Origin of the sequence: Desulfuromonas versatilis, assembly GCF_019704135.1 — a bacterium.
In the GTDB taxonomy this organism is placed as follows: domain Bacteria; phylum Desulfobacterota; class Desulfuromonadia; order Desulfuromonadales; family NIT-T3; genus Desulfuromonas_A; species Desulfuromonas_A versatilis.
The window spans coordinates 3818387-3876057 of record NZ_AP024355.1; the positions used below are offsets into that span (position 1 = coordinate 3818387).

General features: G+C 65.4%; 46 protein-coding genes (2 of these 46 running past the window's edge). 27 read left to right on the forward strand and 19 right to left on the reverse strand.

Going from position 1 to position 57671, the window contains the following annotated elements:
* A protein-coding gene (locus tag DESUT3_RS17235) for a mechanosensitive ion channel family protein (RefSeq protein ID WP_221249710.1) crosses the window boundary here: on the forward strand, window positions 1–901 show its 3' portion. Its footprint begins 218 nt before the window's first position; 901 of the gene's 1119 nt are visible here — the last part of the coding sequence; the start codon falls outside the window, past its left edge; the stop codon is at window positions 899–901.
* Window positions 902–960: 59 nt separating this feature from the next.
* On the opposite strand, the gene DESUT3_RS17240 is transcribed toward DESUT3_RS17235, so the two are convergent.
* Window positions 961–1410, reverse strand: a complete 450-nt coding sequence (locus DESUT3_RS17240) for an Hsp20/alpha crystallin family protein (protein ID WP_221249711.1) — start codon at window positions 1408–1410, stop codon at window positions 961–963.
* A 388-nt stretch (window positions 1411–1798) separates the two neighbouring features.
* On the opposite strand from DESUT3_RS17240, the gene DESUT3_RS17245 reads away from it, so the two are divergent.
* Window positions 1799–2986 (forward strand): diguanylate cyclase, encoded by a 1188-nt coding sequence (locus DESUT3_RS17245; RefSeq protein ID WP_221249712.1) that lies wholly within the window; start codon window positions 1799–1801, stop codon window positions 2984–2986.
* 23 nt (window positions 2987–3009) lie between these two features.
* Here the strand turns inward: DESUT3_RS17245 and DESUT3_RS21165 are convergent, their stop codons facing one another.
* Window positions 3010–6354, reverse strand: coding sequence for an AAA family ATPase (locus DESUT3_RS21165; protein WP_221249713.1), 3345 nt, complete (start codon window positions 6352–6354; stop codon window positions 3010–3012).
* Entirely contained in the window at window positions 6284–7297 is a 1014-nt protein-coding gene (locus DESUT3_RS17255) for an SPFH domain-containing protein (RefSeq protein WP_225911549.1), read from the reverse strand. The genes DESUT3_RS21165 and DESUT3_RS17255 overlap by 71 nt, the downstream gene beginning before the upstream one ends.
* A 254-nt stretch (window positions 7298–7551) precedes the next feature.
* On the opposite strand from DESUT3_RS17255, the gene DESUT3_RS17260 reads away from it, so the two are divergent.
* The gene (locus DESUT3_RS17260; protein ID WP_221249715.1) at window positions 7552–8682 is read left to right on the forward strand and encodes a DUF362 domain-containing protein; all 1131 of its coding nucleotides are present in this window, start codon (window positions 7552–7554) and stop codon (window positions 8680–8682) included.
* Between the two features lie 66 nt (window positions 8683–8748).
* On the opposite strand, the gene DESUT3_RS17265 is transcribed toward DESUT3_RS17260, so the two are convergent.
* Entirely contained in the window at window positions 8749–9960 is a 1212-nt protein-coding gene (locus tag DESUT3_RS17265; RefSeq protein ID WP_221249716.1) for a cytochrome c biogenesis protein ResB, read from the reverse strand.
* A gap of 86 nt (window positions 9961–10046) precedes the next feature.
* Window positions 10047–10283: a DUF4911 domain-containing protein gene (locus DESUT3_RS17270; protein WP_221249717.1), complete on the reverse strand. Its 237-nt coding sequence runs from the start codon at window positions 10281–10283 to the stop codon at window positions 10047–10049.
* A 125-nt stretch (window positions 10284–10408) separates the two neighbouring features.
* On the opposite strand from DESUT3_RS17270, the gene ald reads away from it, so the two are divergent.
* Window positions 10409–11515, forward strand: coding sequence for an alanine dehydrogenase (ald, locus tag DESUT3_RS17275; RefSeq protein ID WP_221249718.1), 1107 nt, complete (start codon window positions 10409–10411; stop codon window positions 11513–11515).
* A gap of 81 nt (window positions 11516–11596) precedes the next feature.
* Here the strand turns inward: ald and nudC are convergent, their stop codons facing one another.
* The 12 genes from nudC to DESUT3_RS17335 form a co-directional block, all read right to left on the reverse strand.
* Window positions 11597–12469 (reverse strand): NAD(+) diphosphatase, encoded by an 873-nt coding sequence (nudC, locus tag DESUT3_RS17280; RefSeq protein WP_225911550.1) that lies wholly within the window; start codon window positions 12467–12469, stop codon window positions 11597–11599.
* Between the two features lie 67 nt (window positions 12470–12536).
* Window positions 12537–13760, reverse strand: a complete 1224-nt coding sequence (locus tag DESUT3_RS17285) for an ABC transporter permease (protein ID WP_221249719.1) — start codon at window positions 13758–13760, stop codon at window positions 12537–12539.
* Window positions 13757–14419, reverse strand: a complete 663-nt coding sequence (locus tag DESUT3_RS17290) for a methyltransferase domain-containing protein (protein WP_221249721.1) — start codon at window positions 14417–14419, stop codon at window positions 13757–13759. Before DESUT3_RS17290 ends, DESUT3_RS17285 begins: the two co-directional genes overlap by 4 nt.
* The gene (locus tag DESUT3_RS17295) at window positions 14409–15455 is read right to left on the reverse strand and encodes a class 1 isoprenoid biosynthesis enzyme (RefSeq protein ID WP_221249722.1); all 1047 of its coding nucleotides are present in this window, start codon (window positions 15453–15455) and stop codon (window positions 14409–14411) included. Before DESUT3_RS17295 ends, DESUT3_RS17290 begins: the two co-directional genes overlap by 11 nt.
* Window positions 15452–15976 (reverse strand): methyltransferase family protein, encoded by a 525-nt coding sequence (locus DESUT3_RS17300; RefSeq protein ID WP_221249724.1) that lies wholly within the window; start codon window positions 15974–15976, stop codon window positions 15452–15454. The genes DESUT3_RS17295 and DESUT3_RS17300 overlap by 4 nt, the downstream gene beginning before the upstream one ends.
* A gap of 15 nt (window positions 15977–15991) precedes the next feature.
* Window positions 15992–16513 carry an NUDIX hydrolase gene (locus DESUT3_RS17305; RefSeq protein ID WP_221249725.1) on the reverse strand — a complete coding sequence of 174 codons (522 nt, stop codon included), beginning with the start codon at window positions 16511–16513 and terminating at the stop codon, window positions 15992–15994.
* 17 nt (window positions 16514–16530) lie between these two features.
* Window positions 16531–17421: a diacylglycerol/lipid kinase family protein gene (locus tag DESUT3_RS17310; RefSeq protein WP_221249726.1), complete on the reverse strand. Its 891-nt coding sequence runs from the start codon at window positions 17419–17421 to the stop codon at window positions 16531–16533.
* Window positions 17422–17437: 16 nt separating this feature from the next.
* Window positions 17438–19513 (reverse strand): LTA synthase family protein, encoded by a 2076-nt coding sequence (locus DESUT3_RS17315; protein ID WP_221249728.1) that lies wholly within the window; start codon window positions 19511–19513, stop codon window positions 17438–17440.
* Window positions 19514–19635: 122 nt separating this feature from the next.
* A complete protein-coding gene (locus tag DESUT3_RS17320; protein ID WP_221249729.1) occupies window positions 19636–20388 on the reverse strand; it encodes a phosphatase PAP2 family protein in 753 nt (250 codons plus the stop codon).
* Window positions 20385–22298, reverse strand: coding sequence for an LTA synthase family protein (locus tag DESUT3_RS17325; protein WP_221249731.1), 1914 nt, complete (start codon window positions 22296–22298; stop codon window positions 20385–20387). The genes DESUT3_RS17320 and DESUT3_RS17325 overlap by 4 nt, the downstream gene beginning before the upstream one ends.
* Before the next feature lie 279 nt (window positions 22299–22577).
* Window positions 22578–23936, reverse strand: coding sequence for a sigma-54-dependent transcriptional regulator (locus tag DESUT3_RS17330; protein WP_221249732.1), 1359 nt, complete (start codon window positions 23934–23936; stop codon window positions 22578–22580).
* On the reverse strand, window positions 23937–25211 hold the full coding sequence (locus DESUT3_RS17335; protein WP_221249733.1) for a two-component system sensor histidine kinase NtrB: 1275 nt from the start codon (window positions 25209–25211) through the stop codon (window positions 23937–23939).
* Window positions 25212–25379: 168 nt separating this feature from the next.
* Between DESUT3_RS17335 and DESUT3_RS17340 the strand changes: the two genes are divergently transcribed.
* Window positions 25380–25970: a hypothetical protein gene (locus DESUT3_RS17340; RefSeq protein ID WP_221249734.1), complete on the forward strand. Its 591-nt coding sequence runs from the start codon at window positions 25380–25382 to the stop codon at window positions 25968–25970.
* Between the two features lie 61 nt (window positions 25971–26031).
* On the opposite strand, the gene DESUT3_RS17345 is transcribed toward DESUT3_RS17340, so the two are convergent.
* Window positions 26032–26340 (reverse strand): hypothetical protein, encoded by a 309-nt coding sequence (locus tag DESUT3_RS17345; protein WP_221249735.1) that lies wholly within the window; start codon window positions 26338–26340, stop codon window positions 26032–26034.
* 252 nt (window positions 26341–26592) lie between these two features.
* Between DESUT3_RS17345 and DESUT3_RS17350 the strand changes: the two genes are divergently transcribed.
* Window positions 26593–27285, forward strand: a complete 693-nt coding sequence (locus DESUT3_RS17350) for a metallophosphoesterase family protein (protein WP_221249736.1) — start codon at window positions 26593–26595, stop codon at window positions 27283–27285.
* A 64-nt stretch (window positions 27286–27349) separates the two neighbouring features.
* Here the strand turns inward: DESUT3_RS17350 and DESUT3_RS17355 are convergent, their stop codons facing one another.
* Window positions 27350–28570 (reverse strand): peptidase U32 family protein, encoded by a 1221-nt coding sequence (locus tag DESUT3_RS17355; RefSeq protein WP_221249738.1) that lies wholly within the window; start codon window positions 28568–28570, stop codon window positions 27350–27352.
* 183 nt (window positions 28571–28753) lie between these two features.
* Between DESUT3_RS17355 and ybgF the strand changes: the two genes are divergently transcribed.
* The 21 genes from ybgF to DESUT3_RS17460 form a co-directional block, all read left to right on the forward strand.
* Window positions 28754–29422, forward strand: a complete 669-nt coding sequence (gene ybgF, locus DESUT3_RS17360) for a tol-pal system protein YbgF (RefSeq protein WP_221249739.1) — start codon at window positions 28754–28756, stop codon at window positions 29420–29422.
* Window positions 29423–29459: 37 nt separating this feature from the next.
* Window positions 29460–30458, forward strand: a complete 999-nt coding sequence (locus tag DESUT3_RS17365; protein ID WP_221249740.1) for a LysM peptidoglycan-binding domain-containing protein — start codon at window positions 29460–29462, stop codon at window positions 30456–30458.
* An 89-nt stretch (window positions 30459–30547) separates the two neighbouring features.
* Window positions 30548–31642, forward strand: a complete 1095-nt coding sequence (dprA, locus tag DESUT3_RS17370; RefSeq protein ID WP_221249741.1) for a DNA-processing protein DprA — start codon at window positions 30548–30550, stop codon at window positions 31640–31642.
* A gap of 27 nt (window positions 31643–31669) precedes the next feature.
* Window positions 31670–32137 carry a DUF494 family protein gene (locus DESUT3_RS17375; RefSeq protein WP_221249742.1) on the forward strand — a complete coding sequence of 156 codons (468 nt, stop codon included), beginning with the start codon at window positions 31670–31672 and terminating at the stop codon, window positions 32135–32137.
* 110 nt (window positions 32138–32247) lie between these two features.
* A complete protein-coding gene (topA, locus tag DESUT3_RS17380; protein ID WP_221249744.1) occupies window positions 32248–34617 on the forward strand; it encodes a type I DNA topoisomerase in 2370 nt (789 codons plus the stop codon).
* Between the two features lie 111 nt (window positions 34618–34728).
* Window positions 34729–36060, forward strand: coding sequence for a methylenetetrahydrofolate--tRNA-(uracil(54)-C(5))-methyltransferase (FADH(2)-oxidizing) TrmFO (trmFO, locus tag DESUT3_RS17385; protein WP_221249745.1), 1332 nt, complete (start codon window positions 34729–34731; stop codon window positions 36058–36060).
* A 423-nt stretch (window positions 36061–36483) separates the two neighbouring features.
* On the forward strand, window positions 36484–38520 hold the full coding sequence (locus tag DESUT3_RS17390) for a diguanylate cyclase (protein WP_221249746.1): 2037 nt from the start codon (window positions 36484–36486) through the stop codon (window positions 38518–38520).
* A gap of 69 nt (window positions 38521–38589) precedes the next feature.
* Window positions 38590–39195, forward strand: coding sequence for a Maf family protein (locus DESUT3_RS17395; protein WP_221249747.1), 606 nt, complete (start codon window positions 38590–38592; stop codon window positions 39193–39195).
* A 77-nt stretch (window positions 39196–39272) separates the two neighbouring features.
* Window positions 39273–39971 carry a YggS family pyridoxal phosphate-dependent enzyme gene (locus DESUT3_RS17400; protein ID WP_221249748.1) on the forward strand — a complete coding sequence of 233 codons (699 nt, stop codon included), beginning with the start codon at window positions 39273–39275 and terminating at the stop codon, window positions 39969–39971.
* 19 nt (window positions 39972–39990) lie between these two features.
* Window positions 39991–40629: an HAD family hydrolase gene (locus tag DESUT3_RS17405; protein ID WP_221249749.1), complete on the forward strand. Its 639-nt coding sequence runs from the start codon at window positions 39991–39993 to the stop codon at window positions 40627–40629.
* A complete protein-coding gene (locus DESUT3_RS17410; RefSeq protein ID WP_225911551.1) occupies window positions 40626–41930 on the forward strand; it encodes a hypothetical protein in 1305 nt (434 codons plus the stop codon). Before DESUT3_RS17405 ends, DESUT3_RS17410 begins: the two co-directional genes overlap by 4 nt.
* Window positions 41931–42005: 75 nt before the next feature.
* Complete coding sequence (locus DESUT3_RS17415) at window positions 42006–43535, forward strand: sensor histidine kinase (RefSeq protein ID WP_221249751.1); 1530 nt, start codon at window positions 42006–42008, stop codon at window positions 43533–43535.
* 93 nt (window positions 43536–43628) lie between these two features.
* The gene (locus DESUT3_RS17420) at window positions 43629–43811 is read left to right on the forward strand and encodes a hypothetical protein (protein ID WP_221249752.1); all 183 of its coding nucleotides are present in this window, start codon (window positions 43629–43631) and stop codon (window positions 43809–43811) included.
* A gap of 210 nt (window positions 43812–44021) precedes the next feature.
* Window positions 44022–47345 (forward strand): PAS domain S-box protein, encoded by a 3324-nt coding sequence (locus DESUT3_RS17425; RefSeq protein ID WP_221249753.1) that lies wholly within the window; start codon window positions 44022–44024, stop codon window positions 47343–47345.
* Entirely contained in the window at window positions 47342–48766 is a 1425-nt protein-coding gene (locus DESUT3_RS17430; RefSeq protein ID WP_221249755.1) for a sigma-54-dependent transcriptional regulator, read from the forward strand. The genes DESUT3_RS17425 and DESUT3_RS17430 overlap by 4 nt, the downstream gene beginning before the upstream one ends.
* A gap of 185 nt (window positions 48767–48951) precedes the next feature.
* Window positions 48952–50721 carry a methyl-accepting chemotaxis protein gene (locus DESUT3_RS17435; RefSeq protein ID WP_221249756.1) on the forward strand — a complete coding sequence of 590 codons (1770 nt, stop codon included), beginning with the start codon at window positions 48952–48954 and terminating at the stop codon, window positions 50719–50721.
* 295 nt (window positions 50722–51016) lie between these two features.
* Entirely contained in the window at window positions 51017–53326 is a 2310-nt protein-coding gene (locus tag DESUT3_RS17440; protein WP_221249757.1) for a methyl-accepting chemotaxis protein, read from the forward strand.
* A gap of 341 nt (window positions 53327–53667) precedes the next feature.
* Complete coding sequence (locus DESUT3_RS17445) at window positions 53668–54045, forward strand: response regulator (protein ID WP_221249758.1); 378 nt, start codon at window positions 53668–53670, stop codon at window positions 54043–54045.
* 74 nt (window positions 54046–54119) lie between these two features.
* A complete protein-coding gene (locus DESUT3_RS17450; protein ID WP_221249759.1) occupies window positions 54120–55973 on the forward strand; it encodes a methyl-accepting chemotaxis protein in 1854 nt (617 codons plus the stop codon).
* 24 nt (window positions 55974–55997) lie between these two features.
* Complete coding sequence (locus DESUT3_RS17455; RefSeq protein ID WP_221249760.1) at window positions 55998–56537, forward strand: hypothetical protein; 540 nt, start codon at window positions 55998–56000, stop codon at window positions 56535–56537.
* Window positions 56537–57671, forward strand: the 5' end (the start) of a protein-coding gene (locus DESUT3_RS17460) for a putative bifunctional diguanylate cyclase/phosphodiesterase (protein WP_221249761.1). Its footprint extends 1649 nt past the window's final position; the window shows 1135 of its 2784 coding nt (coding positions 1–1135); the start codon lies at window positions 56537–56539; its stop codon lies off the right edge, out of view. The genes DESUT3_RS17455 and DESUT3_RS17460 overlap by 1 nt, the downstream gene beginning before the upstream one ends.

A 57671-nucleotide genomic window follows, 5' to 3' on the forward strand; every position in this document is an offset into this window, starting at 1 on the left:
GATCGGCGGGCTGTTTGTCGGCGTGCAGATCCTGCAGCTGCCCCTGGAGCCGGTCAACGTTCGCCTGTTCGCCTACAACCTGCTCAAGGTGCTGGTGACTTTCGCCGTGGCCTGGACCCTGTTCAACCTGGTGGCCCTGGTCGACACCTTCTTCGGCCGCTGGGTCCACCGCACCGAATCGACCCTCGACGACCATCTGCTCCCTTTTATCCGCAAGAGCCTGCGGGTGTTCATCGTCTTCATCGCCGTTCTCATGGTGATCCAGAACCTCGGCTACTCCATCTCCGGCCTGCTCGCCTCCCTGGGGATCGGCGGCCTGGCCGTGGCGCTGGCGGCCAAAGACACCCTCTCCAACATCTTCGGCTCGCTGATGATCATCCTCGACCGTCCCTTTCACCTGGGCGACTGGGTCAAAGCCGGCGAGCTCGAGGGGGTGGTGGAGGAGGTCGGCTTCCGCTCCACCAAGATCCGCACTTTTGCCAAAACCCTGATCACCGTCCCCAACAACAAGATCGCCGACATGGCCATCGACAACTTCAGCCGCATGCCCAAGCGCCGCATCAAGCTCAGCGTCGGGGTGACCTATGAAACCACCCCGGCCCAGATGCGTCGCGCGGTAGAGGAAATCCGCGCCATGCTCAAGAGCCACCCGGCCATCCACCAGGAGTTCATGCTGGTGCACTTCACCGATTTCGGCGCCAGTTCGCTGGACATCCTGGTCTACTGCTTCACCGGCACCACGGTGTGGGGGGAATACCTCGAGGCGCGCGAGGACGTCTGCCTGAAAATCATGGACATCCTCGAGGGGCTGGGGATGGAGATCGCCTTCCCCAGCCGCAGCCTCTACCTGCGGGGCCCGGGGCAGGACGCACTGCCGGCCGGGGCGGAGGAGATGGCGTGAAATGCAAAAAGCGAGGCGGCGAGCCTCGCTTTTTTTTTTGTTATTGACAGGTTCAGAGACTACTCCCCCTTCACCTCCACGGTGATCTGCCGGCGCGGGGCGGAGCTGGTTTTGGGCAGCACCACCTTGAGCACCCCCTGCTCGCAGCTGGCCCGGGTCTTGTCCTCGTCCACCGTGGCGGGCAGGGAAAAACTGCGCCGGAAGGGACCGTAGCTGCGCTCGATGCGGTGATAGTTCTGCTTTCTCTCCTCACGTTCGAGCTTGCGTTCGCCCTGGATGATCAGGGTGTGATCCTGGATCTGCACGTCGATGTCCTCCTGGCGCACTTCAGGCAGCTCCATGGTGACCACCACCTCAAGCTCGTCCTCGTAGATATCCACCGGCGGCTGCCAGAGGGCCGAATCGAGAGGCTCTCCGAAGGCCCGGTCGCGGCTGAGATCGAAAAGGCGGCTCATCTGCTCCTGCATCGCCCGCAGTTCGCGCAGCGGGTCCCATTTCATAATCGCCATGGCTCTTGCTCCAGCAAAAAAATTCCCAACAAAGGCTTGGTGAGGAGGTCCTCCTGATTGTTGCACACCTACCGGGTTTGATCGGCACCCTGATTCTGCCATTTCTTCAAGCGGTGTTCAACCCTGCGTCCCCTTCTTTTGACAGCCTGCCCCACCACCCGTGGGCAAAAAAGGGCAAAGAACAATGGCGACTCGAACGTACCGCACCCGAAGCCCGACCCGAGACCCTAATCATTCGGGATATTTCAAAAATGCCATCGATTCCCCGCCAGGGACATGTGTAAATTAGCTGGACAAAATAATTTACCCATGATAAAAAACACCATAAAATCATTTACTTATTTAGTTTTTCTTAATCAAATGAACAAGCGGAGCGGGGGGTAGATTCATGGTGGAGCACATCCAGGGCCTGCTAGCCCAAGGGAAGGCGGACGACCGTCAACTTGTCGAAAGCCTCGAACGACTGGCCAGGAAACTCGGCGACGAAACCTACCGGGAGGTCCTGCGGGCCCTGGCCGGCAAGGAATTTCCGGTGGAGCAGGCCAAGAAGTACTGGCAGGCAGCGCTTCAGCACCAGGGTGAATTCTTCTCCGCCCTCCCCCTGGAACAGGGGCTGCGCCCGGCGCTTCTGCACTACCTGCAGAATATCGCGGGCGAGTTTCGCGATCCGCGAATTATCGAAGCCGAACAGCTCAAGGGGCTGGAGAAAGCCTCCCTCACCGACGGGCTCACCGGACTCTTCAACCAGACCTACCTGAAAGCCCACCTCGATCGCCTGCTGGCCAGCCAGCGCCCCTCCGATCAGTACCAGTTCGCCGTCATTCTCTTCGACCTCGACCGCTTCAAACAGTACAACGACCGCTGCGGCCATCTCTGCGGAGACCAAGCCCTGCGGCAGACCGCTGAAACCATCCAGGAACAGGTGCGCCAGGGCGATATCGCCTCGCGCTACGGCGGGGAGGAGTTCGCCGTGGTGCTGCATCGGCTCAACGAGGCCCAGGCCTTCGCCGTGGCCGAACGGATCCGCGCCGGCGTTGAAGACTTGCCCTTCAACCGACAGGAACTGCTCGACACCGGTAACCTGACCATCAGCGGCGGCATTGCGCTTTACCCCAAGGACGGGCTCACCACCGAGGCACTGCTGGACTTTGCCGACCAGCAACTCTACCAGGCCAAGCACGCCCGCAACCAGATCTGCCCCCAGCGCTCCGAGTTCCGCCGCGCCGCCCGCCTGCGGATGCAGTCGATGGTGGAATTCGCTTTGCCCAACCACGAAGTCTTCTACACCGGCTTGACCTTCGACATCAGCCCCGGCGGCATGGCCATCGGCTGCGACGCCGAGATCCAGCCAGGAACCAACCTGCAACTGCGCTTCAAAAAACCCTTTTGGCCGGTGGATCGCAACCTCAGCGCCACGGTGCGCAACATCCGCAGGGACAACCGCGACGGCATCGTCCGCATCGGGCTGCAGTTCGATGAACCCTGGGATGCGATCCAGCCGCTGCTGCCCGAGGCCGTCGCTGCCCGGGAAGCCTCCCAGGCCACGGTGGCAAGGATTGCCGGACTTTCCCGCTAGATCCGGCCGCGGCAGCCTCGAACCTACCCGCGCCCCCGGTTCTGCCGCAGCGGGTCGGGGTCGCGGTCCCGGAACAACTCCTCCAGGCTGATCTGGCGATCGGGCTGCTGCAGGAACACCCGGACCGCATCGACCCGCCGCCGAATTTCGGCCTCGGCCAGTTCACGCAACTCCCCTTCACGCTGCGGCAGCTCCTGATCCAGGCTCGAACCACCGGATCTCTGCTCCCGCCCCAGATCGAGCTTCAGGCGCATCTTCAGCAACTCCCCCAGCCTTTGCCGGTGCCGCTCCCCGAACCGGAAAACCTCCGGCACCAAAGCCGAGAAACTGCGCACCCCGCGGATGTCCCGGCCCTCGATGCGGTAGGCATCGAGGACTTCGGGCTCGAGGTCCCGGAAATTCTGCATCGGCATGTACATGCGGGGCAGGTACTGGAGTACTTTTTCCGCCTTTTTGCGGTGCCCGCCGATAATCACCGAGGCGCCGACCTCGCCGCGCTGAGATCCCTTGGTCCAGGGAGCGCCGGTGATGCCGAAATCGTTGAGCACCGGAAGCTGCAGCAGCACCGAAAGGGTGTTGATCGCCAGGGCGAACCCGGCGGAGGGGCCGCCGACGCTGTAAGAGGCCGACAGCAGCTGGTGATGCAGGCTGTAGCCGTCGAGAAATTCCCCGAACAGCCGGGGCACGTTGAGTTCGGGGCAGAGCGCCTGCAGGTAGTTCTCGACCAGGGTCAGCGCCTCGCGGGCGCTCTGGTGGGTCATCTGCACCGCCAGGTCGAGCTCGGCCGCCCCCGGCGCGGCCGAGGAGACCGCCCCGGTGACCACGATCTTCTCGGGAAACATCCGGTAAACCAGCGAGGAGGCGATGGGCAGCAAAACCCCGCTGGTGTCGTTGGCCCCCACCCCCACCACGAAGCCGACCTGAGGCTCTTCGGAGAGCTCGGTTTCCAGAAACTCGTCAAGCTGCTGCTTCCCCTTGCGGGTGGGGCTGCCGGCCAGTTGCTGGCGCGCACTGCCGAGATGCCACCGGGTTACCGGATAGACCCCCTCGCGGTGGAGCGGGGCGAGCTGCTCGGCGACCTGGTCAAGGATCCGCAGCAATCCCTCTTCCCCCTGGCGGGCCTGCAGCACCAGGCTGGGCTCGCCCCCCGCCCCCTCGAGCAGGCCGACCAGGGTCTTGTAATTGAAGCGCACGAAGCGCCCCCGCTCCTCCGCCGAGCCGCCCACCGCGTCCATCAGCTTGCCCAGCACCTCGGCCTCGGTGGAGCGCTGGCTGCGGATCTTTTCGGCGAAGGCGGTAAAATCGGCAGGAGTTTCGCAGATGCTGCGCGCCGCCTTGACCATCTCCTCGAAGTTCAACCCCGGCTCCAGGGGCAGTTCGCCGAGCTCCTTGCGCATGATGCGCTGGGCGTCGTCATCGCGCATGTGCCCGGTGACGTTGAGGACCTTGAGGCGCTTGGAGCGGATCAGCGCCGGGTCGAGGATGTCGAGGCGATTGGTGGTCAGCACGGTGAACACCCTGGAAAGGGGCGACTCGCCGTCGATGATGGAGAGAAACTTGTTGGTCACCTTGTCATAGGGGCTGCCCCCCTGGGGCGAGCGGCGCGGCGCCACCGCGTCTCCCTCGTCGAAGAAGACCATCGACGGGGAAATCATTTTCGCAATGTCGTAGACCTTCTCCAGGTTCTCCACCATCCCCTCGAGGGGGTTGACCGGATCGGTGAGGTCGCTGAGATTGACCACCAGGTCCTGCACCTCGCGGTTGTCCCCCAGCCAGGCGCGCACCATGTAGGTCTTGCCCGAGCCGGGCGGGCCGGTGAGCACCACCCCCTTCTCGTCGCTGATGTTGTAGTAAAGGGCGTTGTTGGCCATCTCCGAGAATTCGTTCTTGATCCCGCCGATGTACTCCTCCCAGCGCACGCTGCGGTCCATGTGGCTGACGGCCTTCTTGTAGAGCGAACCGTAGACGTTCTTGGCCACCGACTTGAAGGCGTCGCGCACCAGGTACTGGTCGTCGAGAAAGGCCGGGTGGAAATCCTCGCGGAAGGCGATGATCGAGTCGATCAGCCGGCGCACGTAGGCCGGGGTGATGCGCAGGCTGCGCTCGCGGAAGATGGGGTAGAGCTTGTCGACGGTCTCCTCCAGGCCGCGCTCGCTGATGTAGCGCTCGGTGCCGCTCCCGGGGGGAGAACCGAAGGAGAAATTCTTGCGCCGCAGCTCCATGCGCACCACTTCCTTGAGGTTGGCCGGATCGAGCCAGACCTCGCTCATGTCGAGCACCAGCCCGCGCTCGACGAAGCGGCGATAGATGGCCGGATCGAAGGCCTCGGGCTGATCGGTGGTGGCGATCATCAGGCAGTCGCGGCGGCCGTAGGCGATCTCGTCGAGGATGATGTTGGCGGTGTCGATCAGGGTCGCCTGTTGCCCCTTGACCGAGGAGAGCTGGTCGGGGCGGCCGAAGGCGGAATGCGCCTCCTCCAGGTGGCGGATGCTGGTGCGGCGCGGGTCGCCCATGGCGCGCTTGAGGTAGTTGCCGGGCTCGCCGGCCCAGGCGGTCTGGTAGTCGTTGGGGGTGATCATGGCGTAATCGACCCACACCCCCTCCTCCTCGAGCGACGAGAGGGCCTGGCCGATCCGTTCGCGAAACAGGTACTTGACGATGGGCAGCCGCGAATAGAGGCGCAGCCGCTCCACCTTCTTGCGCCGCGCCATGCGCACCGCCAGTTCCGGGTCGACGTCCTCGAGGCTGCGCCAGAAGGGCTCGTTGGCCAGCACCTCGTCCTTTTTCGCCTCGAGGTCGACCTTGGGGCGCACCTCGGAGCTGAACACCGCCTCTTCGACCGCCTGCTTCACCGTGGCGCTCTTGCCGCTGCCCGAGCCGCCGATGACCAGCACCAGGGGGGCCCGGGGAACCGCCGGGTCTTCGGTGTATTCCTTGAGGATATGGGCGTGGTAGAGCTTGCGAAAGGTGTCCAGGATGGCCCGGGGGGTGAAGATGTCGGCCGTCTCCCGCTGGAGCAGGTAGCTCAGGTACTGGTAATCATGCCAGTCGAGCTCGCGGCTGAGGATCTTGTCCCAGGCGGCCGAGGCACTGGGCGAGCCGGCGACCTCGAAGCGTCGCCGCCAGTCGTTGAGCAGCACCGGGTCGCGCAGGATCTGGAAGCTGCGCTCGGGCGGGTTGAACAGACGGCGCAGTACCCCCTTGAGAATCTCCAGGGGGGAGCGGTGGGGGTTGTACTGCTGCAGGCGCCGCAGTACGAACAGCCGCGTCTCGAACCCCCAACCGGCGACCAGGGTTTCAATCTGTTTTATCCGCCTCTCGGAGAGCCTTACGTACACCGGGCTGCGGGTTTTCCTGGGCCTGGCCATTGGCGGGCGCAACGTCCTTTCTGTCATTGAGGACCGGCGGAGCCGGCAATACCACGGGAGGGGTGCCGGTGGTGCTGTTCAGAACGAAGGTATTCTGCCCCTGCTGGTTCTTCTCGTAGGCGGTGGCCCACTTCTGCTGGTTGAGAAACTCGAAAAGGAAGCGGTCCTCGCCGTCCTTGAGGTCGAGGGACTGCCGGAACTCGCGAATGGAGTCGCTGAAGGCGGCGTAGAGCTTGCGGGTGCGGCTCGCCTCGAGGTCGGCGGCGTAGTTCTCCGCCTCGGCGATCAACTCGCGGCGCTTCTTCTCCTCGCTGGCCTCGGCCAGCTTGTCGCCGAAGCGGGTGTCGCGCAGCACGAAGGAGACCACCTCGATGCCGTATTTCTCCTCCAGGTTGGGCCCCCCCTCGTTGATGGCCCGCTTCTTCAGGGCCTGGTAGATCTGCTCCTTGATCTTCTCCCGCTCCGAGACCAGGTCGTCGACCGAGTGGCTCTGCATGACGTCCTTGACGATGCCGTCGTAGTCGTTCTGCAGCAGCACCATGGGCTGCTTGTTCTCGATCCCCCAGCGTTCCAGGTCGGTGATGCGAAAGGTCATCATGGCGCTGGTCCACAGGGCGACATTGCCCAGCGACATGATCCGCTGGGCCTCGGCCTTGCCGCCGAGGTGGAGGTCCTGGTTCATCAGGGGGACCTCCTGCTCGAGTCGGGTGAAAAACGGCAGCCGGGTATGCCAGCCGACCGTCTGCACAACCCGCCGCTCCCCGGAGAGGTCCTCCAGGATGACCGCGTAATTGCGCCGCACCTTGTAGATGGTCTTGGTGGCGTAGATCAGGGCCACCGCGTTGTAGAGCATGGCCCCCAGCAGCAACAGTAGAAACCCGCGCTTGAAGAAGGTCCTTACCCTGGCCCGCTGCAGCAGGCGAAAACGCTGTTCAGACTCCAATAGCCACCTCCCGAAAATCGCTGTCAAGAAAAGTATAACACCTTTTCTTAGATTCCAAGAAAAGAATTATCCAGCATTAGCGGCCACGAAGACTGACCAGGCAGCACCATGGCCGATCCATAAAAACCACCCTGGAATCTTTCCAAAACATTGTTTTCCTCAGTCCCGGTTGAAGGCTTTTTCAGCCTGTGCTAACGTGCAGTTCTCATTTTAACACACCGGGGAGACTATCTGGCTGCAAGGAGGGATCACCCATGTCCAGCAAGGTCCATTTCGCCGACATGCGCGCGGGGTCGCGCGAGAATCTGTTTGAGAAGCTGCGTCGGCTGGTCGATGCGGCGGGGATCATGCACGTGGTGGGCAAGGCCGACCTGACGGCGGTCAAGGTGCACTTCGGGGAAAAAGGGGGCCACGCTTACGTGCGCCCGGTGTTTCTGCGGCACATCGTCGAGCGGGTCAAGGAGCTGGGGGGCAAACCGTTCCTCACCGACAGCAACACCCTGTACCCGGGCGAGCGCAAGGAAGCCGTCTCGGCGCTGACCTGCGGCATCGAAAACGGCTTCGCCTACGCCGTTGCGGGAGCGCCACTGATCATGTGCGACGGGCTGCGCGGACACTCCTCCCGGCGGGTAAACCCGGGCGGGGAACTGCTGAAGAGCGTGGATATCGGTCTGGAGGTCCTCGAGGCCGATGCCCTGATTGCCGTTTCCCACTTCAAATGCCACGAACTGACGGGGTTCGGCGGGGCCATCAAGAATCTCGGCATGGGCTGCTCGAGCCGGGAGGGGAAACTGGAGCAGCACTCCACGGTGGCTCCGAAGGTCGCCGAAAGCTACTGCACGGCCTGCGCCGCCTGCCTCAAGGCCTGCGCCCACGACGCCATCCGCTTTGTCGAGGGCAAGGCCCGCATCGATGCCGAGAGCTGCGTCGGCTGCGGCCGCTGCATCACCATCTGCGAGGAGACCGCCATCAAGATCCAGTGGAATGCCGAGGCGCCGCTGGTCATGCGAAAAATGGCCGAATATGCCAAGGGTGCCCTTTACGGCAAAGGGGGCAAGGGGCTGTTCGTCAACTTCATCACCCAGGTCTCCCCCGCCTGTGACTGCTACGGCCATTCGGACGCCGCCATCGTCGCCGACATCGGCATTCTCGCCTCCAGCGACCCGGTGGCCCTGGACCAGGCCTGCGCCGACCTGGTCAACCAGGCCCAGGGTCTGCCGGGCACGGCGCTGCGCAGCGGTCTCGAGCCGGGCGGCGACAAGTTCCGCGGGGTCCATCCCGAGATCGACTGGGAAGTGACCCTCGAACACGCCGAAAAAATCGGCCTCGGCAGCCGCAGCTACGAACTGCTGAGATTGGAGCCGAAAAACAGCAAGGGGTGGTGAGCCCCGCCCCGGCGGAGCGGCGGCTCGGGGGGAGGATTCAGGGGCGGAACATCCTGGGCTTACGCTTTACCGCTCCCGCAGGCGCCCTTCCAGGCGGGCAAACATTCGGCTCCCCGACGGGCCCCGGAAGCCTCCCAGTCCCACCAGCTGCAGGTCGTCGTCAACCCGGCGAATGCCCACCACCCGGTAGGGCAGCAGGAAGCTCAGCGCCAGCCCCAGCATCAGCAGAATCGAGGCGCACCAGACCAGGGGCTCGCCGGGGTCCTTGGAGAACTGAAAACCGGCATACCAGAAGCCGAACTGGTCCTGGTCGAAGGCGGTCTGGTAAATGGCCACCCCGCGATGCACCAGCGGCCGGTTCACCTCGATCACCCCCTGCCTGACCACCTGCCCCCCCTCCAGGATCGACACCTCGCTGTGGGTCTGCCTGAGGACCGGATCGCGAAAGGCGGTTGGCACCACCACCAGGTCGAAGCCCGGGGGGCCGTCAAAGGATTGGCCCTCGGGGGTCGCCCGGTAAACGCCCCAGGGGACGCCGCTGCGAAGAATTTCCAGGGTCAGCTGCCGCTTGGCGATCTCGAACTGCTTCACCCCTGCCGAAAATCCCGGTTTTGGCAAGGGAACGACTTCGCCTTCGCGGGTGGTGATTTCCTCCAGCACATCTCCCTGCGCCGACGAAACCTGGAACTGCAGTTCCAGGGGATAGTAACGCGGCTCGAAGGCATCGAGGCGGAATTCGAAACCCAGTTCCCGGTCGCCACCGCGGTCCCAGTCCAGGATGACCCCGCTTTTCTTCCCGACGTGGATATTGAGGGTGCCGACGAAACCGAACTCCCCCGCCAGGGCTCCGGCCATGATGGCCAGGCAGCTGAGGTGGACCAGGGTCGAACCCCAGCGGCCGGCCCGGCCGCGCACCGCCAGCACCTGTTCCCCTTGCTGCTCGGTGCGGTAGCCCATCCCCCTGAGTTCGCTCACCAGGGCTGCGAAAACGGTATCGCTCGGCAACGAGGAGCGTAAAGGCAGGGCAAACATCTGCTCGGAACCAAGGGTCTCCAACTGGCGGCGCCGATCTCCCAGGTTGCGCCGGATGGTCTTCAGGGTGCAGACCACCAGGTTCAGCGCCAGCAGGCCGAGCAACAGCCGGAACCAGGGCGTTTGATAGAAAACCTCGTAACGGTTGTCGGCCACCGGGCGAAGGGTGCCGGCGACCGAAACCAGGGCCAGTCCGAGAAGCAGGCCGAGGGTCAGGCGCAGGGAGCTGAAAAAGCGAATAAACATGTCTGGTCCAGCGGTTGATGGTCAATTGACGGAGGGGTCCCCCCCTTCCCCCTGGAGAGGGGCGGGGCGAGATGCCCATGGTCCGACTAGCGATGCAAATCCGGGGCCGAAACTTGCGTCATCGCGACCTCGGCGGCAAGAGCGGACAGCAGGGCCTCGGCATCGGCCTGCCGGGAGGGGGGATAGCTGATTTCGATCAGGGCCTCGCGGTTATCGAGAGTGCTCATGAAAGCCAGGCCGTCATAACTTTCGAGAATAAACCGCAGGTAAGCGATCTGGGATCGATCGATCCGGTAATGGCGCTTGGAAAACATCTGCTCCATGAAGACCTCCGCGGGCGGCCGGGGGCGGCTTTTCAATCCGGCGCATTCTGTTAGAATTTAAGCGATTTTTCTCCTCCACCCAGCCAAGCAGCCGGTGACCCCGGCGCCAGGAAGAGAGGCCGCTTATGATTGTCGCCGTCCCCAAGGAGATCAAAACCCGCGAATATCGCGTAGGCCTGACCCCCGCCGGAGTGCGTACCCTGGTCGAGGACGGGCACCGGGTGCTGGTCCAGGCCGGCGCCGGGCTCGGCAGCGGCATTCCCGACCAGGCCTACCAGGCAGCCGGGGCCGAGCTGCGGGAAGCGGCCAGGGAAATCTACGCCAGCGGGGAACTGATCGTCAAGGTCAAGGAACCGGCAGCGGCGGAATATGAACTGCTGCGTGGCGGCCAGCTGCTGTTCACCTACCTGCACCTGGCCCCGGCTCCCGAACTGACCCGGCTGCTGCTGGAGCGCGAGGTGGCGGGGATCGCCTACGAAACGGTGCAGCTCGACAGCGGTCATCTGCCGCTGCTGCACCCGATGAGCGAGGTGGCCGGACGCATGTCGGTCCAGGTGGGGGCCTACTATCTGCAGAAGGAGAACGGCGGCAAGGGGGTGCTGCTGGGCGGCGCTCCGGGAGTGCGGGCGGCCCGGGTGGTGATCCTCGGCGCCGGCACCGCCGGCGGCAACGCCATGCGCATCGCGGTGGGCATGGGTGCCGACGTCAGCGTGCTCGACATCGACCCGACCCGCCTCGCCTACTGGGACGAGCATTACGGCAACCGCATCCAGACCCTGATGTCCAACTCGCAGAACATCGAGGACGAGGTGTGCCGCGCCGACCTGCTGATCGGCGCGGTGCTGGTCGCCGGGGCGCGGGCGCCGATGCTGGTGAGCCGCGAACTGGTCGGGCGCATGGCGCCGGGGAGCGTGATCGTCGACATCGCCGTCGACCAGGGGGGCTGCGTGGAGACCATCCACCCCACCACCCACGACCACCCGGTGTTCATGGTGGACGAGGTGGTCCACTACGGGGTGGCCAACATGCCCGGCGCGGTCTCCAACACCAGCACCTTCGCCCTGACCAACTCCACCCTGCCCTACGTGCGCAGGATCGCCGGTTTCGGCCTGAGCCGCGCCGCCAAGGCCGACGAGGCGCTGCGCAAGGGGGTCAACACCTACAAGGGGACGCTCTGCAACGAGTTGGTGGCCCGGGCGCTGAACCTGGAGTATCACCCTTATGTGCCTTGATCAGCGGCGGGCAGCCGAGGGCGCAATATTTTGCGCCCTGCCCGTAACCGCTCCGACGGAGGTAAACGGGGGAGGCCTGCGTTAAATCCGACAGAAATTATCAATCAGATACCGTGCGATGCTCCTCTTGGGCGGCAGGGTCGGCAGCCTGTCCACGTCGAACCAGCGCGCGTCCTCCAGCTCCTTCTCCTCCACCACCACCTCGCCGTCAAGGTACTCGGCGGTGAACCCGGTCATCAGCTGACTGGGGAAGGGCCAGCTCTGGCTCCCCAGGTAACGCACGTTCTGCACCCGCACCCCGGTCTCCTCGCGCACCTCGCGCGCCACCGCCTCTTCCAGACATTCGCCGAAATCGACGAAACCGGCCACCAGGCTGTAGCGCCCCTCGGGCCATTCGGCCTTGCGGGTCAGCAGCACCTGGCCGGGGCGACGCACGATGACGATGACGCAGGGGTGAATGTGGGGGAAATGGCTGTAGCCGCACATGCGACACTTCCTGCCCCATTCGCCGGGGAGCGGATCGGTCGGTGCGCCGCATTTGGAGCAGAAGCCGCTGTTGGACTTCCAGTGCAGAATCTGCCCGGCGAGCCCGCCGAGGGAGAGCTGCTCGATGGCGAGCAGCGGCTGGGTGGCAAGCAGGTTATGGGCCTCCAGCCCCGCCGGCAACTCCTGCTGCCGGGAAAGCCGCAGGGCCCGGCAGGGGCGTCCCTGCCAGCTGCCGATGTAGACCGGCTCGCGGGTTTCGTCGACAAGCCCCGCCGGCAGCGGCCCCGCCGGCAGCTCCGGCGAACCGGCGACCGAGGTCATCAGCAGTTCGCTGCCACGCAGAAGCACCCAGGCCCCCTCGCCCCCGGGGTCCTCGGCCGAAGTCGCCATCTGCAAGGAGCCCTCGAGGCACTGGCGGTTGAAGGGGAGGTGCAGCGGCGAAGGGTAGTTCTCGGGCAAAGGAGACATGCGGAAACCTTTAGAAGATGGATTCGATGTTCAGGTCCCGCGGTCCACGGTCCACGGTCCACGGCCCCTAACTATAGCGGATCGCCCGGGCCGGGTCGAGCCTGGAAGCCTTCCAGGCGGGGTAAAGTCCCCCCAGAATCGCGGTGGCCAGGGTCAGCAGGTTGGCGGCCAGCAGATCGCCGGGGAGCAGGTGGGCGCGGATCACGTGGCCGGCGGCGAAGTACTGGTTGGCGCTGGTGAAGCGGGTCAGGTCGATGCCGTGGCTCCCCAGCCAGAGACAGGCGGCCACCCCGAAAAGGCTGCCGCACAGCGCGGCCACCAGCCCCAGGCAGAGCGATTCGGCGCAGATCAGCGCGACCACCCCGCCCGGGCGCATGCCGATGGCGCTGAGGATCCCCAGCTCGCGAAAGCGCTCGTAGATGATCATGGTCATGGTGTTGACGATCCCCAGGGCGACGATGGCGAAGACGATGAGGATCAGCACCTGCAGGGTGGCGTCGTTGAGCTCGATGAGCTGGACCAGGTCCGGGGACATCTGCCGCCAGTCCCGCACCTGAAAGCGCCCCTCGTCCAGCCGGGCGCGCAGCTCCCCGGCAAGGGCCGAGGCAGCCGCCGGTTCGGTGCGCACCGCCAGTTCGGTGACCAACTCTTCGGCCTGGAGAAATTCCTGGGCGGTACCCAACGGCAGGTAGACGTGGGTGCGATCGAAGGCGGCCAGGCTGGTACGATAGAGTCCGCCGACGGTGAAGCGTCGGGTGACGGGCCGGCCGAACAGCCCCTGGGCCATCAGCGTCACCTCTCCCCCCTCTTCGACGCCGAGGCTTCCGGCGAGCGCCGCACCGAGCAGGATCTCATCCCCCGCCGTGGGAAAACGGCCCGCCACCAACTTCTCGGCGATCAGCGTCACTTGGGGTTCAGTCGTGGGGTCGACCCCTGACAGCAGCACCGTGGAACTGTGGGCTCCGGCCAGCAGCATGGCCGGGGCCTTGATCCGCCGACTGTAGGGGGCCCGCGCTTGGCGCAGCAGCTCCTCGGCGGGTGCCGGGTCGGCCAGGGGGCGCAGGGCGGCCAGGTTCGGCTCGTAGCCGGCGGCGTGGATCTGTACGGTGCCCGACTCGAGGCGCACCGAGCCCTCGACCATCTCGCGGTGCAGGCCGACCTTGAGGGCCTGGAAAACGATCAGGCAGAACAGCCCGAAGCCGATGGTGGTAACGGTGATCAGCGAACGGCGCGGGTTGCGGCGCAGGTTGCGCAGCGCCATGCGCAGTTGCAGGGACGACAAAGGATTCATGGGTCCTCGGGCCTGCGGGCAGTGAAGAACGAGACCAGCCCGTGCACGTGATCGACCCGCTTTACCTCGACAAAACCGGCCTTCGCCATCAGCCCCGGCAGCAGGCCGCGCAGGTTGTCCTCCAGTTCCTTCTGCACCAGCAGCACCCGCCCCCCCCACCCCATCAGCCAGCCCCACCAGGTGGTGGGGCGGTCGATGTCGGCGGTGACCAGCCGGCCGCCGGGGCGCAGCACCCGGTACATCTCGGCAAAGGCCCTTATTTTCAGCTCGGTGTCGATGTGATGGGTGAACATGGAGTTGACCACCAGGTCAAAGCTGGCATCGGGGAAATCGAGAGCTTCAGCCACCCCGGCGGCAAAGTGTGCGGGCACCCCGGTCCGGCGGGCTTTGGCGGCGGCGATGGCGATCATCTTCGGCGCCGCATCGACTCCCACCGCCTCGCCGGGCGCCTCCAGGCGTCGGGCGATCTGCAGGGTCAGGGTGCCGGTGCCGCAGCCGACGTCGAGAATCCGGTCCGTCGGCGAGAAGGCCATGTGCTCCAGAGTCTTATCCCGAAAACGCCGCTCCCTGCCGAAGGAGAGCCCCTCGATGACCGGGTCGTAGAGCCATGCGACGTGGTTGAGGTCACGACCGCGGGTTTTCGGCACCTCAGGCGGCATGGCGCACGTCCAGGTTCTCGGTGAACCGGGCATCGGCGGGCAGCAGCCTGAGCAGGTGCCCGACGCCGCGCAGCCGGAACAGGTAACGGATCAGCTCCAGGGCGCGGGGGCGGGTCAGCCAGAAACCGGCTTCGTGCAGGCGGTCGAAGCCGTCGAGCGCCTCGCCGATGGCCCTCTGCATCACTCGCGAGGCCGACTCGGCAAAGGCCCTGTCGATGGGCGATTGGGCGCTGTTCTCACCCCTCAGTAGCTGGTCGAGGCGGCCGCGTTCGGCGGCACTCCCCTCGTGCTGCACCGAGGAGACCAGGTAGTTATGCCGGCGGTCGCGCAAATCGTCGTAGAAATCGGTCAGGTCGTCGATCACCTGCAGGGCCATGCCGATGCCGTAGATGCCCCGATCGGCCTTGGCCAGGGGCTCGCGCAGCGAGGCTTCGATCAGCAGCGGCGCGACGAAGGCGAGCCGCAGCAGGTTGCCCCCCTTGTACATATGGACGCTGGCGAGGATCTCCTCGGGAGGCAGGACCTGGCGCACCCCGCCCTCCTCCGTGGCCTCCTCCTCGCCGATGGGGACCATCGCGGTGAAGATCTCGCGGTTGATCCGCTGCCCCTGCTCGCGACTGACCAGCCCCCGTTCGCGGGCCTCGTCGACGGCCTGGAACAGAAACCGGTCGAAGAGCAGGATGTGCATTACGCTCTTGAAGCGGGTGGCCTCGGCAGGGAAACGCAGCGGCAGCATCTCCTTGTACTCGTCGTCGAGCAGATTGTCGGTGCCGGTGACGATGCCGCGGATGGCGTGGTTGAGCACCCCGTAGAACAGCCGCCGCTCGCGATCGATGCCGACGGCCTTGTAGATGGCCAGAAACAGGGTGGAGAAGAAATTGCGCTGGGCGTATTTGAGCATTCCCGGGGCGGGCCCGGCGGGGACAAGGTAACGCGGCTCCAGGGTCTGCTCCAGCAGACGCCTGGTTTCGGCTTCCACCAGGCGGTGCTCCTGGAGCGCCGGATAGAGCCGGCGCATGGCGATGATCGATCTCATGACGGCAACCTTCTGTTGGGCGGCCGGGGGACCAGCAGCGGAACCTGCCGCCGGTAGGCCCGGAACTTCCCGGCAAAGCGTTTCTCGAGATATCTCTCCTCCCGGCGCAGAAAACGGAGCTGCAGCGCCAGGAAAACCGGGATGCTGACCAGCAGCATCCCCCAGGAGCGCACCAGCAGCGCCACCCCGACGGCGGTCAGGTCGTAGCCGAAGAACATCGGGTGACGACACCAGGCGTAGCTGCCGCCCGTGACCAGGCGCCGGGCGGGGAATTGGGGATTGGGCGTCCCCTCCCCCAGGCGGGCCAGGTCGGCGGTGGCCTTGCAAATGAACCCCGAGCCTGCGGCGAACAGCAGGGCACCTCCCCACAGGGGCCAGGCCCCGCCCCCCAGCGGCGGCAGCAGCAGGTCGGCCAGCTTGCCGCCGGCCAGCACCGCGCCGGGGATGTAGATCCAGTAGATCAGGGCGTCGCGCAACTGGGCCTTGCGCCGCCGGCGCAACGCGGCCGTGTCTTTAATCATACCGCTTGCCGGCCTTTAAAGAAGCCCCCGCTGACGGGCCAGCAGCAGCGCCAGCTGGGTCTTGCCATCGGGGATGGCGCCGGCGGCCAGCATCTGCAACGCCTCGGCAACCGGCATCGGGCGCACCTCGATATACTCGTCGGGCTCCAGTTCCCGGGGGACGGGGCTCAGCTCGCGGGCGAGGAACAGGTGCACCACCTCGTCGCAGAAACCGACCGCGGTCAGCATCTCGCCGAGCTTCTCGATCTGCCCGGCGCGGTAGCCGACCTCCTCCTGCAGCTCGCGCGCGACACAGTCCGAGGGAGGCTCCCCCGGCTCGAGGCGCCCGGCGGGGATCTCCCAGACCATGCCGCCTCCGGCGGGCCGGTACTGGCGGATCAGCACGATACGTCCGTCGGCCAGCAGCGGCAGCACCGCCGCGCCGCCGGGGTGGCGGACGATCTCGAAATCGGCCACTCGACCGTCGGGCAGGGCGTGCTCTTCGATACCCAGGGAGACGATGCGCCCCTGGAAGATGTCGCGTTTGTTGGTGGCCATGGAATCGCCTTTGCGCTTTAGGCCCCGGTGGGCAGCACCATGCGCAGCTCGCCGGGCAGGGCCCGGATGGTCATGGGGAGCCGGCCGTGGAAATCGCCGTCGATCTGCACCGCCAGGCCAGCGCCGGCCACCTCCAGGTGTCGGGTCTTGAAGATCCGCGCCTCCTCGGCCGGCAGGCGGGCGCCCAGGGCGATCTTCAGGGCGCTGCCCAGAAAACGCAGCCGCCCGGGGCGCAAAAACAGGCAGGCCTCCAGGGTATCCTCGTAAAGGGAGGCTCCCGGGGTGATGGAGAACCTGCCGCCGTAGAACCGGCCGTTGCCGACTACCAGGTTGTAGCCCCGCAGCCGCTCGCCCTGTTCGGTCTCGACCTCGATGGGGGCGAAGGGGCCGGCCAGCAGCGCGGATACGGCGCTGACCAGGTAGGCGAACTTGCCGGTACGGCGCTTAAGTTTGGAGCTGACCCGAAACACGGCGTCGGCGTCGAAGCCGACCCCGGCCATGAGCAGAAACCGGGTGTCGCCGGCCAGCCCGAGACAGACCGGGCGCGGCTCCCCCTCCAGGGCGATGCGGCAGGCCGCCTCGATGTCGAAGGGGATGCCGACTTCCAGGGCGAAGACGTTGGTGGTCCCCAGCGGAATGAACGCCAGGGGAATCGCCGAGGGAGCAAGCCCGTTGATCACCTCGTTGAGGGTGCCGTCGCCGCCGGCGGCGATGACCAGGTCGCACCCCGCCTGAGGGGCCTGGCGGGCAAACTCGCGGGCATCGCCCCGGGCTCCGGTGAGCAGCACCTCGACCTCGCGGCCCTGCCGGCGCAGCCAGGCGGCTGCCTGGTCGATTTTCTGCCGGGCATTGCCCCCGGCGATGGGGTTGGCGATCAGGCGGATCCGCCCCTGGTTTTTCCGATGCATCTCGGCGCCGCCCCGCTCAGTCACGGTGGGCCGTGGCGGGATGGCCGGTCTCCGGCACCCCCAGCTTGCGGCCGCGCAGGGAAAGTATCCCGGTCTGCACGTAGGAGAGCAGGCGCTGCTCCATCTGCTTGGCCAGGCCCCGCTCCTCCCGGTATTGATCGGCGGAGCTTTGCGGCGGAAAGCCGAGATCGAAGCGGTAGAGTTTGGGGGTCTCCTTGGGCGCCACCAGCAGCAGCCGGTCATCCTCGATCAGCGCCACCCGCTCCTCACCCCCCGAAGGCTTGATCACCGCGAAACCGGGGTCGCGCAGGGCGGGCGAAAAGAGGTTGCGCCCCCACCCCTGGTGCGGGTCGCTCATCCCAAGCAGGCCGAAAATGCTCGGCCCGATGTCCACCTGGCTGGCCACGGTCCGGCGGCGCAGCCCCTCGTCGCCGAGCAGCCCCGGCGCATAGAAGAGCAGCGGGACATGGAAGCGCTCGAGCTGCATGCCGGTGATCATCGGCGGGACTCCGAAGCCGTGGTCGCCGGTGATGACGAACAGGGTGCGGTCGAAATACTCCTCCTGGCGGGCCTTGGCGAAGAACTGGCCCAGCGACCAGTCGGCGTAGTGCATGGCGTTGTAGCGCCCCTCCAGGTGATCACCCGTGCGGATCGGCTCGAAGGGGAGCGGATCGGGCAGGTTGTAGGGCTGGTGGTTGGACAAAGTCAGGATGGCGCCGAAGAACGGCCCCTGCTTGTCCATATCGCGGAACTCCTCGTTGGCCCGCATGAACACGTCGTAGTCGCCCACCCCCCAGAGCGGGTCGCGAAAGCTCGGGTTGGCGTAATCCTCGGTGCCGATGAAGCGCTGCATGCCGTGCTGGCGGAAGAACCCTTCCTTGTTGTCCCAGGAGAACAGCCCGTTGTAGAGGAAAACCGTCTGGTAGCCGTCGCGCTCGAGCAGGGTCGGCAGCGAGGAGAACTCCTGGTTGGCCTCCATCATCTTCATCAGGTACTCGTAGCCCGGCAGGTTGGGAAAGGAGGTCAGCGAGGCGTAGACCCCCTGGTGGGTGTGGGTGCCGCTGGAGAAGGCCCGCTCGAACAGGATCCCCTCGCCCGCCAGCCGGTCGAACTCGGGGGTCAGGTCGGCCGGCGAGCCCAGCGCGCCGACGAAGCGCCCGGAAAAGCTCTCCATGAGGATCACCACCACGTTGACCGGTCTGCCCGGGTAGCTCTTCAGGGGGATGGTGGAAGTAGGCGCCGTCTCGCTGCGCAGCAGGGGGTGCTGTTCGTCGTAGAGCGGGGTCTCGCCTTCGAGAGCCAGCATTTCCCGGGTGGTGCTCAGGGCCTGGTCGGCGGGGACGGCCTCGGTCCAGAAGGCCTGCTTGCCGTAGAGCTTGTCCCAGCCGCTGCGCCCCAGGGTGAAGATGCCGTTCAGGGCCAGGTGGTTGGCGAAGGTGGAGCCGGAGAAGAAGGCGTCCCCCCAGCGCAGCGGTTCACTGGCGAAGCCGCCGCGGCTGGCGAAAACCATCAGGGTGAGCATGACGGTGGCCCCCATGGTGCGCAGCAGCGCGGCGCGGGGGGTGGCCGGAGATTCGCAGCCGACCAGAAAGCGTCGCCGCAACCGACCGACGGACCAGAGGAACAGTGCCGCCAGCAGCGCCCAGAGCAGCAGGTAACGAACCACCGGGTAGCCATCCCAGATCATCCCGCCGACGGTAGCGGGGTGGCTGAGATACTCGAAAACCAAGGCGTTGAAGCGACTTTCGAACTCGCGATAGAACTCGGCCTCGGCCACCCCGAGCAGCAGCAGGGCGGCGGCGAGCAGACTGAAGGGGACCAGGACCAGGCTCTTGGCCCGGCCGCGCAGCAGCAACAGGGCCAGGAACAGGGGGATCAGCAGATAGGAGCCGATGGCCAGGTCGAAGCGCAGGCCGACCCAGAAGCTCTGCAGCAGCTCCCCCGTCGGGACGGTTTTCCCCAGGTTGCCGTTGCTGACCAGCAGCAGCAGGCGCAGCAGCGCGAAGCCGATGAGGAAAACCAGATAAAGCCCGGCTGTAAACAGCGCCTCGGGGGGAAAGAATTCCCTGATTTGACGAAAGGGTTTCGACATAGAAATCTGAGTGCTCCTCGATGAAAACTTTCGCCGGCCACCTGCCCGGCCAGAATTGGTAAACCGTTATATTTTGCCCGAGCCAATGCCTCCAGGGCAAGGGACCAAAACATTTTTTTCCGCTACGGCGCCGGGATTTTCCCTCGAGGCCGGGCAGCCTCGCCTTGAGCCTGCGGGGGATGGAGCCGCCCCGAGAACCCACCGGCGTACAGACCCAGGCTGACCAGCCAGCAGAGAATCACCGAGTAGAGGTTATGCGAGGCGAAGTGGGCCCCGCGCACCAGTTGGCCGAAACCGAACACCCCGCCCAGGGCCAGGCCGGCGCCGAGCCCCAGCAGCGCCAGGCGCGGCCGGCGGCGGCGAAACAGAAAATAGCTTCCCGTCAGGGCAAAGCCCCCCGAGGCGTGCCCGGCGGGAAAGCCGTGACCGGTTTTGTGGCCGGGGACAGGGGACTCGAACAGGCGCACATAGGGGACCTTGCCGCCGTAACGTTGGTAATCCCAGGGGCAGTGACGGTTGATGGTCGCCTTGCCTGCGGCAACCAGCCCCGTGCCCAGGGCGATGCACAGCACCATGAACAGGGCTCCATGGCGAAAGCGCAGCAACTCGGCCCAACGATACGATCCCAGCCACAACCCCAGCGCCCCGAGCGCCGTCGCCAGCACCAGGTACTTGCCGCCCCGATGGATGAGCCCGTCGGCCCACCAGCTGTGCTTGAGATACCAGCCGCCGCGGGCCGCATCGAAAAACCGGTCCGAGAGGATCAGGTCCCAGTCGCTGAGCTCGAAGACGGCCGCCAGCGCCCCGAACAGTAGCAGCGGCAGGCCGGCGTGCCACAGCCAGAAACCGTGGTCGAGGTTCGCTCTTTCGCTCATTGGTAGCGATGCGCCTTGAACAGCTCGAAGGCCGTCTGGTAATAGGCGGTAGCCAGGTCGACCAGGGCGGGATCGTCCGCCGCCGGAAGCTGCCGATTCTGCTCGCGATCGTAGTCGAAGACCTGCGCCTGCCGGTTGAGCCCCAGCACCACCAGGCGCTCATCCTGGAACAGCGCCACGTCGTGGTTGTGATTGAGCATGATCGGCCGCCCGCTGCCCGCCCGCTCTGCCAGGACGTCCCGGCCGTAGAAGGGGGCCGTGTAAGGCAGACCGAGCAGGCCGAGGACCGTCGGCGCGATGTCGATCTGGCTGGTCGCCGTTTCGATCCGCCCGGCGGCGAGCCTGCCCGGGGCGTAAAGCAGCAGGGGGATTTCGTAATTGCGCACCGGCACCTGGGCCCGGCCGTAGACCCGGGCACAGTGGTCGGCCACGATCACGAACAGGGTGTTTTCGAACCAGGGGTGAACGGGGGACTGGTCGAAAAACCGGCCCAGAGCGTAATCGGCGTAGCGTACCCCGTCGCGCCGCCCTCCCCCCTTGGCGGGAATCCCCTCGACACCCGAGGGGAAGGTGAAGGGCTTGTGATTGGAGGTGGTCATGATGATGGAGAAAAAGGGCTCCCCCTGCCCATGGATGCCGTCGAAATAATCCATGGCATGGTCGAACAGGTCTTCGTCGCTCACCCCCCAGATGTTGGCGAAGCGTGGCTGGGGGATCTCGGTGCGGTCGCTGATGGAGAAGCCGTTGCTTTGGTAGAAATGGTTCATGTTGTCGAAGTACCCGTATCCGCCATAGAGAAAGCTGGTGCGATAGCCGTTCTCCCGCATCACCTCGCCCCAGTTGGCGATCCCCTCGCTGCCCGGGCGCTTGAGGATCGACTCGCTGGGTATCGGCGGCAACGAGGTGGTGATCGCCTCCAACCCCCGCACGGTGCGGGTGCCGGTGGCGTAGGCATGGTCGAAGAGCAGCCCCGCGCGACTCAACCGGTCGAAATTGGGGGTCAGATCGCTGCCGTCGCCATAGACACCGACGTACTTGGCGCTCAACGACTCCTCGACGATCACCACCACGTTCATCCGACCCAAACCCTCGGGACGCGCCGCGTGACTGCGGTCGAGATCCTCCAACTGCGGGCTGTTGAAACCGTCGCCGTCGGCGGAAAGATTCTCCCGCACCAGGCGAAAAGCCCGCTCGTGATCGAGGGTGCGGTAAAAGGCGTCGTAACTGAGTTCGTTGGTCCGAAAGGCCCGAAACAGGCTGCTGATGCCGTTACAGGCCAACTGATTGCTGACCCGGTTGCTGGAAAAAGCAAAGGAATCGGTGGAGAAGCGAACCGCGGCCAGCGACAGGATCAGGGCGTAGACGCCGATCAGCTTGAGCCGGTCCGCAAACCTCTGCGGCGCAGCCAAACTCTGCTTGACCATCGGCCAGAGCCGGCGGAACAACAGCCCCGCCACGGCCAGGTCCGCCAGGACCACCGGCAGCACCGGGTAGGAATCCCAGATGTTGACCAGCACCTCGTGGGGGTAGATGAGATAGTCCACCGCAACCAGGTTGAAACGGGAATCAAACTCCTCGAAAAAGAAATATTCCGCCGCCCCCAGGTACAGCATGGCGAACAGGGTGGCAAAAACCCCCACGGCGACCAGGCGCCGGTGCCAGGGGGCGCGCAGCAGCCGCCCGGGTACCAGCAGCAGGTAGCAGGCCGCCGGGGCGTTGACATACAGCAGGGCGATCAGGTCGTTGACCAGGCCGAACAGCAGGATCGGCCCCATTTCCGCCAGGCCCACCTGGGCCGCGGGGCCGAATTTCCACCACAGGACCAGCCGGAGCAGGGCGGATACCGCAAGGTAGGCCCCTGAGAGGGGCACCAGCAGGGACAATCGGCCGATGGGCAAACGGGACATCATGAAACTCCAATGGGGTGACAACGCCGGGGCGCCGGACGCTCTGCCCGCTGCGCGTTCCCGGCAGCGGGCAAAAATAGGGGACTCTACGGCAGGGCAGAGTCCCCGGAAGCAAAAGAGGGTAAGCATTGCTGCTTGACTTTCTCTTTAGCAATCCCCTTGCCACTTTGTAACCTGCTGAAAACGTACAGAAATAAAAACGCCACCCGGGGGTGGCGTTCAATTTTTTTTACATCGGCCTGCGCTTTTTTCTCCGGGTGCCGAAAATTTGTACGTCGGCGCTCATTCGAGCCGGTATTTTTTCAGCTTGTACTGCAGGTTGCTGCGGCTGATGCCGAGCAGCTCGGCGGCCTGGGCCTGGACCCCCCGGGCACTGACCAGGGCCTTGCGGATCAGCTCGCCTTCGACCTCCTCGAGCAGCTCCGGCAGGGGGCGTCCCAGCGTCAGCCAGGGCAGCGCTCCTGCCTGCTCCCGCGGCGTCCCGAGGGGTTCCGGCAGGTCTTCGGGTTGCAGGGCATTGCCGGTGCAGAACAGCATCCCCCGCTCGATGACGTTCTGCAGCTCACGGACGTTGCCCGGCCAGCCGTGCCTCTGCAGAGCCTCCAGGGTCGGCGGGGCCAGGTCGGCAACCGGCCGGCCCAGTTCGCCGGCGAAGCGGCGCAGAAACTCGGTGGCCAGCAGAGGAATGTCTTCGGGGTGCTCGCGCAGGGGCGGGACCTGCAGGGTCACCACGTTGAGCCGGTAGAACAGGTCCTCGCGGAACCCCCCCGCAGCGATCATCTCCCGCAGGTCGCGATGGGTTGCGGTGATGATGCGCACGTCGCTTTCGATCTCGGCGGTACCGCCCACCCGCCGAAAGCGCCGCTCCTGCAGCACCCGCAGCAACTTGGCCTGCAGCGGCAGGGGGAACTCGCCGATTTCATCGAGAAACAGCGTGCCGCCGTCGGCCACCTCGAGCAGCCCACGCTTGCGTTCGGACGCACCGGTGAAGGCGCCCCGTTCATGGCCGAACAGTTCGCTCTCCAGCAGGGTCTCGGCGAAGGCGGCGCAGTTTACCGTGACCAGCGGGCCGGCTTCCCGGGGACTGGCCCGGTGCAGGGCCCGGGCGACCAGCTCCTTGCCGGTGCCGGTTTCCCCGGTGATCAGCACCGAGGTCCTGGCCGGGGCCACCCGGGAGATATCCTCCAGCAGCCTGCGGATAGCCGGGCTCCTGCCGAGTATTTCGTGCTCCACGCTTTGCTTCAGCTGGCGGCGCAGGGCGTCGTTTTCCGATTCGAGTCGTGCGTAGGCCAGGGCCTTTTCCACCACCAGCAGGATTTCCTGGTTATTGAAGGGCTTGAGCAGGTAGTCGAAGGCCCCGGCCTTCATCGTCTCCAGGGCGGTCTCCACGGTGGCGAAGGCGGTCAGCATGACAAAGGGGATCGCGCCGAAATCCGCCTGCACCCGCTGCAAAAACTCGAGACCGTTCATCCGCGGCATCTTCAGGTCCGAGAGGATCAGCGCCACCTGCTCCCGGGAGAGCAGCTCCAGGGCGGCAAAAGGGTTGTCGGCGGTGGAAACCCTGTGCCCCTCGTCGGCAAGCAGCTGCCCCAGCACGGTGCGGTAGTTCTTCTCGTCGTCAACGACCAGGATGTGGGCCATTTACGCCTCCAGCGGCAGGATTACAAAGAAGACCGAGCCGGCATCCGGGGTGCTGTCGACCTTCAGCTCTCCTCCGTGGCTGTCGACGATGCGGCTGGCATTGGCCAGCCCCAGCCCGGTCCCTTTCTCCTTGGTGGTGAAAAAAGGGTCGAAAATCTGCGAGCGGATCTCCGCCGGGATGCCGCAGCCGGTATCGCGAATCTCGATGCAGGCCGCCCCCTCGAGCCGGGAGACCCTGGCCTCCACCCGCCCCCCGGCAGGGGTGGCGTCGATGGCATTGAGCAGCAGGTTGAGCAGAACCTGCTGCAACTGCTCGGGATCGACACTCGCCTGCTGGGGCGCGGTCGGCTCGGGCCCGGCCAGGACAATCCCCTTTTGTTCCGCGACACCCCGAACGTGCTCCACGGCCCGCAGCACCTCGGCCTGGAGATCGCACCGGCGTCGGTTGGGCGGGGCAGGCCGGCCGAAACTGAGAAAGTCGCTCACCAGGCCGTTGAGCCGGGCCGTCTCCTCCTGGATAATATCGAGCAGTTCCCCCACCCCTGCCGGCGGCTGATTGATTTTTCTCCCCAGCAGTTGGGCCGAGGAGGAGACGATCCCCAGCGGGTTGCGGATTTCGTGGGCCAGCCCCGCGGACATCTCACCGAGGGCGGCCAGGCGTTCCTTGCGGCGCAGGCTTTCCTCGGCGGCCTCGAGCCGGGCCAGGGATTCCTGCAGGGCCTGCTGGTTGGCCAGCAGCTTTTCGTTCAGCCCTTTCTGAACTTCGAGCTGGCGGCGGTTCTGGGCAACGATGGCCTGGATGAGCACCCCGACGATGAACAGGGCGATGAAGAACATCATCAGCTCGGGGATCTCTTCGTGGCGCTCCTTGGGATCTAGGTACATCTCGGCGGGAACCTGGCTGAGAAACAGCAGCGAGGCGGCTGCGCAGGTGGTCAGCACGCCGCGCAGGCCCATGCTCGAAGCCGCGGCGGCGATGGGCAGCATGTAGATGACCCAGTAGGGACTTTCCGATTCGCCGGTGGTGGTCCAGATGACGATGGTGCAGATCAGCAGGTAGATGCCGATGTGGGGGATGAGCAGGCCGGCGGCACGGATCTGTTCGGTGCCGAAGCGATGGTCGGTCAGAACGTGGTAGGCGGCGAGCAGGCAAAAGGAGGCCCCGCCGTACACCAGGTACGGTCCCCGGGCGAAGAGAAACAGCAGGATCAGCAGAAACAGCAGGGTGCCGCTCTGGGCCAGGGTAAGCGGTTGAAAGGAGCGGGTTGGAGTCATCGTAGGCCTCGGCGGGTGGGTTTTCATGGAATCCGCCGGGCAATGATAGCAGAGGTGACCGAGCCCTGGCAAAGCGAATGTCCCCCCCGCAAGCCACCCGACAGCTGCAATCCCAGGGTGGCTGTGCTATCTTTTTCCCGCAACCTCGCCCGCCATCCGGAGACCCGCGTGAACGAAAACCTCACCCCCATCGCCTGCCAGCAGGTGCTTCAGCAGGACGCTTCGGTCTTCTCCATCCAGTGGCTGGACCTGCCCCCCGAGTTGGCCGAGCGCCAGCCCCCCCAGCGGCTGCTGGCCAGTTACCTGGTGCATATCCGCCGCTTCACCTGCGGCCTGGTGCGCCCGGTCAGGACCGATGCGGAAGTGGAGTTCCGCCTGTGGCGCACGCCCTGGAGCCTGCTTCGCTTCAGCCTCGGCCCCGTCGAATCCGCGCAACAGCCAGGCGAGCAATTGAGCCTGCGCATCTGCGGGGGGCTGCTGGTGCAGGCGCGCAGCTGCAACCGCGGTGAACTGGTCTTCTCCCGCCGTCCGCAGGGGGAGAAAACCCGGATTGCCCTGCTGCTGGCGGACTACTGCCCGCTGCTGCTCGGAGGCCCCGAGCCAAGCCTGTTGCGCAAATGGCTGTACCGCTTCACCCAGGCGGCCATCCACAAAATCGTGACCGTCCGCTTCCTGCGGCGGGTCTACCGCGAACTGGCCGGCGCGGGGGCCTGCTGCCGGGTGGTCAAGGTTCAGGTGCGCTGCGGGGAGGAGATCTGAAAACGGCCGCGCGGAGGCAGAAGCGGCGGGGGGCTTGCCGCAGGGCCCGGCAGGAGGCGGCCTACCAGTCCAGGCATAGCTGAAAGGAGAACAGGGGCACGCCGGGCTCCTCCCCATCCAGGGAGAAGCGCACCCGGTCGAGGACCTCTTCCAGGCCGCTCACCAGCGGATGATCGAGCCAGTTCAACCCGGCGGAACCGTTGCCGTTCTCCAGGGCGAGGTCAAAGCACCGCGGTTCCTGCCCGCCGCCCTTCGCATAACTCTGCAGCTGCAGCACCAGGGGGGCCTGCCCCTCCATCCCCGGGACCGCAGCGCCCCAGGCACCCGTCCCGACGCTCAGCAGGCTCAGCACCAGCAAAATTCTGAACATTCCCACCTCCCGGCCCGCCATCCCCGCCCGGGGGAAAGGACCTCCTGCACCGGTTTGTTTCAAAGGGAATGCCAGCGTACCGCCCGGCGGCTGATCCCACGGCTGGCGGGCCCTTGCAGCCAGGGACGGGGGAAGAGAGGCCCCCTGCCGGCCGCCAATCGGCGGAGGAGCGCTGACGGTTTTGGTCGGCGGGGCGGCTGTGTCCGCGGTTGTCCGCTTGGCCAGGGCAGCCAGTTAGGCTAAACTTTTCTTATGTTCGGATGGTGGAGGTCATCGCAGCGCAGCGCGCTGCCGGGCGCGCAGCCGCCCGATGTTCCAGAGGCAGGCCGGCTTCTGGCGGTGGGGGATATCCACGGCTGCCTGGAGCAGCTCAAAGGGCTACTCGAGCGGGTACGCCCCAGCCCTGAGGACCGCGTGGTGTTTCTCGGCGACTACATCGACCGTGGCCCCGATCCCCGGGGGGTGGTGGAGTTTCTGCTGGAGTTCGGCAGAAAATTTCCCCGCAGCGTCTTTTTGAAGGGAAACCACGAGGCGATGCTGCTCGATTTTCTGGCGGATCGGGAGCAGTTCCCGTTCCTGCTCAACGGCGGCGAGGCCACCCTGGAGAGCTACCGCGAGGCCGGAAAGGTGCGCATCCCGAAAGAACACCTCGATTTTTTCGAGAGCCTCCCCTGCAGCTTCGAGACCGATGCCTTCATCTTCGTCCACGCCGGGCTGCGCCCGGGGCTTTCGCTGCACGCCCAGCGGGAGCAGGACATGCTCTGGATCCGCGACGAGTTTCTCGCCTCGGACTACGACTGGGGCAAGATCGTCGTCTTCGGGCACACCCCGCTGCGCGAAGCGCTGCTGAGCCGAAACAAGATCGGCCTCGACACGGCGGCGGTTTACGGGCGCCACCTGAGCTGCTGCGACGTGGAACGGCGCCAGCTGTGGCGCTATCCGTAAATCAGGGTCCACGGTCCACGGTCCACGGTCCACGGTCCACGGTCCACGGTCCACGGTCCACGGTTCATTCCCGGCCTTTACCGTCGCGGCGCAGCAGGTCGCCGGGGCGGGCGTCCTGGGGCAGCGCCATGAGGATGCGGGCGTTGGGCTGCCCGGCCGCCAGCGGATCGCCCGCCTCGCTGTGCAGCTCACCGGCCACGAAGGCGGCCTGGCGCATCTGCGGACCGATCAGCTCCAGGGTTTCGCCGGGGAAGAAGCGGTTGCGCCCCTGCACCAGGAACCGGCCGGCCTGGCCCGCCTCGAGGACCACGCCGACGAAATCGTGGCTGCGGCGGTAGGTGGAATCCTCCGGGTGCACCACCGCTCCGTCGCCGCCGAACAGAAATCCGGTGTCATAGGGGCGGTGGCTGACCATGTCGAGTTCGTGGCGCCACAGCGGGTCAAGGGTGAACCCTTCGGGATCGTCCAGGTAGCGGTCGAGGGCGGCCCGGTAGACCCGGGTGACCGCCGCCACGTAGTAGCGGCTCTTCATGCGCCCCTCGATCTTCAGGCTGTGCACCCCGGCCCCGATCAGCGCCGGCAGGTGGTCGATCAGGCAGAGGTCGCGGCTGTTCATGATGTAGGTCCCCCGGCCGTCCTCCTCAACGGGGAAATACTGCCCCGGCCGGCTCTGCTCCACCAGCGCGTAACCCCAGCGGCAGGGGTGGGCGCAGGTGCCGCGGTTGGCGCTGCGCCCGGTCAGGGCGGCCGAGAGCAGGCAGCGCCCGGACCAGGCGACGCACATGGCGCCGTGGATGAAGACCTCCAGTTCGACCCCGCAGGCCTGCCGGACCGCCCGGATCTCCTCCAGGGTCAGCTCCCGGGCCAGGTTGACCCGCTGCACCCCGGCCTGCTGCCAGAACCGCACCGCCGCCGGATTGGTGGTGTTGGCCTGGGTGGAGAGGTGCAGGGGGCGCTCGGGGTCGAGCTCCCGGACCATGGCCAGCACCCCGGGGTCGGAGACGATGTAGGCATCGAGCTCGAGGGGGCGCAACCGTTCGAGATATTCCGCCAGGGCATCCAGCTCGGCGGGGCGCAGGTGGGCGTTGAGGGTCAGGTAGAGCTTGCGCCCCCTTTTGGCCGTCAGCTCCCTTGCCTGCTCGAGCTGGGGCAGGCTCAGGTTTCCGGCGTGGGCGCGCAGGCCGAACAGTTCGCCGCCGGCGTAGACCGCGTCGGCACCAAAATCCAGGGCGGTGACCAGCTTTTCCAGGTCCCCCGCCGGGGCCAAAAGTTCAGGATGGACCATCTCGTTTCAAACTCCTTGCTGCGGAACTGCCCGGAGCATAGCACAAAAGGCCCCGCCTGTGCCCGCCGAAAAACCCATTCAGCCTTGACAAGGGGTTAAAAACCCTATAATTTTTACTGAACTTTGTCCCCGACGGCCCCTGGCCGCCCAGCCGGAATCAAGCCAAAAAAAATGCGCAGCCCGTTGCTTCTCCCAATCCTGGTCCTGCTCCCTCTCGCCGGTTGCACCCTTGCGCCTCCGACCAGCGGCGGGGTCAGCAGCGCCGAGCTGACCCGCCTGCAGGCTGAACAGGCCGGGCTCGCCCAGCGGCTCGACCAGATCGAGGACCGGCTGCTGCTGATCGAAGCCCGGCTGCGGGACCAGCAGCGCCAGATGAGCCAGCTTCCCGAGCAGCCAGTGGCGGAAAAAGTCACCTCGCCCCGGGAAATCACCGCCCCCGCCGCAACGGCGGCCGCCGCTCCCCTGGTGGAGGGCAAGCTCGACCAGCGGAGCTCCCCGACCGAGATCTACCTGCAGGCCTTCTCCGACTACGCCGCGGGCCGCTTCGAAGCGGCCATCTCCGGCTTCGGCACCTTCCTTGCTAGCTATCCCAACAACGACTACGCGGCCAATGCACAATATTGGCTCGGAGAATGCCATTTCTCCCTGGAGCAGTATGACCGCGCCCTGGCGGCGTTCCAGGCCGTGGTCAGCGACTATCCCCGGGGCAGCAAGGCGCCGGACGCACTCTGGAAGATGGCCCAGGTGCAGATGAAGACCAATCAGAGAGAGGCCGCCGAACAAACCCTGCGGCAGTTGCGCGGCACCTATCCCGACAGCGCCGCGGCCCGCAAATCCCTGCAGGCGGAATAGCCCGAAAAACCAATTTTTTTCTATCTTGGGGGAGTTGATGATCATCCGCAAAGCAGCAATTCTGACCTGCATTCTGCTGCTGCCCTTGTCGGCCCTGGCCGGGGAGGCAGCCCGGATCTACACCATCAAGAAGGGCGATACCCTCTGGGGGATTTCGGAGCGTTTCCTGGCCGACCCCTACTACTGGCCGAATCTCTGGTCCCACAACCCCAAGGTCGGCAATCCGCACCTGATCTATCCCGGCCAGCAGATCGCCGTGGTCGACGGTCGCATCGAGTTTTTGCCCGTCAGCGGGGAGGTGCCCGCCGCCGCCCCCCTCAGCGTTCAGGAGGCGGAGCCGCTGGCCCGGGATTCCATCACCATCAAGGCGCTGGGTGCCGGCAACGGCTTTATCAGCAGCGACGAACTGGGGGCCACCGGCACCCTTATCGACACCGTGGACAACCGCATCATGATCGGCACCGGGGACAAGGTTTTCCTGAAAATGGGTGACCTGGCCGGAACCCGCTCCGGGGACATTTTCTCCCTGTTCGACATCGGTCGGCCGGTGGAGCATCCCCTCAGCGGCGAGTTGGTCGGCTACCAGGTCGCCGAACTGGGCACCCTGCAGGTGGTGGAAACCAGCCCCTCGGTGGCCACCGCCGTGGTCACCTCGGCCCTGCGGGAAATCCAGCGGGGGGCCAGGATCCGCCCCTACTCCCCGCCGCGCCTGGAAATCTCCCTGAAAAAGGCCGCCATGCCCCTGCAGGGGACCCTGGTGTCGGCCCTCAACGGGCAGCTTGCCCTCGGCCAGTACGATGTGATCTATCTCGACCTCGGGTCCCGCGACGGACTGGAGGTGGGCAACCTGCTCTACATCTCCCGCCCCCGACAGGCCACCGAACTGGCCCTGCAGGGTGACGAGATCGTCCTGCCGGACATTCTGCTGGGCAGCGCCGTGGTCACCGAGACCTTCGGCAGCACCGCCACCGCCCTGGTGCTCAAATCCGCCGACGCCCTGTTCCGCGGCGACCGGGTCTTCACCGTCCCCGAATAGCCGCCGGCAACCCGGCTCTCTTTTAACCGGCCAGGAAAAAGGATTGGACTTGTTCAATCCTTTTTCCATTTCTGCAAAGATCCCCTGACGTGACCAGCGACGAAAAAAACTGGCTGCGCCTCCACCTCACCCCCGGCCTGGGCCGGGCCGGCCTGCTGCGCCTGGTGGAGGCCTTCGGCAGTCCCGAGGCGATCCTCGCGGCCGGCCCCGGCGGATGGATCGAACGGGCGGGCATCCGCCCCGGAGTGGCCAGCGCCCTGCCGCGGGCCGACGATTCACGGCTGGACAGGGTCCGCCGGGACCTGGAGCAGGACGGGGTGAGGATCCTGCCCCTGGGGGATGAACGGTACCCGGCGCTGCTGCGCGCCATTCACGACCCTCCTGCCCTGCTCTACGTCCGCGGCCGCCTGCCCGATGGCGAAGCCCTGGCGGTGGTCGGCGCACGGCGGGCCAGCCTGAGCGGCCAGCGCTTCACCCGGGAGGTCTGCGCCGAGCTGGCCGGCCACGGCATCGCCGTGGTCAGCGGACTTGCCCGGGGGATCGACACCGCCGCCCACCAGGGCGCCCTGGACGGGGGCGGGGAAACCGTGGCGGTACTGGGCTGCGGCATCGACCGGATCTATCCCCCGGAAAACCGCCGGCTGTTCCAGCAAATCGAGCGCCAGGGGGCGGTGATTTCCGAATACCCTCCCGGGACGCCGCCCCTGGCGGGGCACTTCCCCGGTCGCAACCGGATCATCAGCGGCCTTTGCCGGGGCGTGCTGATTGTCGAAGCCGCCGAGGGCAGCGGTTCGCTGATCACCGTCGACTTTGCCCTGGAACAGGGACGCGAGGTTTTCGCGGTGCCCGGCCCCATCAATGCCCCCACCGGCAGCGGCGTCAACAAGCTGCTCAAGGAGGGCGCCCAACTGGTCACCGAGGCCCGGGACATCCTCGACACGCTCTGGCCCAGGACCCCGTCGCGCAGGGTCCGCGAACAGGAAGAACACTTCGCCGACACCCTCTCCGGAAACAGCCTTGTTCTCTATCAAAGCCTCGGCGACGACCCCCTCCACGTGGACGAGCTGGCCCGGAAATGTGGCTTGACACCCATGGAGGTTTCCGCTATTTTACTGCACCTAGAGCTTCAGGGAGGGGTTCAGCAGCTTTCCGGGATGCGCTATGTGCGGGCACCGCGGGCCTGATCGCGGCACCGCCGACAGGAGTTTTATTTGAGAGAACGGGTTCTGGCCATCGTAAGCATCATCGCCCAGTACGTCATGGAAGACCGTGACCAGATGAGCGAGGCCGACATTGTCGAAGAGTTGCTTGCCGAGGGATTTGATTCCGAGGAAATCGATGCCGCCTTCTCCTGGATGGAGGCCCTCTCCCTGCAGCCCCCGCTCAAAGGCGCTCTGCCCCTGGCAGCAGCCACCAATCGGGTGTTTTCCCCCGAAGAGGTCCGGGGGCTGTCCCTCGAGGCCCGCGGCTTTCTGGTGAAGCTGCGCACCCTGGGCATCATCGACGACGACATCCAGGAGGAGATCATCGACAAGGCCCTGCAGCTGGCCGAGGAGGAGGTTTCCGTCAAGGAGGTCAAGGCGGTGGCGGCCCTGACGCTGTTCGCGCGATCGACCAACGACCTGCAAAAGGAAGTTGACTGTTTCATGGACGACGACTGGGCCAGGCTTTACCACTGAGCACCGGGCCCGATAAAGCCAGGCTGCAGGATTCCCTGCAGCCTTTTTGATTTCTTAAACTGGCGACGGTCGCCGGCATTGCCCGCACCGCCAGACGACAAGAGGAATGCATGGCAAAATCACTGGTAATCGTCGAGTCCCCGGCCAAGGCGAAAACCATTGAAAAGTTTCTCGGCAAGGGATTCAAGGTACTGGCCTCCTACGGACACGTGCGTGCCCTGCCCAGCAAGCAGGGGATGGTGGATGTCGAACACGAATTCGAGCCCCACTATCATGTTCTGCCTGAAAGCCGCAAGCAGATCGACCTGCTGAAAAAGGAAGCCAGCTCCAGCGACGAACTGATCCTCGCCACCGACCTCGACCGCGAGGGAGAGGCGATCGCCTGGCACCTGCTCGAGGCCCTGGGGATCGACGAGGACAGCGCCAAGCCCAAGGTCAAGCGAGTCACCTTCCACGAGATCACCAAGAAGGCCATCCAGCAGGCCATGGCCGAACCGCGGCGCGTCTCGCGCGACCTGGTCGACGCCCAGCAGGCCCGTTCGGTGCTCGACTACCTGGTCGGCTTCAACCTCTCGCCCTTTCTCTGGAAGAAGATCCGCTACGGACTCTCCGCCGGCCGCGTCCAATCGGTGGCCCTGCGCCTGATCTGCGAGCGGGAAAAAGCGATCGAGGACTTCGTCAGCCAGGAGTACTGGACCATCGACGCCCAGCTCGGGGCCGCCAAGGGCGCCGAGTTCAAGGCCCGCCTGGCCGCCGTCGACGGCAAGAAGCTCGACAAGTTCGACATCGCCGACCAGACCCAAGCCGAGCAGCTGGTAGCGGAGATCGCCCAGCAGAGTTTCCGCGTCGCCGCCATCACCCGCAGCGAAAAGAAGCGCAACCCCGCCGCCCCTTTCACCACCAGCACCCTGCAGCAGGAGGCCAGCCGCAAGCTCGGCTTCTCGGCGCGCAAGACCATGTCGGTGGCGCAGAAGCTCTACGAGGGGATCGACATCGGCGAGGGCTCGGTCGGTCTGATCACCTACATGCGTACCGACTCGGTGGCCCTCTCCGAGGAGGCCACCACCGAGGCGCGCCAGGTGATCAGCGCCATGTACGGCAGCGAGTACGCCCTGCCCCAGCCCCGGGTCTACAAGAGCAAGGCGAAGAACGCCCAGGAGGCCCACGAGGCGATCCGCCCGACCTCCATCGCCAACCTCCCCGAGCAGATCAAGTCGCATCTGAGCTCCGACCAATACCGGCTCTACCGGCTGATCTGGCTGCGCACCGTGGCCTCGCAGATGGCCGCCGCGATCCTCGACGCCACCAGCGTCGACATCGCCGCCGGCGAGCGCTTCACCTTCCGCGCCAGCGGGCAGGTGATCCGCTTCCCCGGCTTCATGAAGGCCTACATCGAGGGGACCGACGAGGCCACCGAGGAGCAGGAGGGGACCCTGCCGCCGCTGGACGAAGGGGAAGCCCTGGCGCAGAAAGGGCTGCTGCCCGAGCAGCACTTCACCCAGCCGCCGCCGCGCTTCACCGAGGCCAGCCTGGTCAAGACCCTCGAGGAGTACGGCATCGGCCGCCCCTCGACCTACGCCTCGATCATGAACACCCTGGTGCAGCGCAAGTACGTGCGCCTGGAAAAGCGCACCTTCTTCCCCGAGGACGTCGGTCGGGTGGTCAACGACCTGCTGGTCAACCATTTCCAGCAGTACGTCGACTACGACTTCACCGCCAAACTCGAGGAGGACCTCGACGCCATCTCCCGCGGCGAGGAGAAGTGGCGCCCGGTGCTCAAGGAGTTCTGGGATCCCTTCATCTCCCTGCTCAAAAAGAAGGAGCAGGAGGTCAAGAAGGAAGAGGTCACCACCGAAAAGACCGACCGCAGCTGCCCCGAATGCAGCCAGCCGCTGGTCATCAAGCTCGGCCGCTCCGGCAAGTTCCTGGCCTGTTCGGGCTTCCCCGAGTGCCGCCACACCGAGCCCCTCTCCGGCGAGGAGCAGGAGGAACCCGAGGTTTCCGACGAGAAGTGCGACAAGTGCGGCGCGCCGATGCTGATCAAGTCGGGCCGTTACGGCAAATTTTTGGCCTGCTCGGCCTACCCCGGCTGCAAGAACATCCAGCCGCTGGTCAAGCCCAAGGCCCTGGGCATCACCTGCCCCGACTGCAAAGAGGGGGAGCTGATGGAGAAGAAGAGCCGTTACGGCAAGATCTTCTACTCCTGCAACCGCTACCCCAAGTGCAAGTACGCCCTGTGGGACCAGCCGATTGCCGAAGCCTGTCCGAAATGCAGCTTCCCGGTGATCGTCGAAAAGGTCACCAAGCGCTACGGCACCTTCCGCAAGTGCCCCCAGGAAGGCTGCGACTGGAAGCTCGAGCTGGTGCCGCCGGAGAAAAAGGCCGCCCCGGCCAAAACTACCGCCAAAAAGGCTCCTGCGAAAAAAGCGACTGCGAAAAAGGCTGCTCCAAAAGCTGCGCCTAAGAAAAAAACCGAGTAGCGTAAAACTCTAGAATTCAGAATCCAGAATCCAGGAGCCAGAATGGAATCTACCCCATCGGCTCCTGGATTTTTCCTTCTGGCTTCTGATTTCTGACTCCTGGATCCTTTCATGCAAATTCAAATCATCGGCGGCGGCCTGGCCGGCTGCGAGGCCGCCTGGCAGGCTGCCGCGGAAGGCGCCCGGGTCACCCTCTACGAGATGAAACCCCAACGCCTCTCCCCCGCCCACCACTCGGAGGCCCTGGCCGAGCTGGTCTGCTCCAACAGCCTGCGCGGCGCCGGCATGAACAACGCCGTGGGCTGCCTCAAGGAGGAGCTGCGCCGCTGCGGCTCGCTGTTCATGGAGGCGGCCGACGCCACGGCGGTGCCGGCCGGCGGCGCGCTGGCCGTGGACCGCGATGCCTTCGCCGCCTACATCACCGAGCGCATCGAAGCCCACCCCGCCATCGAGCTGCGCCGCGAGGAGGTCACCGAACTCCCCGCGGAAGGGACGCTGGTGGTCGCCTCAGGGCCGTTGACCTCGGAAGCCCTCTCGGGGCAGATCGCCCGGCTCACCGGCAGCGAGCAGCTCTATTTCTACGACGCCATCGCCCCCATCATCGAGGCCGATTCCATCGACTTCAGCAAGGCCTGGCGCGCCTCGCGCTACGGCAAGGGGGGCGACGACTACCTCAACTGTCCGCTGGACCGCGAGCAGTACTACGCCTTCGTCGAGGCCCTGAAGCAGGCCGATAAGGTTCCGGCGCGGGATTTCGAGAAAATGATCCACTTCGAGGGGTGCATGCCCATCGAGGAGATGGCCGAGCGCGGCGAGATGACCCTGGCCTTCGGCCCGATGAAGCCGGTCGGCCTGCCCGACCCGCGCACCGGCAAGGTCCCCTTCGCCGTGGTGCAGCTGCGCCAGGACGACCGCCATGCCACCCTCTACAACCTGGTCGGCTTCCAGACCAAGCTCGTCTACCCCGAGCAGCGGCGCATCTTCCGCACCATTCCGGGACTGGAGAGCGCCCGCTTCGCCCGCTTGGGGAGCGTGCACCGCAACACTTTCATCAACGCCCCGACCTGCCTCGACAGGACCCTGCAGCTGAAAAGCGACCCGCGCATCTTCTTCGCCGGGCAGATCAGCGGCGTCGAAGGCTACGTCGAATCGGCGGCCATGGGCTTTCTCGCCGGCATCTTCGCCCCGCGCCTGCAGCGCGGCGAAACCGCCCCTCTCCCCCCTGCCAGCACCGCCCTGGGGGCCCTGCTCTCCCACCTGGCCGACTCGAGCCCCGAGAACTTTCAGCCGATGAACGTCAACTACGGGCTGTTCCCCCCCCTGGAAGGGCGCAAGATGAAGCGGGCCGACCGCCGCCTGGCCATGGCCGAGCGGGCCCTCTCCGAACTGGCCCCCTGGTGGGAAGGGGTCAGTCGCAAGCGGACCCTCCCGGGGCCTCCCTGACTTTTTCGTTTCTGGGGTTTTTTTAATCATTTTTAAGCTACTAATCTACATTTCCCGGTTGAGTTTTGTAGATTAACCTGCTATCTTTTTCGGCATTAAAAGACTTATATTTTAATGCGGACTGCAGATATTTTTCGCAGCCACACCGGAACGGCATTTCAGGGGGGGCCCTTCTTGCCGAACCAGTCAGAATTATCATCCTATCAGCACCAGCTCCATTTTCGCATTGGCCAAACCTGTGCTTCAGGGCCTTGACCACCCCGGAAACATCTCCGGTAGGTGGCCGAACCTTATCTGTGGCATTTTTCCGGCCCAGGCGCATCGCCGACACTGCTCCAGCACATGGCGGGGTAATGCCGGTCAGAAGCAGTGCGTGACCATAGCTGCTTGAATTGATTAATTCCTCATACCTCCGGATTTGCCGTGGCACCGGACACTTTAAACCAGATACCGCTGGGCGACCTGCTCAAGGCCATCGGGTCTTATCCGCTGTTTGCCCCCTTCAACCTGGCGCTGTACTGCGTCCAGGAGGGGCTCGCTGCGTGCGAGGGGGAGCGGCTGACACTCTGCGCCAGGATCGGTGAGAACTCCCTGTGCGACACCAGTTGCCGTGCGGCCCATGAAAAGGCCGCCGAGGCGGCGATCCGCAGCAATGCCCCCGAGGTGTTCCGCTGCCCGACAGGCCTGCTCAATTTCGCCGTCCCCTTCTTCGGTGAGAGCGACCGCCCCTGCTGCATCCTGGGCGGCGGGGTGCGCGAGAAAAACCTGGAGCTCGCCAAGCTCGAATCCCTTTCCAACGCCGCCTCGCCCAACGGCGAAACCCTGCTCGAGCGCCTGGAAGAACTGCCCACCGCCTCCCTCGAAGATGTCCGCGAAACCGCCCGCGAAATTCACCAGCTGATTCCTGCCCTGACCGGCAAAAACATCTATGCCCGGACCCTGGAGAAGACCACCGACCGGATGCATATCCTCACCGAGGTATCGGCCGAAATGGACCGCGCCCCCTCGGCGGAGGAGCTGCTCGCCCTGTTAACCGACACCCTGGTGGTGCTGTTCGACCTGAAACAGGCTCTCACCCTGGTTACCGACGAAGCCGGCCATTGCCAGGCGATCCAGGCGCTGGGCCTTTCCGGCAAGGATCTGACTCCCGCCCCGTCCCGGGTGGCCGAGGTGCTCAAGCGCCACCCCGGCAGCAAGCCGGTGGTTCTGAGCAGCGAGTCGGCGGCACTGGTTTCGGGACTGAAATTCGCACAGGCTCTGGCTCTGCCGCTGTCCTGCGATGGCCAGGGTTTCGGCCTGGTCCTGCTGCCCGATGCCGATCTCTGCGCCCGCGATCGCATGTTCGCCGAGTTGCTCACCGGCAGGGCGGCCAGTCGACTGCTGCATCTGCGCCAGGAGCGGGAGCGCCAAAGGGAGAGTCACTTTTCCAGCAGGCTGATCACCATGATCAGCGCCCTTTCACTGGTGGAAAACCGACAGGAACTCTACGGAAAAATCGTCGAGATGTCCGCCGAGCTGCTGCAGGCGTCGCGGGGGTCGCTGATGCTGCTCGAGGAAACGGGCAGCGCGCTGAAAATCGCCGCCACCCTCGGGATGAACCAGACGCTGGCCCGCAGCATGAAGCTGGAAATTGGCGAGGGGATCGCCGGCCGGGTGGCCAAAACCGGCTTCCCCCTGCTGGTCAACGACATCGAGAAAGACCGCCGCGTCGCCACCCCCAACCGCCCCCGCTACAAGACCAAGTCGTTTATCAGCATCCCCTTCAAGCTCAAGGAGCGCATTATCGGGGTGGTCAACCTGGCCGACAAGGAGGATCAGCAGATCTTCACCCAGGCGGACCTCGACCTGCTGACCACCTTTGCCGCCCATGCCTCGCTGATGCTTGAGCGTGCGACCTCGCTGGAGCGAACCAGCTCCCTGGAGCAGATGTCGGTCACCGATCCGCTGACCGGCATTCACAACCGGCGCCTGCTCGAGGAGCGGCTCAACGAGGAACTGAACCGCAGCCAGCGCCAGAAGCTCCCCTTCACAGTGATGCTCATCGACCTGGACAATTTCAAGGTCTACAACGACCTTTGCGGCCATATCGCCGGAGACAACGCCCTGAAGAAGAGCGCAGCGCTGCTCAAGGGCTCGGCCCGCGACATGGATATCGTGACCCGCTACGGGGGGGAGGAGTTCTGCATCGTGCTGCCCGCCACCTCGAAAAAGGAATCGCTGTTCGTCGCCGAGCGCATCCGCCGGGCCATCGAAAATCACCCCTTCCCCGGGGAAACCGGCCTGCCCCTGGGGCGGCTCACCACCAGCATCGGCGTGGCGTCTTTTCCGGAGGACGGCGACTCGGCCACCGGCCTGATCAATGCCTCCGACATGGCCCTCTACAAGGCCAAGGAGCAGGGCCGCAACCGCATCGTCCTCTACGACCAGACGCTGCAGGAGCTCAAGCAGAATCACGCCTGATCCGCCTTTTCCCGCCCGGCAAAACCTGCTATTCTTTCCGATCAGTCTGCCCAACCCCGAGGACCACGCATGTCTGCTGCATCGCAAATCGTCCTGGCTTCGGCCTCACCCCGCCGCCGCGACCTGCTCGCCCAGGTCGGCATCGCCTTCAGCGTGGAGCCGAGCCGCGCCCCGGAGGAGCTTCTCCCCGGAGAATCCCCCGCCGAGCATGTGATCCGCCTGAGCCGCGAAAAAGCCCAGGACGTTGCCGACCGCCCGGAGGTGGCCGGCCGCTGGTTCATCGGCAGCGACACCATCGTGGTGCGCGACGAGCAGATCCTCGGCAAGCCGGCCGACCGGGCCGAGGCGGCCGCCATGCTGCGCTCGCTCTCCGGGCGCAGCCACCAGGTCTGGTCCGGATACGCCGTCATCGACCGCCAGAGCGGCACTGCGGTCTGTGGCGCGGTGGCCACCAGGGTGCGCTTCAAGGAGTTGACAGAGGCGGAGATCGCGGGGTACATTGCCACCGGCGAACCGATGGACAAGGCCGGCGCCTACGCCATCCAGGGGATCGGCGCCTTCATGGTCCTCGGTATCGAGGGGAGCTACACCAGCGTGGTCGGACTGCCGCTCTGCGAGGTCATCGAGGTCCTCGAGCGCCTCGGCGCCGCCAAGCTGTTCGCAAACCATCCGTAGGGGCGAACCTGCGTGTTCGCCCATGGCGGTGGGACCACCAAAGGAGGGCAGACTCGCAGGTCTGCCCCTACAGCGCCATGACCATTCAGGAAAATCTGCAGGCCATCAACCAGCGCATCGCCGCCGCCTGCGCCCGCGCCGGGCGCAATCCCGCCGAGGTGCGCCTGGTAGCGGTCTCCAAGACCAAGCCCGCGGCCATGATCGACGAGGCCGCCGCGGCCGGCCAGCAGCTGTTCGGCGAAAGCTATGCCCAGGAGTTTTCGGCCAAGGCCGAAGAGGTGAGCTCGGCCGTGGAGTGGCATTTCATCGGCGGGCTGCAGACCAACAAGGTCAAGTACCTGCGCAGCAAGGTGAGCCTGATCCACTCGGTGGACCGCCTGTCGCTGGCCAGGGAGATCGACCGCCAGTGGGGCAAGCTCGGCCGCAGGGTCGATGTGCTGCTGCAGGTGAACCTGGGCGGCGAAGAGAGCAAGTCCGGCACCGAGGCCGCCGAACTGGAAGAGCTCGCTCGCCAGGTGGCCCGGCTGCCCAACCTGCGCATCCGCGGCCTGATGACCCTGCCCCCCTGGTGCGACGACCCCGAGGAGGTGCGCCCCTTTTTCCGCCAGCTGCACCAGCTCGCCGAGGGGCTCGCAAAGCTCGCCATCCCCGGCGTCGAAATGCGCGAACTCTCCATGGGGATGAGCCACGACTTCGAGGTGGCCGTGGAAGAAGGCGCCACCCTGGTGCGGGTCGGCACCGCCATCTTCGGCGAGCGCCAGCGCGCCGGCGGCTGAGCCGCGGCCATTCCCCGTCATGCCCTTCACCACCTTCCTTTTCGATCTCGACGGCACCCTCATCGACTCGGTGGCCGACCTGGCCACGGGGATCAACCTGCTGCGCGGCGAACTGGCGCTGCCGCCCCTGGATATCCCGACGGTGCGCAGCTACGTCGGCGACGGGGCCACCGCGCTGGTGCGCCGGGCGCTCCCCGAGGGGGAATTCAGTGAGGCGCGCCTGCAGCGCTTTCTGGAGCTTTACAGTGCGCACCTGATGGAGCAGACCGTCGTCTACCCGGGGATCCTCGAGTTTCTCGAATTGCACGCTGGCCGGCCGATGGCGGTGGTGACCAACAAGCCGCTCGGTTTTTCCCTGCGCCTGCTCGAGGGGCTGGGACTTTCCGGCTTTTTCCCCGTGGTGCTGGGCGGCGAGAGCTGCCAGGCCAAAAAACCCGACCCGGCCCCGGTGCGCGAGGCGCTGCGGCTGCTCGGGGCCAAGGCCGACAGCGCGGTGATGATCGGCGACCACCACACCGACCTCAAGGCCGGCCTGGGCGCCGGGGTGCGCACCTGCTTCTGCGCCTGGGGGATCGGCAGCGATGACGGCGAGCCCTACGACTTTCACGCCGCCTCCCCCTTCGATCTGCCGCGGCTGTTTCCCGGGGGGGAGCGTTGAGCGAGCGGCCCGCCCTGACCCAGAAGGAGATCGCGCTCTTTTTCTTTCCGCTGCTGCTCAACGTGCAGATGATGAGTGTCTCCCACTCCATCATCAACGCCGCCCTGGCCCGCCTTGAAGACTTCGTGACCGCCCTGGCCGCCTTTTCGGTGGCCATGGTGCTGCACCTGCTGCTCGCCTCCCCCTCCTACCAGAACCATACGGTGACCATCGCCATGGTGCGCGGCCGCAAGTCCCTGCGGGGCACGGTGTTTTTCGTCGTGCTGGTGGCGCTTTACGTCTCGTTCATGCTGGCCCTGGTCGCCTTCACCCCGCTGGGCGATTTCGTGCTCGGCCGCATCCTCGGGGTGACCGGGGAGATCGCCGCCCAGGCCAAGGCGGTGCTCGGCATCCTGGTGCTGCTCCCCTTTCTCACCGGCTTTCGCGGCCTGTTCCAGGGGCTGGTGATCCAGGCCCGGCGCACCGGCCTGGTCTCCTTCGCCACCCTGGTGCGGGTGGTGGCCCTGCTCGGTTTTCTCGCCCTGGGGCGGCGCTGGTACGCCGGAGCGGTGCTCGGTGCCTTCGGCCTGCTCGCCTGCATCGGCGTGGAGACCGTGCTGATGGGATTTTTCGCCTGGCGCTGCCGGGTTCGCCACGCCAGCCAGGAGGAGCGCGGGGCCCTTGAGATCCTGCGCTTCGCCTTTCCCCTGGCCTATTCCTCGTGCCTGCAGCAGAGCGTGCCGCTATTGATCAACGCCATCATCAGCCGCCTGCCCGACGGCCCGCTGGCGCTGGCCTCCTTCGGCGTCATCCGCGGCTTCATCTTTCTGCTGGGCGGCCCCATGCGCAACCTGCAGCAGGCCCACCTGACCCTGGTCCGGGACCTGGTCGACTATCTTACGTTGGTGCGCTTCTTCCGCTGGGTCGGCAGCGGCCTGGCAGTGTTGACGGTGGTGATCGCCTACCCCTTGAGCGCGCCGGTGCTCGGCGGCCTGATGGGTCTTGACGAGCAGACCCGGGCCTACATCGCCCTGCCGCTGGCCGGCTGCGCGCTCTACTGCTACCTCTACGGGGCGGCCAACCTGCTGCGCGGCTGGTTCACCGGCGAAGACCGCACCCGCCAGCTTGGCCGCTCGGTGGTCTACAAGATCCTGTTCCTGCTTCTCTGCTGGGGCCTGCTGTCCCTGCTCCCCCTCCCCGTCCCCGGTGTGGCGGTCGCGGTGTTTCTGCTGCTTGCCGCGGAAACCTGCGAGGCCTGGTACCTGCACCATCAGCGCCGCCGCCTGCTCCCATCCGGGCCGGGCTCCGCGCAGCTGTTATAATAAACAAGCAGTTGCACATTTTCCCATGATGGTCCATGTCTACCTTCGGTCAATCCACTTCCGCAGGAGTGCAGGGTGCCCGATTCACGATCCGCCGATCAAGAAAAACCACCAGGTTCGCCGGCTTCCACCGTTCTTGTGGTTCTCGAACGCCCCGGGCAGGCCAGGCTGCTTCGCCAGGCCTTCGCCAGCCCGGGCGCAGGCCTGCGGGTGGTTCTGGCCGCCAGTCTCGCCGAGGCACGGAGCTACCTGGCCCGAGGCAACCCCGCTCTGGCGGTGCTCGACCGGGTTCTGCCCGATGGCCGAGCGAGCGAGCTGTTCCCGGTCGAACAGGGGCACCCGGCGTTTCCGGTGATTATCCTGACCGATCCCGGGGATTCGGCGGAACCCGCAGAGCTTGACGGGCGCGTCGGGTCCCTAGACTACCTGGCCAAATCCGACGCTGTCCTGCTTGCTCTTCCCCAAATTGCCGAACTGGCCCTGCGCAGATGGCGCGACAGTCTGGAACACCGAAAGGCTGCCGAAGCTCTGCGGATCAGCGAAGCGAGATTTCGCGGCGCCTTCGAAACCGCCGCCCACGGCATGGCGCTGGTGGGAACCGACGGACATTTTCAGCAGGTCAACCAGGCGTTCTGCACCATGCTCGGCTACAGCGAAGCGGAGCTGCTGGCGACCGACTTCCAGAGCCTCACCCATCCCGAGGATCTGGGCAAAGGCCCGGACTGCATTCGCCAACTGCTGGCGGGGGAAACCCTGGTGTGCCATTTCGAAAAACGCTATTACCACAAGCAGGGCAGCATCATTTGGGCCCTGCTCAGCGTCACCCTGGTTCGTGACGGGATGGGAAATCCGCTGCACCTGGTTGCACAGATCCTGGACATCACAGAACGCAAACAGGGCGAGGAGAAACTGCGGGAGGCCAACCGGGAATTGGAAGCCTTCGTCCACACCATCTCCCATGACCTGCGCACCCCCCTGACACCCATTATCGGGTTCGCCGGCTACCTGAAAGAGACTTACCAGGGGAGCCTGGACAGCCACGCCACTGAAATTCTCGGGGATATCGAGACCCAGGGGAATAAAATGCTGGTCCTTCTGGAAGATCTGCTCGAACTGGCCCAGGCCGGGCACCTGAAGAGGCCCCGACGCCCGGTTTGCACGGAAGAGATCGTCAGTGAGGTCATTGAGACCCTGAAGAGCCAGTTTCCCCACGCCGCGGCGAACATGGAAATTGCCCCTCCCCTGCCCCCTGTCCGCGCGCCTCGAACCCTGCTCTTCCAGCTTTTTTCCAACCTCATCGGCAACGCCTTCCGCTACGGCCTCTCCGCCAAAGGGCCGGTCCAGGTGGGGGGGGAGCGCAACGGGGGGCGGGTCAGGTTTTTCATCCGCGATCATGGACCGGGCATCCCCGCGGAAGAGCGCGAACGGATTTTCGCACTTTTCTACCGCGGCACCACCGGCCGCGACAATCCCGGCACCGGCATCGGGCTGGCCACGGTACGCAAGATCGCCCAGTCATTCGAAGGACGCTGCTGGGTGGAGGAAACACCCGGCGGGGGGAGCACCTTCTGGGTGGAACTAGGCGATCCGCCGGCTGAGGAATAAGCCCATCCGAGGGGTCGCCACCCCGCGGCAAGCCGGGGGGCGGTCATTGCGCGCAGATGGCAGCAGCAGTACAATGGGCCGAAGGAGCCCGCCATGGAAAAAAAACACCCCTGCCCCGACTGCAAACAGTGCCAGTGGTGCAGTGACGATCGTTGCCGGCTGTGCCTGAAAACCGGCTGCCGCAAGAAGCTGTCGATGGCCGAGCAGATCGCGCTCTTCGAAAAGCTCAACGCGCCCGGCTGCCCCCGGATTGAACCGGACTCCAAACCCTCCTGAACCGCCCCCTTCCCGCGATTTTAATCCCACCTCATTCAGCTCCTGTCATTAGTCGTTTTTACTCGCAAATTCAACTAGTTATGGCGCGCTATTTGCTGTTGACAACGGCATCTGCGAACGTCTATGAATAGAGTCTCGGCATCCGGGTCGGTTCGCCAACAAGAGTTTTTTGGTACGAATACTCAAGTACGCCTTCAGGGAAACAACCACATGGACTGGCTTTTTCCAGCCGTCATATCCGCTTTGGCCTGCGGCCTGGTCATGGTCCTGGTGTTTGCCTTCCTGCACCGGCAATACCGCGACCGGCACCTCGCCCTCTGGGGATGGAGCTGGCTGTTCTTTTCGCTGCGCTTCGTGGTGGTTCTGCTGCAGATCCAGGGGATCGCGCCGACCCTGTCACCCTGGCTGATCCAGGCCTTCAGCCTGGCCAGCGGACTGCTGATTCTCCAGGGCTGCTACGCCTTCATCGGCCAGAAGGCTTCCCCGCTGTGGATCGCCTGCGGGTTCATGGGGGTGGTCTGGCTGTTCTGCGCCCGCCTCGCCGACTTTTCCTTTTTCGCCGAGAACCTGCCGATTTTCGCCTTTTATGCCCTGGTATCGATCTGGGCCGGCGGCCTGCTGCTCAAGTCCGGGCAGGCCCGGGGCCCGGGCAAGCACCTCACAGGCTGGGGCCTGATCCTCTGGGGGCTGCACAAGCTCGACTATCCCTTCCTGAGGCCCGTGGAATGGTTCGCCCCCTGGGGTTTTCTGATCGCCGGGGTGTTGAGCCTGACCATCGCCCTGGGGATGCTGCTCACCTATTTCCAAAGGGTCCGCGACGAACTGCTGGACCAGAAAGCCAAGCTGCGCCAGAGCCGGGAATATTTCCGCACCCTGGTAGAGGCCATCCCCCAGGGAGTCATCGAGTGTGACACCCGCGGCCGCATCACCTACGCCAATGCCGGCTACTGCCGGATGAAGGGGAAACTACCCGGCGATATCATCGATGAATATCTCTGGGACATGGTGACCCTGACCGAGGGGCGGCGCAAGCTGCGGGAAAAATTCATAAAAATCCTCGCCGAACGGCCGACCCCCTCCCCGGAAATCCTGCTCAACTTCACCCACGACCACAAACTGGCCTGGCGACAGCTGGACTGGGCCTATCTGCAGGACGACCTGGGGCAGCTGACGGGGTTCATCGCCCTGGTCACCGACATCACCGAAAGAATCCACCGGGAAGAGGCCCTGCGCGCCGCCAACCAGACCCTGGAGGCCCTGTTTCATGCCGCCCCCACCCCGATCTGCGCCCTGGATCTCGGGGGCCGGGTCACCCAGTGGAACCCGGCGGCGGAAAAGGTTTTCGGCTGGAGCCGCGAGGAGCTTTTGGACCGCGCCTACCCGCTGGTGCCCGAGGAGCGCAGCGAGGAGTTCCGCGCCAACCTGCAGCTGGCCAGGGAAGGGCAGAGCCAGCTGATGTTCGAGACCGTGCGCCTCCACAAAGACGGCGATGAGGTCCAGGTACGGATCTCCTCGGCCCCCTTGCGCAGCCGCCAGGACGAGGTGACCGGGGTCATCCTGGTAATGGACGACATCACCGCGGTCAAGCGGGCCGAGGCCGCCCTGAAAAAGCAGGCGACGCTGCACCAGACGGTGCTCAATGCCATTCCGGCGCCGATTTTCTTCAAGGACAGCGAGGGGATCTACATCGGCTGCAACGACGCCTTCGCCGAGTTTCTCAGGCGCCCGCGCGAGAACATCGTCGGCCAGTCGGTCTACGGAGTGGCCCCGGCGGAGCTCGCCGACATCTATCACCGCGCCGATATGGAGCTGATGCAAAGGAGCGGCAACCAGGTTTACGAGGCCCAGGTCGCCTACGCCGACGGCACCCGGCGGGACGTAGTGTTCCACAAGTCGGTTTTCCAAAGGGCCGATGGTCGTCTCGGCGGGCTGGTCGGGGCCATGATCGACATCTCCGAGCGCAAGCAGATGGAGACGGCGCTGCGGGAAAGCGAGCGGAAGTTCCGCGCCATCTTCGACCAGACCCTGCAGTTCATCGGGCTGGTTTCCCCCGAGGGCATCCTGCTGGAGGCCAACCGCTCCTCCCTCGAGGCCCTCGGCCTGGAAGAATCTCAGGTCCAGGGGAAGCCGTTCTGCGACACCCCCTGGTGGAGCCACTCCGCCACGGAAAGGGACAAGCTGGTCCGGGCCATAGACCGGGCCCGCCAGGGCGAGCTGGTGCGCATGGAGACCAGTCACCCCAACCCGGCCGGGGGATTCTACCAGGTGGATTTCAGCCTCAAGCCGGTGATCGGGCAGGACGGGGCTCCGGCCTACCTGATTGCCGAGGGGCGCGACATCTCGCGAATGAAGCAGGCCCAGTCGCGGCTGCTGGACAGCGAAACCCGCTTCCGCCGCCTCTCGGTGGAATTCCAGACCCTGCTCGACGGCATCCCGGAGCGGATCATCCACCTTTCGCCCGAGATGAAGATCATCTGGGCCAACCGCTCGGCGGCCGCCGGTGAGGGCCGCAAGGCTGCAGCCGTCACCGGTCATCTCTGCCACCAGCGCTTTCACCACAGCGCCCAGCCGCACCCCGACTGCCCGGTGCAGAAAAGCTTCCGCAGCGGCCGCGTGGAAAGCGCCAAGATCACCGATGCCGACGGCAGCGTGTGGGGGGTGAAGGCCTTCCCCCAGAAGACCCCGGAGGGACAGGTCGCCAGCGTCATCGAAATGGCCAGCGACATTACCGAACGCATCCAGCACCAGCAGGAAGCCGAGCGCACCGGCCGGCTGGCCTCCCTGGGCGAGCTTTCGGCGGGGGTGGCCCATGAGATCAACAACCCCAACGGTCTGATCCTTCTCAACCTGCCGTTTCTGAGCGAGGCATTCGCCGACGCCATGCCGATCCTCGATGCCTGGCACCGACAACAGGGCGAGTACTCCCTGGGGGGATTGGAATTTTCGCGGGTAAGGGAAGAGATCCCCAAGGTTTTCGAGGAAATGATCGACAGCGGCCAGCGCATCAGGGCGATTGTCGAGGATCTGAAGAATTTCGTGCGCCGCAACGGCGAAGCCCCCCGCGAGAGGTTCGATCTCAACCGGGCGGTGCAGACCAGTTTGCGCCTGACCTCCAACACCCTGCGCCAGGCCACCGAGCGGTTCACCACGGCTCTGGCGGAGCAGCTTCCGCCGGTGCTGGGCAACAGCCAGCGCATCGAGCAGGTGCTGGTAAACCTGATCCAGAATGCCTGCCAGGCGCTGCCCGACCGCAACCGGGGCATCCACCTGGAAACCGCCCACGATGCCCCGCAAAAACAGGTCGTGCTCCGCCTGCGCGACGAGGGGTGCGGCATCCCCCCGCAAGCCATCCCCCGCATCACCGACCCCTTTTTCACCACCAAGCGCGATACCGGAGGCACCGGCCTAGGCCTGTCGGTTTCGGCGCGCATCGTCAAGGATCACGGCGGTTCGCTCAGCTTCGACTCGGCTCCCGGCAAGGGGACCTGCGTCACCCTGAGCCTTCCCGTTTTCGAGGAGGATTCGCAAGGATGAAGGCCGCTCTCTACCCCAAGAATCCGGTCCTGCTTGTGGATGACGAGCCGGCCTGGCTGCGCAGCCTGGGCAGGGCCCTGGAACGTTCGGCCGGGATCAACAACCAAATCGTCTGCCAGGACAGCCGCCAGGTCATGCAGATTCTCGCCCGCCAACCGGCCAGCCTGGTCCTGCTCGACCTGACCATGCCTCACCTTCCCGGCGAGGAACTGCTCGGCAGCCTCGTCCAGAACCATCCCGAAACCCCGGTCATCATCCTCACCGGCGTCAACCAGGTGGAAACCTCGGTGCGCTGCATGAAGCAGGGGGCCTTCGATTTCTTCGTCAAGGGGGTCGAAGAAGAGCGCCTGGCTGCCGGGGTGCTGCGCGCCATCCGCATGCAGGAACTCGACCGGGAGGTGCGCGAGCTGAAAAACGGGCTGCTCGACGGACAGGTGGAAAACCTCGATGCCTTCTCCGGAATCCTCACCCGCAGCCCGAAGATGCACGCCATTTTCCGCTACATCGAGGCGGTGGCGCCCAGCAGCCAGCCGGTGCTGGTCACCGGCGAGAGCGGTGCCGGCAAGGAGCTGGTGGCTCGGGCCCTGCATCTCATCGGCCGTCCGGAAGGGCCCTGGGTGCCGGTCAACGTCGCCGGGCTCGACGACAGCATCTTTTCGGACACGCTTTTCGGCCACACCCGCGGAGCCTTTACCGGTGCCGACCGGGCCCGCGCGGGGATGATCGAACAGGCCGCCGGGGGCACCCTGTTTCTGGACGAGATCGGCGATCTGAGCCCGGCCTCGCAGGTCAAGCTGCTGCGCCTGCTGCAGGAAGGGGAATATCTGCCCATCGGCGCCGACCGGCCCAAGCGCAGCAGCGCCCGTATCATCGTCGCCACCAACCAGAACCTGGCCGCCCTGCAGGCCTCCGGCGCCTTCCGCAAGGACCTGTTCTACCGCCTGCAGGGGCACCAGGTGCAGCTGCCGCCGCTGCGCGAGCGCCCCGAGGATCTTCCGCTGCTGCTCGAGCACTTTCTGGCCAAGGCCGCCAGGGAGCTGGGCAAGCGCAAACCGACCGCCCCGGAGGAGCTTGCGGTTCTACTGGCCACCTACCATTTTCCAGGGAACATCCGCGAGCTCGAGGGGATGGTTCACAACGCCGTGGCCACCCACCAGGCGGGCAAGCTCTCCACCCAGAGTTTCCGCGTGGCGCTGGGACTGGAGCGGAGCGAGGCGACGGGCAACGGCAAGGGCGCCGCATCAGGCCCCGAAACGCCCGGCCTGGTCTTCGGCGACCAGCTGCCGACCCTGAGCGAGGCCGCCGATCTGCTGGTCGCGGAGGCGCTGAGCCGCTCCCAGGGCAACCAGACCATCGCCGCCGGCCTGCTCGGCATCACCCGGCCGGCCCTCAGCAAGCGCCTCAAGAAGCTGCGCGCCTGACCACCTGCGAGTCAGCCTTTTGACGGCGGGGCCCATCCCCATCGCCCCGCCCCACTCCAGTCATATCTAAGGGTTGGCAGGTCGCCTTGCACGGGCACTCCCCTTGCATGGCACGCCCCCAGGCGCTTTCTCCCGGGGGTGAGACCCGCGAAAACGCCAAACCAAATCATCCGGAGAAGCTAATCATGGAAAAAGGATTCACCATCGGCGGCAAAATCAGGCTGCTGGTAGGCACATTGCTGGTATTCACCGCGCTGGTCGGGGTCGGTTACCACACCCTGGTCGGCAAGGTCAGGGACGTGGGGATCGCCAAGACGGCCGAGGTCATGCTCGAGGGGCACCAGCGTGAATTGAAGAACCTGGTCGATTCCATGGCCGCCACCCTGGGCCGGGCTATCGCCGAGGCCCCCGACGAGCAAGCTCGGCAGCAGATTATCGGCCAGTTGCTCGACAAGGTACGCTTCGAGGAGGACGGCAGCGGTTATTTCTTCGTCTACACCCGCGCCGGGGTGGTGGTCACCGTGCCGCCCAAGCCCGAGCTGCGGGGCAAGGACCTCTCCGGCAACGTCGACAAGAAGGGGAACCACTTCATCCGCGACCTGATCGCCGCCGCAGGGCGCGGCGGCGATTTCGTCCGCTACTATTTCGACAAACCCGGGCAGGGGGTGCAACCCAAGCTGGCTTACGCCAAGACCATACCCGGCACCGACTACTGGGTCGGCACCGGGGTCTACATCGACAACGTGGAGCAGAACGAGCTGGCCAACCGCGCCGAAATCAATGCCCTGAGCGGTAAGTTCGTGACCTGGCTGATAGCCGGGGTGGTGCTGCTGCTGGCCCTGGTGCTGCCGCTGAGCTGGCTGCTGGTGCGCAGCATCGTCAAGCCGGTGAAAGGCATCGAGGAATTCGCCCGCCAGGTGAGCGCCGGCAACCTGGGCACCCGACTCAGCGGCCGGTTCGACGGCGAGCTGAGGCAGCTGAAGGTCTCCATCGAGCAGATGGCCGAGCGGCTCAGGCAGCGCGCCCAGCTCGCCGAGGCCATCGCCGAGGGGGATCTGACCGGCGAGGTGGAACTGACCTCGGAGCAGGACCAGTTCGGCAAGGCCCTGGCGAAGATGACCCGCCGCCTCAATGAGCTGATGGGGCAGATCCAGATTTCCGGCGAGCAGATCGCCAGCGGCGCCATGCAGGTCTCGGACTCCAGCCAGTCCCTCTCTCAGGGCGCCACCGAATCGGCCAGCTCCCTGGAGCAGATCAGCAGCTCGCTCACCGAAATCACCTCCCAGACCCGGCTCAGCGCCGAGAACGCCGGCCAGGCCCGGCAGCTGACCCTGCAGGTGCGCGAGGCCGCCAATCAGGGCAACCTGCGCATGCGCACCATGGTTTCGGCCATGGGGGAAATCAACGAGGCAAGCCAGAACATCTCGCGCATCATCAAGACCATCGACGAGATCGCCTTCCAGACCAACCTGCTGGCGCTCAACGCGGCCGTCGAAGCGGCCCGCGCCGGCCAGCACGGCAAGGGCTTCGCGGTGGTCGCCGAGGAGGTGCGCAACCTCGCCGCCCGCAGCGCCACCGCCGCCCGGGAAACCGCCGAACTGATCCAGAACTCGGTGGAGAAAACCACCCGGGGCAGCGACATCGCCCGCCAGACCGAGGAGGCCTTCGGCACCATCGTCGGCGGCATCGGCCAGGCCTCGGCCCTGGTGGAGGAGATCGCCGCGGCCGCCAACGAGCAGGCCCAGGGACTGGCCCAGATCAACATCGGCCTGGGGCAGATCGACCAGGTGACCCAGCAGAACACCGCCAACGCTGAGGAGAGCGCCGCCGCGGCCGAAGAACTCTCCAGCCAGGCGGCGCGGCTGCGGGACATGCTGGGCCGCTTCCGCATCAAGGGCCGCCAGGGCGCAGCAAACAGCCGGGCGCTCTCCTACCAGCCCGACGACTGGGGCTGAGGCGGCGCTGCTGATCTCTGTCTGAACCAAACACCGTCACCCTGGTTACCCCGCAACCAGGGTGACGTCTTTTCATCTCCAGCTATTTCAGATAATTAGCTGTTATTCCCCCACCCCCCGTTCCTCCGGTTACACCCTTGTCCCCGCCTCCTGGCGAACAGCAAAGCATTAGAATTTCAACTACTTGGTATTAATTTCGCAATTCTGGCATCCCCCTTGCTCATTAAACCAGGCATCCGAGCGGCTTCGGCCCTGACGAGACAAGAGCTGCAACCCCATTGAGCAAGGAGAAACAATGAAAGTATCCACCAGGATTACCGCCATCTGCCTCGGCCTGGTTCTGCTGACCGCACTGGCCATCGTCGGCGTGACCATCTACCAGGAAAACAGCCTGCAGAAAAGCATCCGCGGGGAGATGGACCTGGTGATTCGCAGCGAGGCGCAGAAAATCGCCCAGGATGTCTACCTGATGGCCCGCAGCGCCCACGAGTCGGTGCAGCAGACGGTGGGCTACAGCCTCAAGGTCGGCCACAGCCTGTTGCAGCAATACGGCGCGGTCTCCTTCGGCGAGCGCCTGGTTGACTGGCAGGCGACCAACCAGCTCACCAAAGCCACCACCAGGCTCCAGCTGCCCGAAATGCTGGTCGGTTCCACCTGGCTCGGGCAGAACAGCGAAATCGCCCAGGCGACTCCGGTGGTCGACGAGGTCCTCAAGCTCACCGGGGCCACCTGCACCATCTTCCAGCGCATGAATCCCGCCGGCGACATGCTGCGGGTCGCCACCAATGTCGAAACACTCGACGGCACCCGGGCCATCGGCACCTTCATCCCCGCCGTCAACCCCGATGGGCGGAAAAACCCGGTCATCGAAAGCGTACTGCGGGGCGAAACCTTTCGTGGCCGCGCCTTCGTGGTGAACGCCTGGTACATCACCGCCTACGAGCCGATCTGGAACGCGGCGCGGGACCAGGTCATCGGGATCCTCTACGTCGGCGAAAAGCAGGAGAACATCACCAGCCTGCGCCACGGGGTCATGGACATCGTGGTCGGCAAAACCGGCTATGTCTCCATCCTCGGCGGCAGCGGAGAACAGCAGGGACAATACCTGATCTCCAAAGGCGGCCTGCGCGACGGGGAAAACATCTGGGAGGCGCGGGACGCCGAGGGGCGGCTGTTCATCCAATCGATCATCGAGAAAGCCCGCGGGCTCGAAGCCTCCTCCGGTTCCGGCGCCATCCCCGTGGCATTCGAGCGCTATCCCTGGAAAAACGAGGGCGAGAGCCGGGCCAGGAGCAAGGTCGCCGCCATCACCTACTACGCCCCCTGGGACTGGGTCATCATCGCGGGACTCTACGAGGACGACTTCAGCGAGATGACTGAGCGGGTCAACGGCGCCTTTGCCCGGATGACCAAAGCCATCGCCGCCATCGCCGCCGTCGTCACCCTGCTCGGCTTCGTCCTGGCCTGGCTGACGGGCCGCAACCTCAGCCGGCCGCTGGTGGCGACGGTGGCCATGTTGCAGGACCTGGAGGCCGGCCGCCTGGAGCGGCGGCTGAACCTGAAGCGCAGCGACGAAATCGGCCAGATGGCCGCCACCATGGATGCCTTTGCCGACAACCTGCAGAACGAGGTCATCCTGGCCCTGCAGAAACTGGCCGGCGGTGACCTGACCTTCGCCGTGCAGCCCCGGGACGAAAAGGACGTGATCCGCGGGGCCCTCAAGACCCTGGGGGATGATCTCAACAGCCTGGTCGGACAGATCCAGATTGCCGGGGAGCAGATTGCCAGCGGCGCCGTCCAGGTATCCGACTCCAGCCAGTCGCTCTCCCAGGGGGCCACCCAGTCGGCCAGCTCCATCGAGGAGATCAGCAGCTCGCTCACCGAGATCACCGCCCGAACCCAGGCCAGCTCGGAGAATGCCGGCCAGGCAAGACAGCTGACCGGGCAGGTCCGGCAATCCGCCGAAGGCGGCAACAGCCAGATGCAGACCATGGTGGCCGCCATGACCGATATCAACGAGGCCGGGCAGAACATCTCCAAGATCATCAAGACCATCGACGAAATCGCCTTCCAGACCAATTTGCTGGCGCTCAACGCGGCAGTGGAGGCGGCCCGGGCGGGGCAGCATGGCAAGGGCTTCGCCGTGGTCGCCGAAGAGGTGCGCAACCTCGCCGCGCGCAGCGCGCGAGCCGCCAGGGAGACCGCCGACCTGATCCAGGCCTCGGTGGAAAAGACCGCCCGCGGCAGCGAAATCGCTCAGCAGACCGCCGCCACCTTCGCCGAAATCGTCACCGGCATCGGCAGGGCGTCCCAACTGGCGGCGGAAATCGCCCAGGCCGCAGACGACCAGGCCCAGGGCCTGTCGCAGATCAACATCGGCCTGGAGCAGATCGACCAGGTCACCCAGCAGAACACCGCCAATGCCGAGGAGAGCGCCTCTGCGGCCGAAGAGCTCTCGGGCCAGGCCGTCTGCCTGCGCGAGATGCTCTCCCGCTTCAAGGTCCGCAATGGCCAGGATGCCGTGGCCGGCGACCGCGCGCCTCGGGGCGCCCGCCCGGCGGAGGACTCCGAGGGCTGGAACCTGCTGCCCGGCCCCAGGGATTAAAACCCATGCCATGCCCCCCTCCGGGATGGCGGGGGGCATGGGCAACGCTCCCAACCCCATGCCGGAAGGGTGTAACCAGGGTTACCCCCCTCTAAACCGGAAAAAGCCCCAGGGCCGCACCGGCCGGGGCCGGCAGCGGGAAACCGCAGCCCCCAGGGTAACTTTGGCTACCCCCTTCGAACAGCACAAAAAACCAATAAAATCTTGTTTTTCATGCAATCTTCAATGGTTTCCCATTTCAATCCACAAGGGCATGGCGCTTGCAAAACCATGGTTTACTATCTGCACAGCGTGTTGACGCCTTCATTGAACGTGCCTGGCCCTCCGGAGGAAAAATAGCCATGCAACCCTGCCGCGTCCTGCTTCTCGACCACCGGGAAGACACCAGGGAAAACACGGCCTTCCTGCTCCGGTTGGCGGGCTTTCAGGTCAGCGCGGTGCAGGAGGCGGCCGAGGCGGTCAATTGGGCGGCCAGTCGCCGGGAATCCCCCGAACCGTTCGGGGTCCTGATTGTCAGCAACCTTGAGTCCCGGGGAACAGCGCTGGAACTGCTCCAAGAGATGTTCCGCCGGGGGGTGCCGCTGCCGGTCCTGTTCATATTGCGCGCCGCCGGCAGGGAAAGCTTTTCCTGCCCTGCCGCTTCGGCCTTACCGGTGGCCTGCTGCAGGCCGGATGAACTGATCGAGATGCTGAGGAAGCTGCTGAGAGAGAACCCCTGAGAGAGCCGCCCCGCCCCGGGGCGCCCTTCTCCATCGCCCGGTTCGATCTGTAACCAAAACACGGAGCCTGCGGTATGAAAAACCTGAAACTCGCCCACAAAATCTTTCTGCTGAGCGCGGTCCTCATCCTGGTCTTCTCCCTGACCATCGGCTGGATCTACACCCGGCTGAAAACCAACCTCTACCAGGGCAAAAAGGCGATGGTGCAGAACACCGTCGAATCGGCCTGGGGGATCGTCGATCACTTCGTGCTGCAGGCCCAGAGCGGCGCCATGACCCAGGAGCAGGCCAAACAGGCGGCCCGGGAGGCACTGCGCCACACCCGCTTCGAGGGGGAGAACTACTTCTGGATCAACGACCTGGCGCCGGCCATGATCATGCACCCCATGAAGCCCGAGCTGGAAGGTAAAGACCTCTCCCAGAGCAAGGACCCCGACGGCAAGGCGCTGTTTATGGAGATGGTCGAGGTGGCCAAGACCAGGAAGCAGGGTTTCGTCGACTACAAGTGGCCCAAGCCGGGAATCGCCGAACCGGTGCGCAAAACCTCCTTCATCAAGCTCGTACCCCAGTGGGGCTGGGTGGTCGGCGCCGGCCTCTATCTCGACGACATCGAGGCCGAACTGGGCCGGATGTTCTACCAGATCCTCGCCATCCTGGCCGCGGTACTGGTGCTCTCGGCGGTTTTGGTGATGAGCGTGGCGCGCAGCATTTCCGGACCCATGCAAAAGGTGGTGGAGATGATCGGCGAGATGGCCCGGGGCCGCCTGGGAAACCGCCTCAACTGGCAACGGCGGGATGAAATGGGGCAGATGGCGCGCACCATGGACCAGTTCGCCGACGATCTCGAGCACGAAATGATCGCCGCCCTGCAGCGCCTGGCCGCGGGAGACCTGACCTTCAACGTCAGCCCGAAGGATGAGCGGGACGTCATCCGGGGGTCACTGAAAAAGCTCAAAGAGGACCTGAGCGCCCTGGTCGGCAGGGTGCAGACCTCCAGCGAGCAGATCGCCGCCGGTTCGAGCCAGGTGGCCCAGGGGAGCCAGGCGCTCTCCGACGGCGCCACCAGCCAGGCCAGCTCCATGGAGGAGGTCTCCAGCTCGATGACTCAGATCGCCTCCCAGACCCGCCTCAACGCCGAACACGCCAGCCAGGCCAACCAGCTCTCGGCCCAGGCCCACAACGCGGCCCAGAACGGCAACCACCAGATGCAGGAACTGACCCTGGCCATGGAAGAGATCTCCTCGGCCGGGCAGAACATCTCCAAGATCATCAAGGTGATCGACGAGATCGCCTTCCAGACCAACCTGCTGGCGCTCAATGCCGCGGTCGAGGCGGCCCGGGCCGGCCAGCACGGCAAGGGCTTCGCGGTGGTCGCCGAGGAGGTGCGCAACCTCGCCGCCCGCAGCGCCCGCGCCGCCAAGGAGACCGAAGAGCTGATCGCCGGCTCGGTGGCCAAGACCCAGAAGGGGACGGAAATCACCCGCCGCACCGGCCAGGCCCTGGACGAGATCCTCGAGAGCATCTCCAAGGTGTCCCAGCTGGTGTCGGAAATCGCCGCCGCATCCACGGAGCAGGCCCAGGGGGTCGCCCAGGTCAACCAGGGGCTCAGCCAGATTGACCAGGTAACCCAGCACACCACCGCCAGCGCGGAAGAGAGCGCGGCCGCCGCCGAACAGCTCGCCACCCAGGCCGACCAGCTGCGCAAGCTGCTGACCCGCTTCAAGCTGCAGGGCAGCCCCCCTCGCCAGGCCCCGGCCAGAGCTCCCCAGCAACCCCGCCCCGCGGGGCCGAGCCTTGCCTGGGACAGCCTGGAGACGGCCGCGCCGCTCGCGCCGCGGCCCGTTGCCTCTACAAAACCTGCGGAAAAGGCCGTCCCGACCAAGGAGGGCTTCATCGCCCTGGACGATGCGGAATTCGGCCGCTATTGAAAGAGCCCAGGAAAGGGGTGCACAATGATCGCCACGATTTTCAGACAATGTCGCCGGGGAACCTTCCCCGCCATCCTGCTGTTTGCCGCCCTGCTGCTGGCCGCCACGAGCCTGCCCGGCCTGGCGGGTGAGAACTCCCGCCCGCTGAAGATCAAGCTGCGCGGGGCTCTGAAGGCCGACGCACCGCGCACGGTCACCGTGGCCGATCTCGACAGGCTGCCCCAGACCGAATTCGATACTTTCGACCCGCACCAGGACCGGCAGGTCCATTACCGCGGGGTCCTGCTGCGCGAACTGGCGGCCGCCTACGGCCGGCCGGGTGCCGCTGGCATGGAACTGCACGCCATCGACGAATATCACGTCGAATTCAGCCGCAGCGAATGGGAAACCACGGATTTTCTCCTGGCCACCAGGATGGACGGCAAAACCATGAACATCAGAGAAAGCGGCCCGGCCAAGGTCGTGCTTGAATACCAGGCCAAAGGGGACAACGTCCCCAACTACGCGCCCAAGTGGATATGGCTGGTGAACCGCATCGAGTTTCTAGCCGAGCGAGAACAGTAATGATCCGACCCTCCCCCAAGAATTTCGTCCGTTTCGTAAAAACCCAGGGCCATTACCTGGCGATCGTTTTCTCGGTGGCGCTGCTGCTGCTCGCCCTCAATTTCGCCGGGGTGGCCGAAAACTTCGTCGCCTCCGACTTCGAGTTCCACCAGAACAGCAGGGCTATCATCAAGATCAACCTGATCTTTCAGCGGGCCTACGGCCAGGCCCTGGAGGCCCTGCAGAAAGGCGACGCCGAGCGTTTCGAGGAGGCCCTCGACCTGATGGACGCCGCCATCGGCTATGCCGGGACTCGCGACTACTTCAGCCGAGAGACTCTCCAGGCGCTGACGACCGCCATCGAACAGACCATGGACAGCCTGAGCCTGCAGTTCGAGCAGGTGGCAGCGGGGGCCGGTTTCGACGGCGCTGCCCTCGACGAAGCGGCCCAAAAAGCGGCGGAAATTTTCACCAGCCTCTCCAACGAGGACGTCAACAACTGGACCACCACCAAGCTCTTCGGCCAGCACCTCGATGCCCGGTTCCATAAGGCCAAGGGGTATCTTGCCTGCCTGGCGGCCTTCATGGTCCTTTTGAGCCTGCTGCTGGTCTATACCGCCTCCCGCCGCAACCGGGCCGAACGGGCCCTGCAGCAGGCCAACGCCGACCTGGAACGCCGGGTCGCCGAACGCACCGAGGAACTCACCGAAAGCACCCGGCGTCTGGAGGAGAAGTCCCGGCTGCTGCGCACCATCATCGACACCATCCCAGCGCCCATTTACTACAAGGACACCGCCGGCCGCTATCTCGACTGCAACAGGGCCTTCGAGGGGTTCTTCGGCATCCCCCGGGCCAGGGTCATCGGCGCCACGGCCTTCGACGTGGCCCCGCCCGACCTGGCCGGGCTCTACGAGCGGTCGGATCGCGAGCTGTTGGGCCAGGGCGGAACCCAGGTCTACGAAGCCTCGGTAATCCCCGCCGAGGGCCAAAAACGCGAGGTCATGTTCCACAAGGGGGTCTTCGCCAATGCCGCCGGAATGCCGGGGGGCCTGGTGGGGACCATGGTCGACATCACCGAACGGCGGCGGGCCGAAGAGGCCCTGCAGGCCAGCAAGGAATATTACCAGACGCTGGTCGAGGCCCTCCCCCACGGGG

Bases quoted from the DNA above. Each gene is read 5' to 3' on its own strand.
- DESUT3_RS17420 (WP_221249752.1), top strand. From the start codon at position 43,629: ATGGAAAAAAAACACCCCTGCCCCGACTGCAAACAGTGCCAGTGGTGC.
- DESUT3_RS17400 (WP_221249748.1), top strand. From the start codon at position 39,273: ATGACCATTCAGGAAAATCTGCAGGCCATCAACCAGCGCATCGCCGCC.
- ald (WP_221249718.1), top strand. From the start codon at position 10,409: ATGATTGTCGCCGTCCCCAAGGAGATCAAAACCCGCGAATATCGCGTA.
- trmFO (WP_221249745.1), top strand. From the start codon at position 34,729: ATGCAAATTCAAATCATCGGCGGCGGCCTGGCCGGCTGCGAGGCCGCC.
- DESUT3_RS17285 (WP_221249719.1), bottom strand. From the start codon at position 13,760: ATGAATCCTTTGTCGTCCCTGCAACTGCGCATGGCGCTGCGCAACCTG.
- DESUT3_RS17265 (WP_221249716.1), bottom strand. From the start codon at position 9,960: ATGTTTATTCGCTTTTTCAGCTCCCTGCGCCTGACCCTCGGCCTGCTT.
- DESUT3_RS17295 (WP_221249722.1), bottom strand. From the start codon at position 15,455: ATGAGATCGATCATCGCCATGCGCCGGCTCTATCCGGCGCTCCAGGAG.
- DESUT3_RS17425 (WP_221249753.1), top strand. From the start codon at position 44,022: ATGGACTGGCTTTTTCCAGCCGTCATATCCGCTTTGGCCTGCGGCCTG.
- DESUT3_RS17325 (WP_221249731.1), bottom strand. From the start codon at position 22,298: ATGATGTCCCGTTTGCCCATCGGCCGATTGTCCCTGCTGGTGCCCCTC.
- DESUT3_RS17395 (WP_221249747.1), top strand. From the start codon at position 38,590: ATGTCTGCTGCATCGCAAATCGTCCTGGCTTCGGCCTCACCCCGCCGC.
- DESUT3_RS17260 (WP_221249715.1), top strand. From the start codon at position 7,552: ATGTCCAGCAAGGTCCATTTCGCCGACATGCGCGCGGGGTCGCGCGAG.
- DESUT3_RS17305 (WP_221249725.1), bottom strand. From the start codon at position 16,513: ATGGCCACCAACAAACGCGACATCTTCCAGGGGCGCATCGTCTCCCTG.
- DESUT3_RS17335 (WP_221249733.1), bottom strand. From the start codon at position 25,211: ATGACTCCAACCCGCTCCTTTCAACCGCTTACCCTGGCCCAGAGCGGC.
- DESUT3_RS17290 (WP_221249721.1), bottom strand. From the start codon at position 14,419: ATGCCGCCTGAGGTGCCGAAAACCCGCGGTCGTGACCTCAACCACGTC.
- DESUT3_RS17300 (WP_221249724.1), bottom strand. From the start codon at position 15,976: ATGATTAAAGACACGGCCGCGTTGCGCCGGCGGCGCAAGGCCCAGTTG.
- DESUT3_RS17430 (WP_221249755.1), top strand. From the start codon at position 47,342: ATGAAGGCCGCTCTCTACCCCAAGAATCCGGTCCTGCTTGTGGATGAC.
- DESUT3_RS17320 (WP_221249729.1), bottom strand. From the start codon at position 20,388: ATGAGCGAAAGAGCGAACCTCGACCACGGTTTCTGGCTGTGGCACGCC.
- DESUT3_RS17455 (WP_221249760.1), top strand. From the start codon at position 55,998: ATGATCGCCACGATTTTCAGACAATGTCGCCGGGGAACCTTCCCCGCC.
- DESUT3_RS17440 (WP_221249757.1), top strand. From the start codon at position 51,017: ATGAAAGTATCCACCAGGATTACCGCCATCTGCCTCGGCCTGGTTCTG.
- topA (WP_221249744.1), top strand. From the start codon at position 32,248: ATGGCAAAATCACTGGTAATCGTCGAGTCCCCGGCCAAGGCGAAAACC.
- DESUT3_RS17240 (WP_221249711.1), bottom strand. From the start codon at position 1,410: ATGGCGATTATGAAATGGGACCCGCTGCGCGAACTGCGGGCGATGCAG.
- DESUT3_RS17355 (WP_221249738.1), bottom strand. From the start codon at position 28,570: ATGGTCCATCCTGAACTTTTGGCCCCGGCGGGGGACCTGGAAAAGCTG.
- DESUT3_RS17330 (WP_221249732.1), bottom strand. From the start codon at position 23,936: ATGGCCCACATCCTGGTCGTTGACGACGAGAAGAACTACCGCACCGTG.
- DESUT3_RS17435 (WP_221249756.1), top strand. From the start codon at position 48,952: ATGGAAAAAGGATTCACCATCGGCGGCAAAATCAGGCTGCTGGTAGGC.
- DESUT3_RS17350 (WP_221249736.1), top strand. From the start codon at position 26,593: ATGTTCGGATGGTGGAGGTCATCGCAGCGCAGCGCGCTGCCGGGCGCG.
- DESUT3_RS17405 (WP_221249749.1), top strand. From the start codon at position 39,991: ATGCCCTTCACCACCTTCCTTTTCGATCTCGACGGCACCCTCATCGAC.
- DESUT3_RS17270 (WP_221249717.1), bottom strand. From the start codon at position 10,283: ATGGAGCAGATGTTTTCCAAGCGCCATTACCGGATCGATCGATCCCAG.
- DESUT3_RS17450 (WP_221249759.1), top strand. From the start codon at position 54,120: ATGAAAAACCTGAAACTCGCCCACAAAATCTTTCTGCTGAGCGCGGTC.
- DESUT3_RS17365 (WP_221249740.1), top strand. From the start codon at position 29,460: ATGATCATCCGCAAAGCAGCAATTCTGACCTGCATTCTGCTGCTGCCC.
- DESUT3_RS17315 (WP_221249728.1), bottom strand. From the start codon at position 19,513: ATGTCGAAACCCTTTCGTCAAATCAGGGAATTCTTTCCCCCCGAGGCG.
- nudC (WP_225911550.1), bottom strand. From the start codon at position 12,469: ATGTCTCCTTTGCCCGAGAACTACCCTTCGCCGCTGCACCTCCCCTTC.
- DESUT3_RS17345 (WP_221249735.1), bottom strand. From the start codon at position 26,340: ATGTTCAGAATTTTGCTGGTGCTGAGCCTGCTGAGCGTCGGGACGGGT.
- DESUT3_RS17245 (WP_221249712.1), top strand. From the start codon at position 1,799: ATGGTGGAGCACATCCAGGGCCTGCTAGCCCAAGGGAAGGCGGACGAC.
- DESUT3_RS17310 (WP_221249726.1), bottom strand. From the start codon at position 17,421: ATGCATCGGAAAAACCAGGGGCGGATCCGCCTGATCGCCAACCCCATC.
- DESUT3_RS17445 (WP_221249758.1), top strand. From the start codon at position 53,668: ATGCAACCCTGCCGCGTCCTGCTTCTCGACCACCGGGAAGACACCAGG.
- DESUT3_RS21165 (WP_221249713.1), bottom strand. From the start codon at position 6,354: ATGGCCAGGCCCAGGAAAACCCGCAGCCCGGTGTACGTAAGGCTCTCC.